Source organism: Bradyrhizobium sp. AUGA SZCCT0176 (assembly GCF_018130145.1).
GTDB lineage: Bacteria > Pseudomonadota > Alphaproteobacteria > Rhizobiales > Xanthobacteraceae > Bradyrhizobium.
In genome coordinates, this window is sequence record NZ_JAFCMB010000003.1 from 514,773 (window position 1) to 569,285 (window position 54,513).

Sequence of the window (54,513 nt, forward strand, 5' to 3'; positions counted from 1 at the left end):
ATATCGAGGCTTGGGCTTGCCTCTCATCCCGGCCTGCGACGACGCGGGGGAGCCGGCTCGACGTGAATTCGGCCTCCAATCAGGCTGATTGCGGCGCCCGCGAGGGTCTGCTTCAACTTCGGCTGGCCTTCCGATACCGCCCGATCCAGTACCGTCAGCAGGGCCTCGACCTTGCCGAGTTCCGCAGGCCCCTCGTGACCGACGCGGTCGATGGCCCGCATCAGCAGCCGAAGCCGGATTTCCTCAGGCAGACCCGCAAAGGCTGACGCATCGAAGCCAAAACGCGCGGCGTCATGGCGGTCCCTCAGCGCCAGATAGCGCTCGGCGCCATCGACGAGCACTTCCAGCGCGGCATTGGCCCGCGCCAGCCGCGACGCCAGCCGCGCCAGGATTCTCGCATCGCCGCCCTCTTCCGCCAGCGCCGGCATCAGCGCCCGCAAACGAGGCCGCGTGTAATTGACGTCGCGGTTGGTCGGATCATCGGCGAAGGCGATCCTGGCCTTGTTCAATGTCGCGATCAGTTGCGATTTCGGGACATCCAGCAACGGCCGCGCCAGCCACACGCCGTCGCGTTCCGATTGGCGCGCCATCGCCGCCAGACCGGCGATGCCGCTGCCACGCAGCATCCGCATCAACAATGTCTCGGCCTGGTCATCGCGGGTATGCGCGGTGAGGATATGGGTCGCTCCACCAGCGCGTGCTGCCTGCGCCAGCAGGCGATAGCGCGCCGCCCGCGCCGCGGCCGGCACGCCCGTGTTCGGCTTGGCTCCATGCCAGCGCAGCGTGCGATGGGGCAGATCGAGATGCCTGGCGAGCTTTTTGACGTCACGCGCCTCGATCACGGCTTCATGCCGCAAGCCGTGATCGACGGTCACCGCGATCAATCGCGGCCCGCGCTTCAGGGCACGGCGCCAGCGCGCGGCGAGCCACATCAGGGCGATAGAATCAGGTCCGCCGGAAACGGCGAGCACGATCGCGGGCGCAGCCTTCCAGTCGGCGAACAGAAGTTTCGCCTGGCTCGCCGTGATCGCGGAATGGTCGTCCTCTGCCATGGGCCGACCATACCGTTTTCAAGCGAGGGCTGTCCCGCACTTGATGGGGCTCAGCCGAACGAGCGAAAGCTCAGCACTTCACCCGCTTCTGCTCGCGGTCCACGGCGGCCTTCACGCCGGCCGAGGCGCGCGGATATTTCCGCGTCACTTCGCCAAGCGCGGCGCAGGCCGCTTCCTTTTCCTTCAGCGCCGCCAGCGACTGGCCGAGCCGCAGCAGCGAGTCCGGCGCCTTTGCGGACTTGTCGAACTTGGTGGTGACGCCGAGAAAGGCTTCCGCGGCATCGCGATATTGCTGGCGCTGGAAGAAGCTTTCGCCAAGCCAATATTGCGAATCCGCGATCAGGGGATCGCTCGGATATTTCTGCGCGAAATTTTTCATGGTCTCTTCGGCGAGCGCATAATCCTTGCGCTGCATGTAACCGATGCCGAGATCGAACTCGTCCTTGGGCGTGGCCGAAGGCGGCAGCGTCGTCAGCGCGGCGCTGGCGCCGGGCGCACGCACGGGCGGCGGCGCGCCGCCGGGATCGCGCGGGCTGGTCGCGCCGAGGTCGAGCGGCTCGCCCCGTCCGCGGCCGCCGGGCGCCCCGACCGGCGCGTCGTTGGCAACCGGCAACTGACCGCCACCGAGCGCGCGCGGCGCGCCGGGGGCGTTCGGATTCTGGTTGGGGTCGAAGGCGTCGCCGCGGCGGCGGCCGGTCGCCGGTGCTGCTGCCTGCTCCTGCATGATCGGCGGCGGCGCCGCGATCTGCGGCTGCTCATAGGACGGCTGCGCCTGCGGATAGCCCTGCTGTCCCTGCGGATAGCCTTGCTGCGCCTGGGGTTGCCGGGCGGGCGGATAGGCCTGGACCGGGGGCGGCACCGCGGCCACGCTGGGCTGGGCCGCCGGGGGCTGACCGGCAGGTGCTACCGCCGCACCGCCACCAAGCTGCCGCAGGCGCTCCTCGAGCTGGCGGTTACGATATTGCAGTTCCTCGTTCTGGCCGGTGAGCTGCCGCAGCTGGTTCTCGAGCCGCTGGATCCGCATATCCGCGTCGGCGTCGTCGGATTGCGCCTGGACCGGCGGGGAGCTTTGCGGAGAAGAGGACCACGGGAACGATACCTGTGCGAAGGAGGCCTGCGAAGACAAGGAGAGCATCGCGGCAATCGCCGCGGCGCCGATCGCATTGAGAAACCTGAATGACATTTTGCCCTGACGACGAAAATTCGGCGTGACATCGAAAGCCGAACACATTGAGAGAGGGAGTACGCCAGAATTGTGACTGGCGTTTCCGAATCCGGAAGCCGGATTTCGGTATGGTTTAGTATCAGCTTCAAAACAAGCAAGCGGCTTGCTCGGCGGGCCGTTCATCAACGGAAGGGATCAGGCCCATGCACGCACCCGTGAACGGGGTGATCTTCGACGTCGAAGCCGCGAAACTGGTTGCCCGACGGAGCGGACGCTGGCCGTCATTCGCGGCTTCATCATGAGACCAAAATGAAACCGGCGCCCGAAGGCGCCGGTTCTGAACTCGGTAGTCGCAGCCGCTCAGGCGCCGGCGTTCAGCACCGTGACCGCGCGGCGGTTCTGCGACCAGCAGGAGATGTCGTTACACACGGCGACCGGGCGTTCCTTGCCGTAGGAGATCGTGCGCATGCGGTTCGGATCGACGCCGCGCGAGGCGAGATAGCTCCGTACCGACTGGGCGCGCCGTGCACCGAGCGCGATGTTGTATTCGCGGGTGCCGCGCTCGTCCGCATGGCCTTCGATGGTGAAGGAATAGCGGTTGTAGGTCTGCAGCCACTGCGCCTGCTTTTCCAGGGTCGCGATCGCCTGCGGGCTGAGCTCGGTCTGGTCGCTCTCGAAGAACACGCGGTCGCCGACATTGACCACGAAGTCCTGCTGGCTGCCCGGGGTCGCCGCACTCGCCATCGCCCCCTCGGCGCCGACGTTCTTGTTGGCGCAAGCGCCCATCGACAGGGCCACCGCGAGTACCGCGACCAGTTTCAATCCCTGGAGGATGCGCATCTGATGTTTCATTCCGGAGCCTCCACGCTCACGTTTTCCGACTGTTATCCGGTCTACAGGGCGATGGTTAAGCGAACGTTCCGTCAACCTTGATGGAACCTTGCCAGACCCGATCAAATGCCGACAAACCGTGAAAAGCGCCCACGATGGTTAATGGTTTGTAAATGTGGCGCGACGGTGAAGGCAAGCACAGGCGGGGCCGAAATCGCCCTTTTGGCGTTGGCATCGCGGACAGTACCGGGCTGAGGACACGTCAGGCGGCGGGCCAGGGCCCGGCAGCGGGGCCCCGATCAGCCGCGAAGCCGGCGGATCAGGCGTTTGGAACGATCGAGGCGCTCTCGAACGAGATGACGCCCCCCTGCGGGGAGAATTGGCGCTCGCCGGCGCGCTGGAACAGCATCCGCCGCTCGAAAGCACTTGAGCGCATGATGGGAAAACGGGTCATGACGCGTTCCCGCACGGCCCGGTAATCGGACGCCATCAATGCCACCTTTGGCAAGAATCCCGGAAACGAACGCGGGTCGGCGATGACCTCGGACATGAAGACCCGGCGATAGAATGCCTGGTGCTCCGCACGAACGAGCGCGAGCCCGAAATCGGCGTTGAAATGCTCGCATGCCATATAGGCCAGCCGGACCGTCAGATAGGGGATCTCAGGGAACTGCCTGGCTTTTTCGGGGAGCGCAGCAAGACGAAGCGGATCGATGAAGACTTCGCCTTGATCGATGCGCGGGTGAAGAACATCGCCGAACAAATCGACCGAACCGGAAATCCGACATTCTGACGTCACGACGTTGAGGCGGAGCGAACTACAGAGTTCTCCGTCAATGTAGATTCCGAACATCCAGGCGTTGGGCGCATCGTCGTAATGATCGCTGACGCGCTGAGACTCCGACGGCGCGGTTACTCCGCCATGCAGATAGGCTTTGTAACGCATCAAATAGATGGAATCCTTTTCCTCGGGAGTTTCCATGAGCCGGTAGTCGACGCGATCAGACAGTCCCGACTCCGGCACAAAAAGCGACGTGCGCGGTTCGGATCTGGACTTCATCTGATACTCCATAACTTCAACTTCCGAACAACTTGTGCGAGTGCGAAAGCTTAACAGCTCCTTAACAAAATTGCAAAGCTATCGAGACGTTAGGGTTAACCTCGCGGCCGTCTGCACGCGCATCTGAACCCGTAAGATTACGGAGGTTGTGTCAGGAAACTACGGAGGTTGTGTCAGGCGATTGAGCGCGATGGAACCACAACCAGCGGTTCGTCCGGCGAACGGCGGCCGTGGGAGGCGTTCAGCAGCTGGCGGATCCGCGCCGCTGGAACCGGCCGGCTGAACAGATAGCCCTGCGCCTCGGTCACCGCGCCATCGGCACTGACCAGTTCCAGTTGCTGGTTGGTCTCGATGCCCTCGACCACGACCGACATGCCGAGATCGGCCGACAGCCGCGCCACGCCGCGCAGCAACGTCAACGGACGATCGGTATCGATGCCTTCGAGGAAGGAGCGGTCGATCTTCACCTTCTGCAATGGGAAGTTGTGAAGATAGCTCAGGCTGGAATAGCCGGTGCCGAAGTCATCCAGCGAGATCCGCACGCCGAGCGAATGCAGCTGCGACAGCACGTCGTGCGTCAGCTGCGTGTTGCGCAGCAGCGAGGATTCGGTGATCTCGATTTCGAGACGGTCCGCCGGCAGGCCGGAGACTTCGAGCGCGTAGCGAACTTCGCTGAGCACGTCGCGCTGATGGAATTGCTGCGGCGAGAAGTTGACGGCGACGCTGACGGCCTCGGGCCACTTCATGCATTCCATGCAGGCCTTGCGCAGAATCCAGCGGCCGAGATCGACGATCAGGCCCATATCCTCGGCGACGGGAATGATATCGATCGGCGACACCGTGCCGCGGACCGGATGATTCCAGCGCAGCAGCGCCTCGCAGGTCGAGATCTTGCCGGACTTGATATTGACCAGCGGCTGATAGAACAGCTCGAACTCCTCGTTCGCCAGCGCCTTGCGCAGGTCGAGTTCCAGGATGCGGCGCGCTTCGACGGTTTGCGCCATCTCGTCGCGGAAGAAGCAGAAGGTGCCACGCCCGTCCGCCTTGGCGCGGTACAGCGCCATGTCGGCGTTCTTGAGCAGCGTGTCGGCGCTGACACCGAGAGAGGTCATGGCGATGCCGACGCTGGCGCCGATCTCGACCAGATGATTGTCGATCTTGTAGCGCTCGCTCAGCCGGTCGACGATGCGCCGGGCGAGACCCGCCGCGTCCTCGTGGGAGTGAATGTCCTGTTGGAACACGACGAATTCGTCGCCGCCGAACCGCGCCACGAAGTCCTCGGGCCGCAACATCTCGCGCAACCGCCCGGCGACCGCGCACAGCAACTGGTCGCCGCAGGGATGGCCCAGCGTGTCGTTGACCTGCTTGAACTGATCGAGGTCGACGAACAGCAGCGCCGACAACCTCTCGGCGCCCTGCTGTATCGCCATCAGGCGCCCGATCTCGTCGCGGAAATTGACCCGGTTGGGAAGCTCGGTGAGTTCGTCGTAACGCGCAAGATGGCTGATCTTGGCTTCCGCGTCGCGCCGCTCGGTGATGTCTTCGAGCAAGACGACCGCGCCTCCGCCCGCCATCGGCTGGAACGTCCATGACAGCGACCGGTTGCGCGTGGCGTCGGGATCGGTCGTGATCATGTCCCGCGCCTGCGAACTCTCGATTTCCGACAGGATCATGCTGCCGCTTGCGTTCGAAATCGAACCGGAGGCGACGCAGGCAGCGATGATGTCGGCCGCACTGACGCCGCCCTGCACGGAATCGTCGGACAGCTGCATCATGTTGCTGAACCGGTGGTTCATCACGGCCAGGCGGCCGTCAGCGCCGAACATGCAGAGCCCGTGCGGCATGTTGTTCAATGCGGTATCGAACTGGCCGGCCAGCGCCGCCTCGCGTTCGCGCGCCACCAGCGCCTGCATGAAAATTCGGTGCAGATTGGCCGAGATCTGCAGCACCGCTACGAGGAACGCGGTGCACACGACTGACATCGCGATGTAATAGGGGGCACCACGCAACGCCAGCGCGATCACGGTTGGACCGTAGATGAGTGCGGCCTGCAGTTGGAATACCCACTGCCGTCCATAGGCCCTGCCCGCACCTAACGCCAAGGTCCCGGTGGTGGTGGACAGGCAGATCATATGAGCCACGGCATCATCAGTGAACAGCAGCGTCGCGGAGCACCATGTGCCGAGCGCGGTGGCTTGGATCATCGCGCCGATCTGATGATACCTCTTCCAGCGCGCAGCTTCCTCAACAGTCGGGGTCGATTTGCGCGCGTGGTACCGCTGCACGATGAATGCGCGGACGACGCCAGCGAAGACGAGCAGCGCGACACACGCCCAGATCAGCGTTGAGCCCGTCTTCAGCGCGGTCATCGCTGCGGCGCCGGCGCCGAAGGCGAGGCCCGTCAGCATCGGAGCGGAAGTCTCGAACAGCGAATCGATCAGCGCCGCGCGAAGATATGGCGACGTTTGTTGATCCGGCTCTCCGCTCTGTTTGGCAAGCTGCATTTTCGGGCGCACGTCCTTTGGATTAGACGTTGTACCCTTTGCAGATGAAGTCTTTCTGAGCGAACATCGTTACCAAGACGTTGCTTTTCGTTTCCCGCCGTAGAAATCTGCCTTATAAATCAGCATGCTAGGCAATGTTTGCCGATTAACGCCCTAACCCGTGGAACGCTCAGGACAACAGCGGAGACCATGCCGGATCGGAGGCGAAGCCGGGGGTCGGAACCCGCAACTCGTTGCGTCCGGAGATATCGACGGTGAACAATGAAGGGCCGCTGTTGCCGCCGGGCTCGCGGAAGAACATCAGCACCCGGCCGTTCGGCGCAAAGGTCGGGCCTTCGTTGTGGAAGCCCGAAGTGAGAATGCGTTCGCCCGATCCGTCCGGCTTCATGATGCCGATCGCGAATTGACCACCGCCCTGCTTGGTGAAGGCGATGTAGTCGCCGCGCGGCGACCACACCGGCGTCGAATAGCTGCCCTCCTGGAACGAAATGCGCTGCGCGCCGCCGCCGGTCGCCGGCATCACGTAGATCTGCGGCTTGCCGCCGCGATCGGACTCAAAGCAGATGCGGGCGCCGTCCGGCGAATAGGACGGCGAGGTGTCGATCGCCGGCGTGTCGGTCAGCCGCGTCGTCGATTTCGAGCGCAGGTCCATCACGAACAGGTTCGAATTGCCGCCCTGCTGCAGGCTCATGATGACGCGCTGGCCGTCCGGCGAGAAGCGCGGCGAGAACGACATGCCCGGGAAGTTGCCGACGATCTCGCGCTGCCCGGTCTCGATGTTGAACAGATAGACGCGCGGATCGCCCTGCCCGAACTCCATATAGGTGATTTCCTGGGTCGACGGCGAAAACCGCGGCGTCAGCACCAGGTCGGCGCCGCGCGTCAGATATTTCACGTTGGCGCCGTCCTGATCCATCAAGGCCAGCCGCTTGACGCGGCGTTCCTTGGAGCCGCTCTCGTCGACGAACACCACACGGCTGTCGAAGTAGCCTTTTTCGCCGGTCAGGCGCTCGTAGATCTGGTCGGAGATGATGTGGGCGATCCGCCGCCAGTATTCCGGCGAGGTGAAATATTGCTGGCCGGTGAGCTGCTGGCCGGTGTTGACGTCCCAGAGCCGGAATTCGGCCTTGAGACGGCCGTCGCCCTGCCGCGTCATGCGGCCGGTCACCAGCGCCTGCGCGTTGATGGTTTTCCAGTTCTGGAAGCTCGGTGCCGCGTCGATGTTGATGGTCTTTTCGACGTAGGCCGCCTGGTCGATCGGCGCGAACAGACCGCTGCGCTTGAGGTTGTTGGTGATGACCTGCGTCACGCCGACGCCGACTTCGGCGTCAGCCGGCGTGCCGGCCGTGAAATTCGGGATCGCGATCGGCAGCGGAACGAACTCGCCTTCGGGAATAGGAATGCGCTTGGGCGCTTGCGCAAAACCCTCTCGAATGGATACGGCAGAGACCGCACCGAGCGCGGCCATTCCGGAAATGATTTGCCGGCGGCTCGGGCGCAACACATCAGGCAACACAATTTTGTCTATCATCGCTTCAAACTTTGCTCGTGTTGGCGTTCGCTGACTGCGAACCCCGTCAGACTTTTTCCCTGAAGACCGGTGCGAAGTATTTCCATTCCTCAAAGAACGCGGCCGGCAGATTGTAAGGCTGGCACTCGATAATGGCGCGCAGTGCGCTCTCCTGGTAGACACGAAGGAACGGCGTTGCCGGAGTGCCTTCGGGCACCGGCATCCCTTCCAGCGTGCCATCACGCTTCAGGCGGATCGCAAAGGCGACTTCCGGCTTTTGCGACTCGATGCCGCCATAGGGCTTCTTCCAGCACCGCTCGACCTGCCGCTGGAACAGCGCGCCCCAAGTCGCGGAATTGTCTGCTGCCGTGCCCTTTGAAGTGCCGAGCGCGGCGTTGGAATTCAGCGTGGAACCAGTCGCGGCTTGCCGCGTCGCGTCGCGCTTGTCCAAAAGCGCCGCAATCTGCGTTTGATCGAAATGCCGTTCGACGATCTTCTGCTTCTGCTCCGGCGGTTTTGCCGCCGGCTGGGCGACCGGCTTCGGCGGCGGCTTCTTCTCTTCCTTCTTGATGGCTTCCGCGATCGGATCGACCTTCGGCGGATCCGGCTTCTTCTCCGGCTTCGGCTCTTCCTTGGGCTTTTCGGCGACCTTCGGCGGATCTGGTTTTTTCTCGACCGGCTTCTCCTCGGCCTTCGGCTGCGGCGGCGGCGCAGTTTCGGTAATGACCGGCGCCTTTTCGCTCACCTTGCCGACGGCGTCGTCGAGCGGCTTGGCTTCGGCGACTTTTTCCACCAGCGGCTTAGGATTTTCCTTCTTGCCGGTCTTCGAACCGGCCATGACCTTTGCGAGTTGATCAGAGGAAATGACATCGACGGCGACCGATTCCTCCGGCGTCATTTCGTAAGCCTTGGTCGAGAACGACACCAGTCCGTACCCCAGCACGAGGACGTGCAGGGCGACCGACGCAGCCAGTGTCTTGTCGATCTTGAGCTTCACTTAAGTCTTTCCGCTCCGCGCAAAAACGGGCTCGCTCACGAGCCCCCCTCGGGGATGATCACGATGTTCGCCTTGAACCCCGCCGTCCTAATATACCCCAATAACTTCATCATATCCGTGTAACAGACGTCTTTATCGCCGCGCAGGTAGACCACGCTTTCGGCTTCCGACCGGGTTTCCTTGATAGCCTTGATCTTGGGCAGCAACTCGGCGGCCGGGATCAGGGCATCCCCCAGATATAATTCGACATTCGAATTGCAGGAGCCGCCGGTGCGCTTGACCGACAGCGTCAATGGCGGGGCGTTCGACGCCAGCGACTTGCCGCCGCTTGCGATCGGCAGATCGATATCGATGGTCGAGGTCATCAAGGGTGCGGCCACCATGAAGATGATCAGCAGCACCAGCATCACGTCCACCATCGGCGTGACGTTGATCTCCGCCATCACGGCGGCGCGTCGCCGGCCGCGGCGTCCACCGCCACCTGCCGAACCTGCCATGTTCATCGCCATGATCGGATGCCCACAATGCTCACGATTGACCGCTCCTCACGCCGTATATCCAGGGCATGATCTGGTCCGAAAACCGGTTTCCACTTTTCGGGATCATGCCCGCTCGTCGATCTGGCGCGACAGGATCGCTGAAAATTCGTCGGCGAACCCCTCCAGCCGCTGGGCCTGCCGGTTCACCTCGGAAATGAACTTATTGTAGAAAATAGTCGCCGGAATGGCAGCGATAAGGCCGATCGCGGTGGCAAACAGCGCCTCCGCGATACCAGGCGCCACCACCGCCAGCGAGGTGTTCTTCGAGGCCGCGATCGACTGGAAGCTCGACATGATGCCCCAGACGGTTCCGAACAGGCCGACGAACGGCCCGGCCGAGCCGACGGTGGCCAGCACCAAAAGCCGCCGTTCCAGCCGCTCGACTTCACGGGCGATGGAGACGTTCATCACCTTCTCGATCCGCATCTGCAGGCCGGCAAAGGACCGGGTCTGGCTCTCGAACGAACGTTTCCATTCGCGCATCGCCGCCACAAAGCACGCTGCCATGGATTGCGTCGGCTTGGCGGAGAGCGAACGGTAAAGCTCCTCGATCGATTGCCCGGACCAGAACGCCTGTTCGAAACGGTCCATCGCGCGCTTGGTGCGCGCATAGAGAAAGATCTTGTCGATGGCGATCGCCCAGACCCAGACCGAACAGGCGAGCAGCCCCAGCATCACCGACTTGACGACCCAGTGCGCCTGCAGGAACAGCGAAATCAGCGACACGTCTGACGCGGCCAGCGACAGCGATTGCGTTTCGACCTGTTGGGCGCTGGCGGACGAAGCCGTTGCCAGGAGGCAGGCCAGCGTCGCGAACTGCAGGAATCTCCGGATCACCAGATCATATCCTCTCAATGCTCTCGTTTGGGCATGATCCTCGTCGGAAAACCGGGTCTCACTTTTCCGGATCATGCTCTATCTCTTGTTTGGAGCATGATCTTTTCGGAAAACCGGGTCCCACTTTTCCGGATCATGCTCCTTCCCAAATTCCTCCGGGAGCGACTGGCTGCCCGTTCCACAGCCGCGCATCGGGCGCGGCGAAAAATGCGCCAGCGCGAGAGCCTCATTGGTGTCGCATGGGGGGCCCGTCCAAAGCCGGGTCCTGCTTCCCCTGCCAACGTGTCAAAACGAGGGCTATCCGCGCGTCTTTACGTCCCTAACCAGACGCTAATCTTGGTTAATGCGAGGTTACCAAAGGAGATTTTGGCTGCCGGAAATCAAGGCAGGCCGGGCGGTTATGGGGGCTGGAACCGGGTTCCCGAGGCCCCTCCCTAGGGTCTTGCTCGGTGTCGTCCCGGCCTTCAGCCGGGACCCATACGCCGCGGCAGTTATTGTTTACAGAAGGTCCCTAACGCCAGCGCTCCAACCGATGGGCCGCGGAGTATGGGTCCCCCGATGCGCAATTGCGCATCTGAGCTCAAGGCCGGGACGACGGCGGTGTTTGTCGTTGTACCGTGCACTAAACGCACTTTCACCTTCTCGCGACGCATTACGCCCGAGCTTTGCCAGAAACTTCCCGCCCTCTCGTAAGAGGGCGCAGGGAAGACCGGGTGCGCGCTGCACCCGCGGTCCCGTGTGCGGTTAGCACAAGAAATGCTGCACACGAGCATACAGGGCAGCGGAGAACACCCGGCCTTCCCTGCGCAATGGCTTTACGGCTTATGCCGTGATCTCCCCGGAGACGAGTTCTTGGTTGACTCCGTCACCGCCGTTTCCGCTTGCGCTTCTCCGACGGCTTGACGCCAGCAACGGGCGCCAGGACCACACGGTTTTGCCGTACGCTTTTGTCGCGTTACGTCTTCGCGACATCAGCGTCCACCGCAACCCGTCCAACGTCCGTGACGACGGCCGACGCCCTCTGAGTGGGACGGGATGGCGGGAATATGCCCCTGATTTTACTTCCGGTAAACAGAAATGTTTTTTATTCTGGGGCTTGACACGGTTTCCGATAATCGGAACTGATTTGCCCGTCGGGTTGTTTTGTCGCACCCTCTGCACGAGATAGTGCTTGCGCGCGGAGCGACGCAGTTCCCGGCGCGTCCCTGCGCAAACGCATTGCTCAGGCGGAAATCTTCGGCTGCGGGCAGTTCGTCAATCGCGCCGGCATGCCGACGGCGGTACATCCGGCCGGCACGTCTTGCTCGATGAGCGCGCCGGCACCGATCTTGGCGAAGTCGCCGATGCTGACGTCACCCAAAATCGTGGCGCCGGTGCTGAGCAGCACGCCGCGGCCGATCCGGGGCGTGCGGCCCGGCATTGCCTGTTTCCGGCCGATGGTGACATTTTGCAGGATCGTCACCTCGTCGCCGATGACGGCAAACGCGCCAATAATGATGCCGGTCGCATGATCGAGATACACCGACGTGCCGATCGAGGCGGAAGGATGGATGCTGACCTGCAGCGAATCCGACGACAGGCTTTGCAGCATTAGCGCGAGGTCGGTGCGCTCGTGACGCCAGAGCCAGTTGGAGACGCGCCAGGCCTGCAGCGCGACATAGCCCTTGAAGTTGAGCAGCGGCGGCAGCAGCCGATTCATCGCGGGATCGCGAACGGCGATGCTTTGCAGATCGCGGCTCGCCGCCTCGATCAGGTCGGGCGCGGCGTGAAAGGCCTCGCGGGCAATGCGGGCGAACTGCTCGCGGTCGTCCGCGCGCTTGCCGAACCGTTCACCGATCTGATGGGCGATCGCGCTGCCAAGATCGGAATGATCGAGGATCGCTGATGACAGCGAGGCGCCGAACAGGGGATCGACGGCGAGCGCCGTTTCCGCCTCGTGGCGGACGGACAGCCAGAGCTGGTCGACCGGTGTGATTGCATTCTCAGTCATCGCCGTTGGCTCCAAGTGCAGCATCGGCGCGAATATAAGCAGTCCAGGGACCTCCGCCAGCGCAAGCAGCGTCGCTTCCGGCCGCGTCGGACCGGTTGCGGGCAATGGCGCAGCACCCGATATTGGCGGCAACCGGCCATCTTTCATTCTTTGGTGCGCCGTGTGGAGGCGGACCCGGATGGAATCAGTGATCGATATCCGCCCGTTCAGGATCGACGATGCCGCGCAGGTGCAAGACCTGTTTGTCAGGGTCAACCGGCTGTTGGCGCCGCCTCCGATGAAGCAGGCATTTGAAGACTATATCGCGGCTTCTCTCAGGGAAGAGATCGATCAGATCAGCAGCTACTACGGCAGAAAGCAGGGCGGCTTCTGGGTAGCGGTCAAGGGAGGGAAAGTCGTCGGGATGTTCGGACTTGAACCGTCATCGACAGAGGCGATGGAACTGCGCCGCATGTATGTCGATCCCGATGCCCGGCGTCGGGGCATCGCACGAAAAATGCTGGGTTTCGCGGAAGACGAGTGCCGACGACGCAACCGGCTCCGGATGGACTTGAGCACGTCAGAGTTACAGGGCGACGCCCTGTCACTCTATCGAAACGCCGGATATCAATTGGTGCGCGAAGAGGTCGCCATCGCGGCCAGCAACAAGACGCTGGGCGGCGGCATTCGCCGTTTCCATTTCACCAAACTACTTTGAGGCGGCGACGGATGGTGCCGGTCTGCGCAAGGAGCAATCCGTCCACGAATCGTCAGGACTGTTCAAAGGCAGCCCATGCCGACTCGGCGGCCTGGCTTTGTCGGGCGACGGGGCGGAAAAGACGAATTTCGATGGGGATCTGCAAATCCGCAGCGCCCGCTTCAACCAGTCGTCCGGCAGAAATGTCCTCTTCGGCCAAAGTCCGCGGCAGCCAGGCCACGCCGTCTCCAGCGCGCGCCATCGACAGCAGGGTCGCAGCCAGATGGGACGTAAAGATCGTTTCGAGCGCAAAGGCTCGGTCTTTCGTCCCCCATTGGGCGGCCACGATGCGTCCCAATCCCGACTGCGCACTATAGGCAAGGTATTTGACCGGCTTGCCGCCGCGAAGCCGCCAGTGCGGAGCTCCATTTTTGCCGGGCGCGCTGAGTGGAACGAGCGTATCGGATCCGACCACGATGCTCCTGAACTGGCGGGACTCGAGCCGGCTGCTCATTTGCCGGTGGTGGTGGCAAAGCAGAAACTGCGCATCGCCGCGCAGCATCATCTGCTCGCACGCCTGCATGCTGTCGGAAATCAGGTTGAGATTCCCAAGCGCCAGAACCCTTTCATTGCCGCGAACCCACTTTGGAAAAAATGTGAAGGAGAGAGCGTGGGTCGCCGCGATCGACAAGAGCTTTGCAGTGCTGCCGGAAACTTCCAGCGTGTCGCGGCGCAGTTGATGCACCGCGCGGGTCAGTATCTCCGCCTGATTGTGGAAATGTTCGCCCGCCGGGGTCAGCGCGACGCCATGCGTCGTGCGGGTGAACAAGTCAGCGCCGACCCAGCTTTCGAGCGCGCGAATTCTGCGGCTGAAGGCCGGCTGGGTGACGTGGCGTGCCTCGGCCGCCCTTGAGAAGTTCAGGGTTTCGGCAAGCGCCAGGTAGTCCTCGAACCAGATCAGTTCCATTGGTAATGCCGTATCAACATAACCAATTCAGGTAATAGCATTGGCCTTGAAGCAAATCCAGCCATACTAGCCATTCCGAACGGGCTTGCTGCTGTCGTTATCAGCATGACCAGCGCCTCCAAACAACGGCCGATGGAAGGAAAACATCATGCGTATCGTCGACGTCGTCGAAATCACCAAGCCGATCGCCTCTCCGATCCGCAACGCCTATATCGACTTCTCGAAAATGACGGCGAGCCTCGTCGCCGTGGTAACGGATGTCATGCGCGACGGTCGCCGCGTCGTCGGATACGGCTTCAACTCCAATGGCCGCTATGGTCAGGGCGGCCTGATCCGGGAGCGCTTCCGCAATCGCATCATCGAGGCCGAGCCTGCAAGCCTGCTCGACGACGCCGGCACCAACCTCGATCCGCATCGCATCTGGGCAGCGATGATGTCCAATGAAAAGCCGGGCGGGCATGGTGAGCGCTCGGTGGCGGTGGGCACGCTCGACATGGCGGTCTGGGACGCCGTCGCGAAGATCGCCGGCAAGCCGCTGTTTCGCCTTCTCGCCGAAAAGAAGGGCCGTGAGGCCAATCCACGTGTCTTCGTGTACGCGGCAGGCGGCTACTACTATCCGGGCAAGGACAATTCGGCGCTGCAGACGGAGATGCGCGGCTATCTCAACCGAGGCTACAACGTGGTGAAGATGAAGATCGGCGGCGCCTCGATCGACGAGGACCGCGGACGGATCGAAGCCGTGTTGAAGGAGATTGGCTCGGAAGCGCGGCTTGCCGTCGACGCCAACGGACGTTTCGATCTCGAGACCGGGATCGCTTACGCGAAGATGCTGCGCGATTACCCGCTGTTCTGGTACGAGGAGATCGGCGATCCGCTCGACTACGCTCTACAAGCCGCCATGTCGGAATTCTATCCGGGTCCGATGGCGACCGGCGAAAATCTCTTCTCGCACCAGGACGCGCGCAATCTGCTCCGCTACGGCGGCATGCGGCCGGATCGCGACTGGCTGCAGTTCGACTGCGCGCTGTCGTACGGGCTTGTCGAATATCTGCGGACGCTCGATGTCCTGGCACAGCATGGCTGGTCGCCGTCACGCTGCATCCCCCATGGCGGACACCAGATGTCGCTGAACATCGCGGCAGGTCTCGGCCTCGGCGGCAATGAGAGCTACCCGGACCTCTTTCAACCGTATGGCGGCTTTCCCGACTCCGTTCGCGTCCAGGACGGCCACATCGTGATGCCCGACCTTCCCGGCATCGGCTTTGAGGGCAAATCCGACCTGATAAAGGTGATGCGCGAACTGGCTGAATGACGAGATCGGCCGTGAGTTACAAGGCTTCCGACCAAACCTGCAAGACGCCGCGTATCGGCACAAAGCAAACCGCCCGTCTGTGCTGATCACAAACGGGCGGCTCGTTAGCCTTCAGGCGCTATGGGGGCACATCGCCCGAGGCGTTAGCTCACGACTGGAAGTTCAGCTTTGCGGCTGATCGTTCGGCGGGGTCGGACGCGGCTTGTGCTGCGCCATGAACTGGTCGAACTCTTCCTTGTCCTTGGCGTGACGCAGGCGATCGAGGAAGTCGCGGAATTCGACCTGCTCTTCCTCGAGGCGCCGCAGCGTCTCGGTGCGGTATTCGTCGAAGGCGCGGTTGCCGCTCGAGGGCGGGCCGAAACCGCCGAAGCCGAAACCACGGCGCTCCATGCGGCCGCGCATCCGGTCCATCTTGTACTGCATCCGCTCCATCTTGTTCTGCCAGCGATCCTGGTGACTCCAGCAACCCATTTTTCTGCTCCCGAGTGTGAAAAAGAGAAGGGCAAGCCCGATCGGCCACCAGATGATGAAGCCGAGGATGGTTACGGCGATCCAGCCAGGATGCCAGGGGCTATCCAGCATATGCGGGGGCCGACTGGTTTCTTCAGCGGGGCCGCGCCATCGATTGACATCTGCGGTGTAGGCCATTTCCCTCTCCATGACGGCGATCACGCCGTTGTGAATGTAAATAACATTTACATACCTAAACCATCCACGTTTTTTGTCAAGCGGGCGGCAAGCGGCCGTCGTTAAATTATTTTGGAGAGCCCCAAGGACCCGCCGGCGGAACCGGCGGCGGGCCTGACGGCTTCGGGTCTGCCGGGTCCTTCGCGGCAGGCCTGCGATCGGTCGGGAAGCCGAGACCGCGCAGATAAATCAGCACTTCGGCTTCCAGCAGATCTTCGGCCGACATCGGCAGCTTGCGGCGCGCCGCATCGCCGCGGGCGAACAGCGACGCCACGCCGTGCGACATCGACCAGATGTGCAGCGCCATCATCATCGCCGGCGGCCGCGGCATGCCCGGCGGCACCAGCGCAGCGAGGCGCTCGGCTGCCGCCCTGATCACCGCGAAGGCGCGTTCGCTCGCCGCCTGCAATGTGGGACTGAGATCGACGGGAAGGCCGGATTCGAACATCGCCGAGTAGAACGCCGGCTCATTGCGCGCGAAGGCGAGGTAGGCTTTGCCGAGCCGCTCGAACGCCGTGACGGTGTCGGGGCGGCCGTCGTCCCAGGCTTGCAGCAAGAGCGCCTCGAACTGCTCGAAGCCGCGCTGCGCGATCGAGGACAGCAATTCGTCGCGATCGCGAAAATGCCGGTAGGGCGCCGCCGGGCTGACGCCGGCCATGCGCGCGGCGTCGGCAAAGGTGAAACCGGCCGCGCCCTTTTCGGCGATCAGGCCGAGCGCCGCCTGCAGCAACGCCTCTTTCAGATTGCCATGATGGTAGCCGCGCTCGGCGCGGCGCTCTTCCTTGCGCCAACTCATGTGAAAGGCTTTTACATGAGTTGGCTATAAAGGTCACTTATTTTGAGCGTTCAGGAAGGTTAACAGGCGGAAATGCGTGGGTCCAAGCTGCTCCACCGCCTCAAACGGCGTGCTTCGCTCGTCTGGAACCAAAAAACGGAAGAAGCGAGCGCAAGCCGGGAGAGGTTCCAGCGCCTCACCGCGCCTTGTGCGCATTTCCCGTCTGCAACTCCTCGAAGCCTTTGGCTGCCTTCTGCACTTCCTCCGAGAAATCGGCCATTTCCTGCACCTGGCGGATTTCGATGATCTCGTTCTCGGAAGCCGGGCACTTCTTGGCCCAGGCGATCGCCTCCTCCCGCGACGCGACGTCGATCATCCAGTAGCCGCCAAGCACTTCCTTGGCCTCGGTGAAGGGACCGTCGGTGACGACAGGCATGCCGGTCGCGAACGACACCCGCGCGCCCATCGACGGCGGGTGCAACCCGTCGAGCGCGATCAGGACTCCGGCTTCACTCAGCGCCTCATTGTATTTCATCATCGCCGTGACGCGCTCGGGATCGAGCTGCACGTCCGGCGCCGCGGTCTCATAGCCCAGGGGGATCATCAGCATCATGAATCGCATGGTGGGGTCCTGTTCGGTTTGGCGTCATTCCGGGGCGATGCGAAGCATCGAACGCGGAATCTGGAGATTGCAGCGCGAGATTCCGGGTTCGGCTCTTACGAGCCGCTCCGGAATGACGGTGTTGAACTTATTTCTTTCCCGCCTGCGCGCGCAGGCGATCTTCCTGCTCGCGCAGTTCGGGGGTGAAGGCCTCGCCAAAATCCTCGGCCGCGAACACCTGGCGGATTTCGATCTCGGCGCCGCCGTCGAACGGCGCGCGCTTCATCCACGCGATCGCCTCATCGAGCGATTTGGCGTTGATCAGCCAGAAGCCGGCGACGAGGTCGCTGGTCAGAGGGAACGGCCCCTTGGCAGCACTGCCCTCTCCGCCCTGATATTTGACCCGCGCGCCTTTCGAAGAAGGATGCAGGCCCTCGCCCGCCTCCATCATGCCGGCCCTGACCAGTTCCTCGTTGAACTTGCCCATCGCGGTCAGCATTTCCGTGCTCGGCATGACGCCGGATTCGGTATCCTTGCTCGCCTTCACAATCACCATGAATCGCATCGTTTCGCTCCGTTTGTCTGTCTGGCCGGTCGGCCGGTACTATCGCTCGTCAACATGACGAACCGGGTTTTGCGGCACCGACATGGCTTCCGAAATTATTTTGGAAGGCCATTTTCCGCGGACCAGATGGGATCGGAGGGACTTAGCTGTCGCCCTGGCGAACGAAGGCGCCGTTTTCATAGGTCGCGCCGAAATAGACGTCGATGCGCCTGATCCTGTCGCCCGCAAAAGCGAAGAACTCCGTATTGCGGAAACTTTTCCCTTCCTTGGCGACACATCGATAGGTCACAAACGCCGCCTCGCCCTCGACCATGATCCGCTCGATATCCTGTCGTTCGATCCAGTCGCCGTTCTTCCAGCACCGCGCGAAATAGCTCGCCTTGTCGATTTCGTCGTCATAGGGGCTGGTGAAACGGAAATCGTCGGTGAAGGCGGCCTCGACCGCCGCGCGGTCGTTCGCCAAATAGGCGGCGAACAGGTTGCGGATGATCCCGGTCTTGCTTGCGGCGCTCATTCAGCGCTCCTTCGGCACCATGCCAAAATAGGGCTCGGCCTCCTTCAGCACCCGTACGAACGACGGCCGGGCCTTCAGGCGTTCGAGATAGGCGGCGAGGTTTGTTTCGCCGTCGCCGAACGGCACCACCATGCTGCCATAGAACAGCGACGGCGCCGCGGCGCAGTCGGCGAGGCCAAAATCTTCGCCCATCGCCCAGGTGCCGCTGATCATCTGCTGCTCGATCATCGCGTATGAAGTGCGCAACTGCGCCCGCGCCTCCTCGACGCCGTGCGGATCCTGCTTGCCATCGGGGCGAAGCCGGTCGCCCATGATCTTCTGCATCGGCAGATGCACATAGAGATCGTAGAAGCGATCGCGCAGACGGGTCTGCAAGGCGCGCTCGGGATTATCGGGAATCAATCGCGTGCGACCGGGATAATGGCGGTCGAGATATTCGATCACGATGCTCGATTCCGGGACGATCTGGCCTCGCGCTTCGTCCTGCAGCACCGGAAATTTTCCGATTCCCCACAGCTTCAGCAGCGCGGCGCGTTCGGCCGGATTGCCGAGATCGACCAGATTAGGCGTGAACGGAACGCCGATCTCGTACAGCGCAATCAGCGCCTTCCAGCAGAACGATGACAGCGGGTGGAAATGCAGGGTCAGTGACATCTGGACTCCGGAGTGTATTGGGCACGTCAGCAAGACGGACCAGGGTTTGGCAGGCCGACATTTGCTCCGAATTATTTCGGAGCGGCGGGTGCGTAGCGCAGGATCACGATCCCGGTCGACAACGCCCGGCTGTCCAGCAGCTTCAGCTTGATCCGCGCGCCCTGTTTGAACAACGGCGTTCCGCCGCCAAGGATGATCGGGTTCAGCGCGATGCGGAATTCGTCGATCACGCCGTGCGGGATCAGGTGCGACGCCAGATCGGCGCTGCCGAACAGAAAGATATCCTTCGGCGCATCGCGCTTCAATTTGGTGACGGTATCAGCCACATCGTCCGCGAACATCCGCGTGTTGTTCCAACCGGATTGTTTCAGGGTGCGCGAGAACACGTATTTCGGCGCCGCGTTCATGAAGTCGGCGACTTCGCCGGTCGCATTCGGCCAATGGTTCGCCATCAGCTCATAGGTGACGCGGCCGAACAGCAATCCGCCGGCGGCGGTGAGCTGCTCGATCGACAATCGCTCCAGTTCTTCGCCCCAGACGTCTTCATGCCAGGAGATGTCCCGGTTCGGCCCTTCGACGAAGCCGTCCAGCGTCATCAGGTTCCACATGATCAGCTTTGCCATCCCGTCGCTCCTGCCAACTGATTGCGATTTGCAACTGGTTGTAGCCTGAGCCAACCGGTGCAATATTGCAAGCAGTTTTTCGGGGACGCTTCCATGACCGACGATCGACGCTCCGGCTGCCCGATCAACCTCACGCTGGAAGTGGTCGGCGACAAATGGAGCCTGCTGATCATCCGCGACATGATGTTCGGCAACCGGCGGCATTTTCGCGAGCTATTGACCAAGTCCGAGGAAGGCATCTCCTCGAACATCCTTGCCGACCGGCTGAAGACGTTGCTCGACGCCGACATCATCACCCGCGAGGACGATCCCAGCCACAAGCAGAAGGGAATCTATTCGCTGACCGAACAGGGCATCGAGTTGCTGCCGGTCCTCGCGCAGATGGCGGCCTGGGGTTACCAATACCTCCCGGTTTCCGAAGAACTCGGCATCCGCGCCAGGCTGCTCAGCGAGGGCGGGCCTAAAATGTGGGCAGAGTTCATGGACGAGTTGCGCGAGACGCATCTGGGTCAGGTCCGGCGCAGGAAGGGTCCGTCGGTCGGTGAGCGGCTCCAGGCGGCGTATGAGAGTGTCGTGAACCGGACATAACGTTCAAAAAGCTCAAGAATTCGCTCCGTATGAATACGTAGGCCGGCAGGCTTGGGCGGAGGCCTTCACTCTGCCCATCAACGTGCACACACGACAAATTATCGTGATGGATGAAGGCGCCTACGAAGTTCACACCGGGGAGCGCGTCGCACGAATTTCATCAGGCGAAACATTGGCGAGCGAGATGGTTTACCGTTGATAAACGGGTATCTGCAACTTTTTCCCGTACTGAATTATCAGCCATCCATTTTTAAACAGCGCGCGGAGCCTCACGTGTTCAATCTGCAAAAGAAAGCAAACACCCAAAGCGCGCTTGCCCAAGCCGCTGCCATCAACAAGTCGCAGGCCGTGATCGAGTTCAAGCTCGACGGCACCATCGTCACCGCGAACCCGAATTTTCTCGGCGCCGTGGGTTACACGCTGGCCGAAATCCAGGGCAAGCATCACGGCATGTTCGTCGATCCGGCCGAGCGCGAGAGCGCGGCCTATCGCGAATTCTGGGCGCGGCTGAACCGCGGCGAATTCCAGGCCGCGCAATACAAGCGGTTCGGCAAGGGCGGCCGCGAGATCTGGATCCAGGCGTCCTACAATCCGATCCTCGATAGCGGCGGCAAGCCGGTCGGGGTCATCAAGTTTGCGACCGACATTACGGCGCAAAAGATCCACAGCATGGAAGACGCCGGCAAGATCGCCGCGATCGGCCGGGCCCAGGCCGTGATCGAGTTCAACATGGACGGCACCATCGTCACCGCCAACGAGAACTTCCTCGGCGCGGTCGGTTACCCGCTCGACGAGATCCAAGGCAAGCACCACAGCATGTTCGTGGTCCCGGAAGAGCGCGACAGCGCCGCCTATCGCGAGTTCTGGGCGCGGCTGAACCGCGGCCAGTACGAAGCCGCCGAATACAAGCGCCTCGGCAAGGGCGGCAAGGAAATCTGGATCCTCGCCAGCTACAATCCGATCCTCAACGAGGCCGGCAAACCGTTCAAGGTGGTCAAGTTCGCCACCGACGTCACCGCGCAAAAGCTGAAGGCCGCCGACAATGACGGCCAGATCTCCGCGATCGTAAAATCGCAGGCCGTGATCGAATTCAACATGGACGGCACCATCCGCACCGCCAATCCGAATTTCTGCGCCGCGCTCGGCTATTCGCTGCCGGAAATCCAGGGCAAGCATCACGGCATGTTCGTCGATCCGAACGAGCGTAACGCACCGGCGTATCGCGAATTCTGGGAAAATCTCAACCGCGGCCAGTACCAGGCGGCGGAATACAGGCGGATCGCCAAGGGCGGCCGCGAAATCTGGATCCAGGCGTCCTACAATCCGATCCTCGACCTCAACGGCAAGCCGTTCAAGGTGGTGAAATACGCGACCGACATCACCGCCCAGGCGATCGCGCGCAAGAAGGCCGAGAACGCCCGCGGCCTGATCGAGTCGGTGGCGGCGGGCAGCGAGGAGATGAGCGCCTCGATCCGCGAAATCTCCGAGACCATGACCAAGTCCAAGGCGAATGCCGCGAACGCGACCGCCCGGGTCGAAGCCGCGGACGCGCAAGCCGTGAAGCTCAGCGCCGCTTCGCAGGCCATGAGCGGGATCGTCGAGCTGATCGGCAACATCACCGGACAGATCAACCTTCTGGCGCTGAACGCCACCATCGAATCGGCGCGGGCGGGCGAAGCGGGCCGCGGCTTTGCCGTGGTGGCCTCCGAGGTCAAGAACCTCGCCAATCAGGCCAAGCACGCCACCGACACGATCTCGAAGGAGATCGAACAGCTCAACGGCGTCGCCAGCGAAGTCGTGGGCTCGCTCACGGCCATCAAGGAGGCCATCGCCAGCGTCAACGAGTTCATCGCCTCCACGGCCGCCGCCGTGGAAGAGCAGAGCGCTGTCACATCGGACATGTCGTCCAACATGCAGCGCGCCTCCGCCGAATTGGCCTGATACGGGACAGCCAGCCCCTCGTATCGGCTCAATCAGCCTTCGGGAGCCATCCCGAAGGCGAGCTTAACCGGCACCGCAGGCGCAGAAGCGCAGCGGTGCCGGCTTTTTTATAGGGGGGCGTTCGCTCAGACCTGGTCCCACCGCCGCGTCACTTCCGTTGAGCCCTCCACCGTGGCCTCGAAGATTGGCGACGCCAGCACGGCATGGATGTGTAGCATGTCGGTGCCGGAATTGCGGAAGCCGTGCAGTTGCCCGGCCGGCACGATCAGGGATTGCCCCGACGTGACGATGCTGCGTTCCTCGCCGAGCCACATCTCGGCCTCGCCCTCGCGCACGGTGAGCACCTCCTCTACGGGGTGCGAATGCGTCGGGGCGCCGGCGCCGGGCGCGATCCATTGCTCGAAGATGCACAAATGTGCCGCGCCGTTGCGCGCCGAAACCAGCATGCGGGTTTCCACTCCCAGCCGCCATTGCTCCGGTGGCATATCCCTGACGTCGACCACCATCATTGCCGGACCCTTTCGGTTGCCGTGACCTCGCGTGGTTTGAGAACGTGCGCCGGATGCGGCGCAGCATGCAAGCGCGGGCTGCCGGCAGGTTCGAGACACAATGAGCGGCGTGGGGTATAGAGCGAAAGAATCAATCACCAGCGGACCCCCTCCATGCCTCCTTCCCTATCAAAAGTCGCACTTGTCACCGGCGCCGCGCGTGGCATCGGGCTTGCGACCGCAAAACGCTTTCTCGCCGATGGCTGGCGGGTGGCGCTGCTCGACATCGAGGGCGAATTGCTGCGTGGCGCGGTCGCGGCGCTGGCCGATCCCGACAACACGCTGGCGCTGCATTGCGACGTCAGCGATGCCGGCGCGGTGGCCTCCGCGATGACAAATGTGATCGGGCGTTTTGGCCGGCTCGATGCGCTGGTCAACAACGCAGGTGTCGCGGTGTTCGCACCCCTGCTCGAGACATCGGACGAGGACTGGAACCGGATCCTCGCGGTCAATCTCACCGGGCCATTTATCTGCACCAAGGCCGCAGCCCCCCTGATGCGCGAACATGGCGGCGGCGCAGTGGTGAACATCACGTCGATCTCGGCGGTGCGCGCCTCCACGCTGCGCTCGGCCTACGGCACCAGCAAAGCGGGACTTGCGCATTTGACGAAGCAGCTCGCGGTCGAACTGGCTTCGCTCGGCATCCGCGTCAACGCCGTCGCTCCAGGCCCGGTCGAGACCGCGATGGCGAAGGCGGTTCATACCCCGGAAATCCGCGCCGATTACCACGATGCCATTCCGCTCAATCGCTATGGCCTCGAAGAAGAACTGGCGGAAGCGGTGTTCTTCCTGTGCAGCGACCGTTCCAGCTACATCACCGGGCAGGTCCTGGCCGTCGACGGCGGTTTTGATGCCGCCGGCATCGGCTTGCCGACGCTGCGCGGGGAACGAAGGAACGGCTGACGGAGCCTTGCCGGACGCGCCAACGTTGACTAATTCAACAGCTCCGGGACGAAGGAGCCGCACATGCGAATGGCGCTCATCAAGGCAATTGCTGTTGCGGCGGCGCTGTGCGCTGCGGTTTCACCTGTTCGTGCCGAGGTGCGCATCCTCGCCAGCCCCGGCGGACAGGTCGGCCCGTTTCTCGACCTGTTCGAGCGCCTGCGCGCGTCCGGCGAGCGCGTCGTGATCGACGGGCCATGCCTGTCGGCCTGCACGCTGGTGCTGAGCACGGTGCCGAACGAGCGCATCTGCGTGACGCGCCGCGCCGTGCTCGGCTTCCACGGCGCGCGCTCGATCGACCGCCGCGGCCGGATGTATGCCGAACCGGAAGCGTCGCAGGCGGTGCTGGAAGCCTATCCGGAGCCGGTCCGTAACTGGATCAGCCGCCGCGGCGGATTGACGTCGCGGATGTTGTTGCTGCGCGGGCGCGAACTCGCCGCGATTTACCCGTCGTGCAGGTGAAGGGCTTTGTAGCTTTGTAGGATGGGTAGAGCGCAAGCGTGCCCACCAATCCCTGCGCGACGTAGATGGTGGGCACGGCGCAAGTGCGCCTTTGCCCACCCTACAACGTCAATTACCCACCATCATGACTGCATATCTGCCGGGCAGTTGACCATCCAGGGCGTGCCGAACTTGTCGACGCACATGCCGAAACCATTGGAGAAAAAGGTCTTGGCAAACGGCATCTTCACGGTGCCGCCATCGGCCAATGCCTTGAAGCGGCGTTCGGCATCGGCGGGATCATCGACCTGCAGCGCGACCGCAAAACCCTGCGGCTGATGGAAGTCGCCGGGAAATGCATCGGAGGCCATCACCACCTCGCCATCGACCGTGAAACTGGCGTGCATGATCTTCTTCTTCCATTCCGCCGGGGTCGGCATGTCGGCCGGCCCGCCTTCATAGCGCATCATCGCGTCAACCTTGGCGCCGAGCACTTTTTCATAATACTTCAGTGCTTCCTCGCAATTTCCGTTGAAGAACAGATAGGGATTGACCTGCATCGTTGGCTCCTTGGGTGGACAGATTTGGCGTGAACGAATTTGCGATGAACGTACGCTACTTCTCGGTGAGCTTTTTCAGATTGGCAAGACCAGTCTCGAAATCCTTGCCGATCATGCGGTCCAGGTTCATGAACACCTGCATCACCTTGGACAGGAACACGGCGGGCCCGGTCATCGTCCAGGTCAGATGGGTAGCATCGCCCTGCGGCAGCATTGTGAATTCGGCGGTGTTGTGACCTTCGAACGGCTTGAAGAAATCGAGCTTGATGAGGATCCTCGAGGGCACTGACGTTTCGAGGATTTCCATGCGGCCGGACCCGACATTCTTGTTGCCGTCCCAGGCATAGACCGCGCCCTTGCCGCTGTCGGCGCCGCCATAGGTGCGCTTCAGCGCCGGATCCCTGTCCTCATAGGGCGACCAGCTGCGCCATTGGTGAAAATCGTTGATCAGCGGAAACATCCGGTCCGCCGGCGCCTTGATGCTGATCGCGCGCTGGACCTGGAACGTATCCGGCTTGGTCGCGGCCAGAATCAGCACCGCGGCGATGGCAATCGCCAGTACGACGGCGACGATGGCAATGATGTCGAGCATGTCAGTCTCCGTACGGGCTGGTGATTATGATGCAGGTCGGCGGCGGAAAGGAATGAAATTGCGCAAGGCCGGATCGCGCAGCCACAACCCGCCCCATACCATCAGGCCGAGATAAAGCCCGAACAGCGTGTGGGTGAACAGCGGGCTGTCGATCCGGACATGGGATGCCATCGCGCCGCCGAGATAACCGGTCAGCAGGATGGCGCCGAGGATCGAGGTCGGCGGTACCGAATACAGCACCGTGCAGACGATGGTGATGATGCCGAGGCTGCGCGCCAGCGTTTCGCTCGAACCATAACCCATCTTGTCCATCGTTTCCGTGACGACCGGCCACGGCACCAGCTTGATGGCGCCGTCGAACAGCAGGAACACGATGACCAGGCCGGAGAGAGTACGGCCGATCAAGCGGGCAGTTTTGGCGACCGGCGCGGGCTCGGCAATCGCAGACATGGTGGACATGGCTTTCTCCTGTCATTTGCACAATTCCAGGACGAACGAGCCTGACGCAAACAGACAGGCGGGCCGAACTTTTTTCAGCGGCCGCACCTCACGCCGCACAAGCAATGGGAGGTGGGCCACATGAATCGACGGAGCACGCCGCCAACGCAGTCTCTGGCGAGGGCATCTCTGATCGAGATGGCACACATCACCATGGCCGATTTCATGCGTGCGATCAGCGACATGCGATTGAAATAACCGCGCGCCTGGCACGAACCTTTCATCGCGAAGGCGCGACTAACGGCTGTCAATCGAAACAGCCACCCCCGGCAAAACCCATCCATTCTGGAGCACGACCAATGTCCTGCGAACAAACGACGCTTGTCAAAACAACCCGGCCTGAGGACTCGATGTCCTACGCGATGATCGTCATCGGCGGCGGTGCCGGAAATCTCGCGGCAGCAATTTATTCTGCTGTTGCAAACGGCCTGCGTCGCGTCCTGACTGCGCAAGCGCCGGCGAGGGAACGCCATCTCCCGGCTGCATATTCTCAGCAGGGTTAATTGCGATCGCAGCTTCCGCGCAGCTTTTGATAGCGAAAGCACGGCCAACAAAATTCATCGAAGACCAATCATTGCAGATCATTCATTCTGGAGCACGACCATGACCCCCGACCAGAAAGCGCTTGTCAAAACGACCTGGAGCCTCGTGGTCCCGATCGCCGATACCGCCGCGACATTGTTCTACGGCCGGCTGTTCGAAATCGACCCCTCGACGCGCCCCATGTTCAAGAGCACCGACATGCCGGAGCAGCGCAAGAAGCTGATGCAGGCACTGGCGACCGTGATCGGCGGTCTCGACAACCTCGCGCCGCTGATCCCGGTGCTGGAAACGCTCGGCAGGAAACATGTCGCGTACGGCGTCCTCGACAAGCATTACGATTCGGTCGGCGCCGCGTTGCTGTGGACGCTCGAACAAGGCCTGCAAACCGCGTGGACACCGCCTGTGCAGGACGCCTGGATCGCGGCATACACGGCGGTTGCCGGCGTGATGCGCAATGCGGCGAAGACGGTTCCGAACGCCGCATGACCGGCGCCGCTGCTGCTTGTCGAACCTCGGGCGAGGTTGAGGCGACATAGGTCCGTTCATCTCGAACGAGAGTGGAAGGACATGGATCCGCAATTGGAGCTCGATTCGATCCTGATCGCCCTGCGCGGCGCAAGCCTCGAGGAGCAAGCGGAGATCGGCCGGGGCGATCTGGCGTCCCTGCTTCATGTCGCGCCGCCGCAACTGGTCGACAAGATCATCAAGATGGCGCGGCGCGACAACCGGGTCAGGAATGCGCTCGCCGCGTCACGCTATTATTGCGGCCTTGGAAAGACGATTTGCGACAAGATTGATTCGGTGGTCAGCGCGCCGTTTCCAGCGGCGCTTCAGCCCAAGCGGAAGCCGTCCTCCAGGCGCTAGCTATCGATCCTGCTTTCCAATTCCGTCCACGCAATCAGACCAGGCCACGCAGAACAACGTGAACACGAAGATGTTCCAGCTTGGCTGGATGTCACACCACGCCGCCACGACAGGAACGGGCAAGGCGAACAGAAGCGGCCGGGCGATCCAGCGCAGGCAGAAAAATCTCGCGCTGGCAGGTTCGCCGAAAGCGACTTTTCGCAGAATACCGATCATCACGAGCCCGTGCTCCACCGTTGCCGATTGGTCGCGGGGCGTTAGGGCGCGGTTCAAATCCGGGAGGCCGGATGGCCTGACGCCGCGCGGAACGAGGCTATTTCCCGGCCTTGGCGCCGCGGGGCTTGCTGTCGCGCATCAGGCGGTCGAGATGCATGCGGATGTGGGCGGCTTCGGCCGAGGTGTTGGCCAGTGCGATGGCGCGGTCGAAGGCGACACGGGCTTCCTCGTTGCGCCCGAGCTGCATCAGGAAGGCGCCGCGCACGCCGAAGTAATGAAAGTAATTCGACAGCCGCGCCGCCAGCGGCTCGATCATGTCCAGCGCGGCTTCGGGACCTTTCACCTTCGAAACGGCGACAGAGCGGTTGAGCGTCACCACGGGTGACGGCTGCATGATTTCGAGCGCGCCATACAGCAGATCGATCTGGGTCCAGTCGGTATCCTCAGGCTTTTCGGCGCGGGCATGCAGGGCGGATATCGCCGCCTGAATCTGATAGGGCCCGCTGCGGCGATGGCGCATCGCCTTGTCGATCAGCGCCAGCCCCTCGGCGATCATCTTGCCATTCCACAGCGTGCGATCCTGGTCGTCGAGCAGGATCACCGCGCCGTCGGCATCGAACCGCGCCGCGGCGCGCGCGTGCTGCAGCAACAGCAGCGCGGTCAGCCCCATGATCTCGGGCTCGCTCTGGAACAGCCGCAGCAACAGCCGCGCCAGCCGGATCGCTTCCTCGCACAAAGGACTGCGGATCTCGGCGGTATCGCCGCTCGCCGAATAACCCTCGTTGAAGATCAGGTAGATCATCGCGGCTACCGCAGCCAGCCGTTCGGTGCGCTCCACCGCGCCCGGGGTCTCGAACGGCACATCGGCATCCGCGACGCGCGCCTTGGCGCGGGTGATGCGCTGCTCCATCGCGGCTTCCGAAACCAGGAAAGCGCGCGCGATCTGCTTGACGGAGAGGCCCGAGACGATGCGCAGCGCCAGCGCGATCTGCTGCGTTGCCGGCAAATCCGGATGGCAGCAGATGAACAGCAGCCGCAGAATGTCGTCACGGTAATGCGAGCCGTCGAGCCGCTCGGCGAGTTGCTCCTCGGCGTCGCCGGTATCCGAGATCGCGTGGTCGTCCTCGGGCAGCGGCTCCTGCTTGCGGCCTCGCCTGATGTCGTCGATCGCGACGTTGCGCCCGACCATGATCAGCCACGCCGCGGGATCGCGCGGCGGGCCATTCTGCGGCCAGCTCTTCAGCGCTCGCAGGCAGGCGTTCTGGAAGGCTTCCTCGGCGGTGTCGAGATTGCGGAAATAGCGCAGCAGCGCGCCGACCGCCTGGGGGCGCGCCGAGGTCAGCGCGCTATCGATCCAGGCGGTGTCGGTCATTTCGGCACACTCCCCGGCGTGAACATGCCGACCGGGCGGATCTCATAGGCACCGCCGGGATTGGCCTTGCCGAGATCCCGCGCGACATCGAGCGCCGCGTCGAGATTCTCGCAATCGACGACATAGAAGCCGAGCAATTGCTCCTTGGTCTCGGCATAGGGGCCGTCGATCACGACCGGCGGATCGTCCTTGCGCAAGGTGGTCGCCGACGTGGTCGGCAACAGCCGCGCCACCGGGCCGAGCCGGCCCTGCTTGGTGAGCTTGTCCTGCACGACCCGCAGTTTCGTCATGACCGCGGCGTCCTGTTCCTTGGTCCAGGAACCCGTAAAATCTTCGTCGTGGTAGCAAAGGATGGCGTACAGCATGCGACCCGCATCTCCGTTGTCTCTTGATGAGGCATGATCTTATCGGAAAACCGGAGCCCACTTTTCCGGATCATGCCTAGGACGAACGATTATGCCCGCTGCCGACAGCGGAGCGAAAGAAATTTTCGAGTGTTCCACGCCCGGTCAGAGACCGACAATCGAAATGCCGGCAGGTGCATGACAGCCATGACCACAGCCGGAATTACGATGATTTGGTCATTTGGTATCTCCCTTGCTTGGTGAAAGGAGGTTAGAGGAATGGTTCAATCCTCAGAAGGTACCGGTCGCGCTGCGTGGCGATACGAAGGGAAAATCAATGAAAAAAGGGGCGCTTGCGCTGCTGGTGCGTGGCGGGACTGATAACTGGGCAGCGTCGCGGTGGATGAAGCGGTTTGGCGACGTCTGCCCGGATCGCTCCATAGTGGAGATGCCGGATGCGTCGTTCGACCCGGCCGAGGTCCATTACGCCGCGGTGTGGAAGCCGAAGCCCGGGGAGCTCGCCGCTTTCAGGAATTTGCGTATCATCTTCAATCTCGGCGCCGGCGTCGATGCGCTGATGGTGGATTCCACGCTGCCCGACGTGCCGCTGGTGCGGGTCGCGGTCCCCGATTTGACCGAGCGGATGACGGAATATGTCGTGCTGCACGCGCTGATGCATCACCGGCAGGAGCTTTATCTGCGCGAGAGCCAGCGGGTGAAACGCTGGTCGCCGCAGCCGCAATGGGCGGCCGGCGCGATCACGGTCGGCATCATGGGGCTGGGCGCGCTGGGTGCCCATGCCGCCGGCGTCCTCAAACATGTCGGCTTCAAGGTCGTGGGCTGGAGCCGCAGCCCCAAGGAGATCGCCGGCGTCCCCTGCTTTCACGGCGAGCAGCAATTGGAAGCGTTTTTGCGGCAGACCGACATTTTGGTCAGCCTGCTGCCGCTAACGACGGATACGCGCGGTATCCTCAATCGCGCCGTGTTCGAAAAACTCAACCGCTCAAGCCCAATGGGCGCGCCGGTCCTGATCAATGCCGGCCGCGGGGCTTCGCAGAACGAGGCGGATATTCTGAGCTGCCTGGAAGACGGCACGCTCGGCGGCGCCTCGCTCGACGTCTACGTCACGGAGCCCTTGCCTGCCGACAGCCCGTTCTGGACCCATCCGAAGGTCGTGCTGACCCCGCACAACGCCGCCGATACCGACCCCGAGGAAATCTCGAAATACGTCGCGCGCCAGATCGAGCGCTTCGAGGCCGGCGGAGCGCTCGAGAACGTGGTGGATCGCAAGCAAGGGTATTGATTGGGATGTCGTCCCGGCCTTGAGCACAGATGCGCAATTGCGCATCGGGGGACCCATAACCACCGGCGATTATTGGTTTGCACGCTGATCGTTGCCTTCTTGTCAGACAACATCCGCCGCGGCGTATGGGTCCCGGCCTTCGCCGGGACGACAACTACCCCCGCGCCATCACATCGACCGCGCCGTTGACGAGCGCTTCCAGTTCGGCGCGCGGCATCTGGGCGCGGGCGCGGATTGCGATGGTGTGGATCGTCGCCGACGCGAGATTCGCCAGCACTTGCGGATCGGCGGAGGCGGACAGTTCACCCCGTTCCTGGGCGATCTTGAACAGACGGGCGAAGAAGCGGTCCATCTCGACGAGGCCGCTGACCACCAGGGCGCGGATGTCAGGGTCGAACACCGCTTCCGAAGTCGCGGTCATCACTGTGAAGCAGCCGCGCGGGCCGCCTTCGCCCGACAGATACATGTCGAGCGCGATGCCATAGATCCGAAGCAGCATCGGCCGCAGCGGCATGTCGGCCGCGAAGGCTTCGCCCATCCGCGCGCGGGCGCGGTTGCGGTAGCTCTCATAGGTCTTCTTGTAGAGTTCGCGCTTGTCGCCGAACGCGCCATAGAGGCTCGGCCGGTTCATGCCGGTGGCGGCGCTGAGATCGTCGAGCGAGGTCGCGGCAAATCCGTCCTTCCAGAACACATCGAGCGCGCGGGACAGCGCCACGTCGGGCTCATAGGCGCGCGGCCGGCCGCGGCGTTTTGGTGGGGCGCCGCCGGCCGGGGGCTGCGGCTTCGCAGGCTGAGGCTTTGCGGGCTTCAGCGATGCAGCCTCCGGCCGGGCCCGTGGCGCCGGTGGGTTTCTTTTTTGTACCATCTTGCAAATAATCCTTGACGCTTATTTATACTGAGCGGTACATAAATCAAGCTTAGCCGTTACGACCGCCTGAACCCAAGCGCAAAAGTGACCCAAGGGAGATTCGTACATGGACCTTTATTTCTCGCCCCTCGCCTGCTCGATGGCAACCAGGATCGCGCTGTATGAGGCCGGCAGCCAGGCCAACTTCATCGAGGTCGACCCCAAGACCAAACGCGTGTTGAAGGACGATTCGGATTTCTACGCGGTCAATCCACTCGGCCTCGTACCCGTGGTGCGGACCGACGACGGCGTGACGCTGACCGAGAACGCCGCGATCCTGCAGCACGTCGCCGAGCGCTTGTCCGATTCCGATATCGGGGCAAGACCCGGCATCGAACGCTCGAAGCTGCAGCAATGGCTGTGCTTCATCGGCACCGAACTGCACAAGGGCCTGTTCACGCCGCTGCTCGGCAAGACCGTGCCGGCGGAGGTCAAGGCCTATACGCTGGAGCGGTATCTGTCGCGCCTCGACTACCTCAACAAATATCTCGAGGGGCGTGAATTCGTGCTCGACCATTTCAGCGTGGCGGATGCCTATCTCACCACCGTGCTGAACTGGAGCATCGCAACCCCGATGATCGACTTTTCGAAATATCCAGCCGTGAAGGATTATCTCGAGCGGATGAAGAAGCGGCCGAGCGTGGCCAAGGCGCTGGCCGAAGAGTTCGACCTCTACAAGGCCGAGATCGCGCGCCACAAGGCGGCGGCGTAAGGCACTATCTCACCACGAGTCGTCCCGGCGAAGGCCGGGACCCATACCGCGGAATCTTTCGGTTGGGCAGTTTGGTTGACGTCTTTCGCAAAACTGCTCCCGGTGGTTATGGGTCCCGGCTCAAGGCCGGGACGACGTGGATAGCGAACGCCACCAATCTCATTTCGCCAGCAGCCTCGCCTTCATATCCACCAGCGCCTGCCCGAACACCTTTGTATCGTCGAGCGCCCGCGCCAGCACCAGCGCGCCCTGAATGGTCAGCAGCGCATCCGCGGATCGCCGCCGCGCGACGCTTGTGCTCAGCCCGGCGCGCCGCAGCGTTTGCGCCAGCGCATCGTTCCAGCGGCTGAAATAATCCTGCACCTGCGAGCTGAAAATATCCCGCGATGCCCCGAGCGCAATCACGCCGACCAGGCAGACGCGGTGGCCCGAGCGGAAATAGCGATCGACACCCGCAGTCATGTCGGCAATCGCCTGTGCGGGATCATCGGACTTGCGCAGGGCCGCGAAGATATTGACCTCGAACCAGTGATCGATCTCGGCCAGGACTTCCGCGGCCATCTGCGCTTTGCCGTCGGGGAAGAAATGATAGAGGCTGCCCTTCCCCAAACCCGTGGCCTTGCCGATCAGCGCCAGCGTCGCGCCTTCATAGCCGTGGCTGCGGAACACCTCCGAGATCAGCGGCAACAGATCGGCGCGTTCGGAAACGGTCCTGGCTATAGTTCCCTTGGCCATGGCTTCACTAGAACGGGCTGTCGCTCAAGCCCGTGACATCCGCCGGACGCGGTCCGGGCGCGGCCCAGTGAAAGCGGCGCTCTTTCTCGGCAATCTCGACATCGTTGATGCTGGCCTCGCGCCGGCGCATCAGGCCGTGCTCGTCGAACTCCCATTGCTCGTTGCCGTAGGAGCGGTGCCACTGCCCGGCAGCGTCATGCCATTCATACTGGAAGCGCACCGCGATGCGGTTGGCGTCGAAGGCCCAGAGATCCTTGATCAGGCGATATTCTTGCTCCTTCGCCCATTTGCGGGTGAGGAATTCGACGATCGCCTCGCGGCCCTGAAAAAATTCAGCGCGGTTCCGCCATCGGCTGTCCTCGGTATAGGCCAGCGAGACGCGCACGGGATCGCGCGAATTCCAGGCGTCCTCCGCCATGCGGGCCTTCTGGGCTGCGGTCTCCCGCGTGAACGGCGGCAATGGCGGACGCGACATCTGACATCTCCAGCTTTTGAACAGAACTGGAGACTGTACCGATCGGTACAGAGAGTCAAGTATTCCGCAGAGTCACTCCAGATCGGCCTTCATCAACAGCCGCAGCGATTTCGGGATCGGCTGGGCCCTACCCTCGCAGATGAACGCGACGCGCACCTTGGCGGTGACCAGCGCCTCTTCACCGCGCCGCACTTCCTGCGCCAGCGTGATCGAGGCGCCCTTCACCGCGATCGGCCAGGTCACCACATCGAGCAGATCGTCCATCCGCGCCGGGCGCAGGAAATCGATCTCCATCGAGCGGACCACGAAGGCGAAACCCGGCGTCTCCGCCTGCGCCTGCTCGAACAGCGCATGCTGATCGGCCCCCATCAGCCGCAGATGATTGGTGCGGCCGCGCTCCATGAAGCGCAGATAATTGGCGTGATAGACGATGCCGGAGAAATCCGTGTCCTCGTAATAGACGCGGACCTGCATGTGATGGCGGCCGTCGCGGACCTCGCCGTCGATGTGGGGTAAAGTCAATTGCGGCCCTCGATCGCCTGGAAAGCCATCGTTTTGCGCAAAATCCGCCTGCCGCGCAAGCGTAACGCCTTGCGGCGGATTACGCTACCACCGCACCCTGCCCGCCCAGGGTCACCAGCACGATCTCCGGGGGAACGCCGATGCGGAACGGCATGATGCTGCAGCCGAGGCCACCGGAGACGACGATGTCGTGCTTCATACGGATGTGGCCATAAGCGAGCCGTTGACCAGACGGTGCGACTGGCGACCAGCCCAGCAAACGCACCTGACCGCCATGGGTATGACCGGAGAGCTGCAGTGACACCCGCGACGGCACGCGCTTGGCGATGTCGGGCTCATGCGCCAGCAGAATAACCGGCGCGTCATCGGTGACCTTCGCCAGCGTGGCGCCGAGATCGTCGACGCCGACCCGCCGCACCGGCCTGAAACGGCGTGCCGGGAAATAGGCCAGTTGATCGCCAAGGCCAGCCAGCCAGAACGGCCGCCCGTCCTTGGTGAGGCGCCTGGCGTCGTTGTCGTAAACCGGAATGCCTGACGCCTCCAGCGCGCGGCGGGCGAAGGTGTGCCCCTTGCCTTCGCGCTGCACTTCCTTGTCATCCCACCAATCGTGATTGCCGAGAATGGCGTGCACGCCGAGCGGGGCCTTCAGCCCGGCCAGCACCGGCGCCCATTCATCGGCCGGGATGAAGCGCGTCACCTTGCGGTGCCCGGCCACGTAGTCGCCGAGCATGACGATGACGTCGGCCTTCAGTGCGTTGGTTCGTTCAACGATCCCCTGGATGCGGTCGAGCGACATCCAGGGATCGCAGGCGTGCAGGTCGGTGATGACGGCGATCTTGAGCTTGAGATCGGTGGGCCATTGCGGCGGCGCAAGGTTGTATCGCGTGACGCGAAGCTGCAGCGCGGGTTCGGAGAATCCGTAGGCCGTGGTCGTGACGCCGAGGGCGCCCAATCCACCAAAGAATCGAAAGAAATGTCGGCGTGAAATCATGGCTGGTCAATCGTGATGCATCGCAAACTTGGGCGGGTATTGAGCCGGAATTGGGGTGCGTTTGTGCAGATCGTCAGCAGTCGCATTAAGGTTACCACCTGTTCTCCCCGACCAGCGCGTCGAGCCGGTCCCTCAATTCGTCGGAGGCGCGGTAGTACCAGACGCCGCCCAAGAGATCTCGAAAACGATCGCTGGCCTGCGCCTCGCGCTCGATGCGGTCGATGGTTTCCATGCTGATGACATCCTCGAGCGGACCGGCGGCGAGCAGCGAAAGCAGCGCCGGATTGGTCTCGATCTCGAGGATCGCGACGATCAGATCAATCGCCCTGTCCGGATCCTCACCACGCAATTCACTCTCATAATCCATCATCGCAAAGAAATTGTCATCGCGGTCGCAGTCGGATTTCGAATGTTGTTCGACCCAGGCGCGCGCCAGCTCCGGCAGCGTCATGGCTTCACAATCGAGCGGCTGTTTTGGAGTCCGTCGCGCGACGTCGTCGGCCTTCCAGCCCTTGAGGTCGGCGATCGCCTGGATGCGTTGCTTCAACGGCTTGTTTGGACCGAGCAGAACGCCGCCGAGCAGCCAGCGCAGCCGGGCGTTATTCTTCGCCTCGGCCTCGATCCGGTCGATCACGATTTCGCCGTGGGCATACATCAGCGACATCATGAACTTTTCATTGAGCTGCATCACGGTCGGTTTGTCGGATTCACTGCGCAGCACTTCAAGCGCAAGATCGAGCGCGCGATCCGGCTTGCGGTGCGGCAGATGATCGAAATAGAGCTTGGCCGCCCAGGCGCCGGAAGTCTGGTCGCGCTTGCTCAGCCGCTGCAGCACAGCCCACAATGAGGCCAGCTCGTCGACAGGCATCGCGTTGAGGACGTCGGAATCGTCGGGCGTGCCCAGTTCCGGCGCTGCGACAATGGCCAGCACCTTGGCGTCTTCGGTTGATTTCATCTGGCACTCCACGGCAAAAACAGCCGGTCCCGCACGGAGGCGCGTCGCCGACTTGTCGATATTTACCGTTAGTGCGTGATTAGGCCGATTCGGTTCGATAGCGTTCAGTCATCGCTGTCACCGCCGCCGAACAAGCCGAACTGCGCCGGATCGCGGGCGGGTTCGGCGAGGCCGAGATGCTTGAAGGCGTGCGAGGTCAACAGCCGGCCGCGCGGGGTGCGCTGGAGATAGCCACACTGGATCAGGAACGGCTCGATGATGTCCTCGATCGCATCGCGCGGCTCCGACAGCGCCGCCGCCATGGTTTCCACGCCGACCGGACCGCCGCCATAGTTCAGCGCGATGGTCGAAAGATATCGCCGGTCCATCGCATCGAGGCCGGCGGCATCGACTTCCAGCGCGCTCAGCGCGTGGTCGGCGATGGCGCGGTCGACAGAGCTGGCATCCGCGGCGGACGCAAAATCCCGCACCCGGCGCAGCAGCCGACCGGCGATGCGCGGCGTGCCGCGGGCGCGGCGCGCGATCTCGTTGGCGCCGTCAGGCGTCATGCCGATGTTGAGCACACGGGCGCCGCGTGTGACGATCTTCTCCAGCTCTTCCACGGTGTAGAAATTCAGCCGCACCGGAATGCCGAAGCGGTCGCGCAGCGGATTGGTGAGCAGGCCCGCGCGCGTCGTGGCGCCGACCAGGGTGAATTTCGCCAGCTCGATTTTCACGGATCGCGCTGCCGGCCCCTCGCCGATGATGAGATCGAGCTGAAAGTCCTCCATCGCGGGATAGAGCACTTCCTCGACCGCCGGGCTGAGGCGATGGATTTCGTCGATGAACAGCACGTCGCGCTCTTCGAGATTGGTCAGCAGCGCTGCGAGGTCGCCGGCCTTGGCGATCACAGGGCCGGAGGTCGCGCGAAAGCCGACGCCGAGTTCACGCGCCACGATCTGCGCCAGCGTGGTCTTGCCGAGGCCGGGAGGACCGACGAACAGCACGTGATCCAGCGCCTCGCCGCGCTTGCGCGCCGCCTCGATGAAGATCGAAAGATTTTTCCGCGCCTGCGCCTGGCCGACGAACTCGGACAGCAATTGCGGGCGCAGCGCGGTGTCGCCGACATCGTCGGAACGGCGCTCGGGGGTGACGATGCGGGACGGTGTGTTCATGCGGCAGTTCTAGCACGATGAAGGGGTTTCGCGAGCCACCAGCACAGGCTGGCCGGAATGACCGCCAGCACGGCGAGGATCGCTGACAGCGACAGCGCCTGTCGTGCGGACCGGACATCCGGCAAGATCACGGCCGATGATTCCGAGGGCACCAAAAATATGCCGAATACGACGAAACCGGCGACGGCAATGGCCGCGGCGAGCCACGCCATCCAGATCATGTTGATGCCGCCATAGACCGCAGCCAATGCGAATATCAGGCCGGCAGCGACCGATGGCAGGAACGCCGCGAGCATCGTCGCAAGTGCAAGCAGCACGATCGCGACAGAGACGATGGTACGCAGTGCTTCGAGTTCGAGAAGTGCGAGAAACATTTGCAGCAGCGCGGCGCCGAATCCGACCACGATCAGCGAAATCAGCGCCGCAATCGTCAGCGGTCCTGCAATGGAAAAAATCAGGACGATGCCGATCGCGCGCGCGAAACGCCCGGCAACGGCACCTGCAGAATAATCGCGGTACTCGCTCACTTCGCCAGTTCCTTCAAGAAAGCGTCTTCATGCGGCTGCTCGTCGCTCAGCTTTAAGCCGTTTTCGGAAACAATGGCCGGAAAAATGACCGTTCAAAACGGATGAAGCAGCGTGTCTCTTTTGCGAAGGCTACCGCCTTCTGAACGTCTGGATCGAGGGCCGCGTCCTTGCGGTACTGTTCGTAGGCCGCGAGGCTTGGAAAGCTGAACATCGCCAAGGCGATGTCACTCGCGCCTTCGGATGGCAAAAAGTAGCCGTGATGGATGCCGCCGAAGCGCGGCAGCAGCTCCAGCCACATTGCGCCGTAGGCCTCGAAGTCGGCGAGCTTGTCGGGGCGAACCTCGTAACGCAGATAACATGTAATCATTTTGTGATGCTCCAGCGCAATTCGCTCACTTCGCGAGTTCCTTCAGCCCCAGCCGAATGAGTTGCGCGGTCTCGGCATTCTCGCCGGCGCTGCGCGAGGCGGATGCGATGGCGGCGGCCGCCTGCGGCTGGCCGTAGCCGAGATTGACCAGCGCCGAGATCGCATCCGTGACCGGGCGCGGCGCGCGGTCATTGTCGATCGCGCCGGAGAGATGCACCAGCGCCGGATCGACGTTGGCAAAGGCCGGCGCCTTGTCCTTCAATTCGGTGACGATGCGTTCGGCGACTTTGGGGCCGACGCCGGGCGTGCGCGTCACCGCGGCCTTGTCGCGCAGCGCGATCGCATTCGCAAGCTCGGCCGGCGGCAGCGTCGAGAGCACCGCCAGCGCCACCTTGGCGCCGACGCCCTGCACGGTCTGCAGCAGGCGGAACCATTCGCGCTCGATGTCACCGCGAAAACCGAACAGCTTGATCTGGTCTTCGCGCACATAGGTCTCGATCGAAAGCACCGCGGCCTCGCCGGGCGCGGGCAGCGCCTGCAGCGTGCGCGAGGAGCAATGCACCTGATAGCCGACGCCGCCGACGTCGAGGATCACGTAGTCCTCGCCATAGGAGTCGATCAGGCCTTTGAGTTTGCCGATCATAGGCCCGCCACCTTCAGCCGCAGCGCCGTGCCGGCGCGGTGATGGGCGTGCGTGATCGCGATCGCCAGCGCGTCGGCGGCGTCGGCGGATTTCGGCTCGGCCTTCGGCAGCAGGATCTTGAGCATGACAGCGATCTGGTTCTTGTCGGCATGACCGGCGCCGACCACGGTCTTCTTGACCTGGTTGGGCGCGTATTCGGCAACCGATATGCCGAACATCGCCGGCGCCAGCATGGCGACGCCGCGCGCCTGCCCGAGTTTTAGCGTTGCGACGCCGTCCTTGTTGACAAAGGTCTGTTCGACCGCAGCCTCCATGGGACGGAAATCGCCGAGCACGGCGGCGAGGCCTTCATGGATCGCGAGCAGCCGGCTCGCCAGCGGCTGATCGTCCGGCGGCTCCACCGAGCCGCAGCCGATGAAGACCAGCCGGTTGCCCTCGGTCTCGATCACGCCCCAGCCGGTGCGGCGCAGGCCGGGGTCGATGCCGATAATCCGGACGGGTTGGCGAATCGGAGGAGATGTCATGGCCTGTGATAACGCCAGAGCACCGTGAACGAAACATAAAGAGAACGTATTCCCCGCTAAAGCGGTGGGACGTGCCCCGGACGCAACGCAGTGCGCCGCGTTTGCGGCGTGGTGCGTTGCTGAGCCGGGGCCCATCCATCAGCTCGTTCTGCGGAGACATGGGTCCCCCGATGCGCAATTGCGCATCTGAGCTCTGCGGAGCAGCGCTCCGCGCTGCACCGCGTCCGGGACACGAGATCCCTAACCGCCCATCTTCGCCATCAGCGCGTCCGAGACCTCGAAATTGGCGTAGACGTTCTGCACGTCGTCGTGCTCGTTCAAATGGTCGATCAGTTTGAGCAGCTTCTCGCCGGTCTCGTCGTCCACCGGCACCGTGTTCTGCGGCTTCCAGGTCAGCGCCGCCTTGCGGGCCTCGCCGAATTTCGTCTCCAGCGCCTTGGCGACCTCGCGAAACGTTTCCTTGGAGGCATAGATTTCGTGGCCGCTCTCGCTCGAGATCACGTCGTCGGCGCCGGCTTCGATCGCCGCATCCAGCATCGCATCGTCGGAGGCCACCTTGGCGTCGTATTCGATGATGCCGGTGTGATCGAACATGAAGGAAACCGATCCGGTTTCGCCGAGGTTGCCGCCGGACTTGGTGAAGTAGGAGCGGATATCGGAGGCCGCGCGGTTGCGGTTGTCGGTCAGCGCCTCGACGATCACGGCGACGCCGCCGGGGCCATAGCCCTCGTAGCGAATCTCGTCGTAGTTCTCGCCCTCGCCGCCGCTCGCCTTCTTCACGGCGCGCTCGATCGAATCCTTCGACATGTTTTCCTGGCGAGCGGAAATGATCGCCGCGCGCAGCCGGGCGTTCATCGACGGATCGGGCTGGCCCATCTTGGCCGCAACCGTGATTTCCCGCGCCAGCTTGCCGAACAGTTTCGACTTCTGGGCATCCTGCCGCCCCTTGCGGTGCATGATGTTCTTGAATTGGGAATGGCCGGCCATGCGGGGTCTCTTGGATTCGTTCGTGAGCGGATTTGGATGAAAACGCGGCCTTATAGGCCGACAACCGGCCAAAATCAAAGATTCACGGCCGTTTTGGTACTTAAGTAGTGACCCGTATGCCGGAATATCAGGCAGTTGTTAACCATGACTTCATGCCCGGATGAGAGGATGCGCCCCACATTCTCAACTTTTAAGAGCCCTCATGGCGTTCGGTTTATTTCGAAAGCGAGAGCCGGAAGCGACCACGGCTGCCGTCGAGCTTAAGGTTCCGGCGGTTGTGGCTGCGACCGACGCGCCCGCGCCCGAAGGCGATTCAGCCAAGGAAATCCTTGAACTGCTGGAACTCGAACTCGGTGGCATGATCCGCCAGCTCGAGCGCGCGGCCCATTCGGTCGCCGGGGGCGCCGAGGCGACCGCGGCCACACTGACCACCATCCGCCACCGCACTGACGCCCTGACCGGCCGCACCACCGCAGCCCAGAGCACCGCAACCACCTTCTCGCAGGCCGCTGACAAATTCACCCATTCGGCCCAGGGCATCGGCGAGCAGGTCCGCGATGCCGGCAAGCTCGCCGACCAGGCCAGCGAGGCCGCCCGCGAAGCCAGCGCCAATGTGGACCGGTTGCGCGAATCGTCCGCGGCGATCGGCAACGTCGTCAATCTGATCGCGCAGATCGCAAGGCAGACCACGCTGCTGGCCCTCAATTCCACCATCGAGGCCGCGCGCGCCGGCGAAGCCGGGCGCGGCTTTGCCGTCGTCGCCACCGAGGTGAAGGCGCTCGCGGTGCAGACCCAGAACGCCACCGAGGAAATCACCAGGAAGATCGAAGCGCTGCAGCGCGACGCCGCCGGCTCGGTCGACGCCGTGCATCGGATTTCGCAGGCGATTAAATTGATCCGGCCGGTGTTCGACAACGTCAACGGCGCGGTCGCCGAGCAAAGCCAGACCACCGGAGAAATGTCCGACAATGCCGCCTCCGCGTCGCGCTTCATCGTCTCGGTCGGCGAAAGCGCCTCCGAGATCGGCGTCGCGACCAAGGAAGCCGAAGCGCATGGTGAAAACGTCGCCAATGCCGGAAGGGCGGTCACGACCTTTGCGCAGAAGCTCAAATCGCGCTGCGCGGTGCTGCTGCGCCAAAGCGAGCGCCAGGGCCAGCGCAAACAGGAAAAGCTGCCCTGCAGCCTCCAAATCGAAATCCAGACCGCGCGCGGCCTGATCACGGCGCCGGTCTACGAGATTTCGATCGACGGCATCCTGATCAGCGGTCCCGACGCCGAAAAGCTGACGCCCAACCAAAGCCTCGACGCCACGCTGCCGGATATCGGCGCCTGCAAAATTCGCATCAGCGAGCGTTCCAAGGCCGGCGCGCAGGCGCAGTTCGAGCGGCCGAACGCCGCTTTGCGCGAGGCGATCGAAGACAAATTGTGGGCGATCCACGACGAGAACACCGAGTTCGTCACCCGCGCCATGGAAGCAGGCGCCGCGTTGACCAGGATTTTCGAGCAGGGCGTCGCCAGCGGCGCGATCTCGATCGAGGACATGTTCGACACCAACTATGTCGAAATATCCGGCAGCAACCCGGTGCAGCACCGCACCAAAATTCTGGACTGGGCGGACCGCGCGCTGCCACCGTTCCAGGAAGCCTTCCTCGCCAAAGACAAGCGCATGGCGTTCTGCGCTGTCATCGACACCAACGGCTATCTGCCGGTTCACAACAAGATCTATTCGCATCCGCAACGTCCGGGCGACGTCACCTGGAACACCGCCAACAGCCGCAACCGCCGCATCTTCAACGATCCCGCGGGCCTCGCCGCCGGCCGCAACCAGCGCGCCTACCTGGTGCAGAGCTACGCCCGCGACATGGGCAACGGCAACACCGTGATGATGCGCGAGATCGACGTGCCGATCCGCGTCAAGGGTCGGCACTGGGGCGGCTTCCGCACGGCCTACCGGCTCTAGATTCTTGATTGACGCGTTTTCTCGACGCGAACCGGTATCAACCCCCGGATCAAGTCCGAGGGCATGCTTCGCTCGAAAATGCTCCAGTTCGCTCTCAGGCAAGACTCCAAGGCGCGAATCGCGTTCTAGACTTGGAATTGGAATGCGCTCGCCGCGGTGGGCCGGTCATCGGCTCTGATTGGAGAAAGCTCGAGCATGTCCTTTGTGCAGCGTGCGGTCCTGGACACTCACTCCAACCAGACACTGGCCGAACGCCTCATTGACCAGCTTGCCGACCGCATCGGCGGGCTCGGCGTGGAACTTGCCGATATCGCCGGCAACGTCCAGGAGGTCGCCAGCCGCGTCGCGAACCAGTCGGACCGGTTCCACCACTTGCAGAAGACGGCCCAGACGATGGTCTCGGCCAACCGCGACATCGCCAATGCATCGCAGGCGGTGCAATCGACCACGTCCGCAGCCGTCGGAGAGATCGTTCAGTCGCGCAGCGCGGTGGATACGGCCGTCAAGCACATCGCCGAACTCGTCGACGCGGTCGGCCGTATCGAGGCCCGGCTCAGCGCCGTCGGCTCGGCCCTGTCGCAGGTTGCAAAAGTTTCCGGCTCGATCGAGGCGATTGCGAAACAGACTAACCTTTTGGCGCTCAATGCCACGATCGAGGCGGCGCGCGCCGGAACCGCCGGCCGTGGCTTTGCCGTGGTCGCGAACGAGGTGAAGAGCCTGGCGGAGGGGACGCGCCAGGCCACGCAGCAGATTTCCGAGACCATGCGCGATCTCGACGGCCAGATCGGCAGCCTGATCGGCGAGAGCAGCGACGCCTCGCTCCGCGCCAAGAGCGCTGGTGAAGGCGCACAGCAGATCAGCGGCATCATCGCGCGCGTGCACCAGGGCATCGCGTCCGTAGGCTATGAGATCGACGGCGTCGCCAAGGCCGCGACGTCCAATCTCGGCCATTGCGACCGCGTGATCGAGGAACTCGGCCAGCTTGCCCAGGGCGTCGATTTGTCCTCCAGCGAGCTGAAGCAGGCCGACGGACGGGTGGCGAAGCTGCTCGAACTGTCGGAAGGCCTGATCGCATTGATCGCCGACAGCGGCGTCGAGACTTCGGATGCGCCGTTGATCCGCGTGGTGATCGACACCGCAAAGCAGATTTCCGACGCGTTTGAGGCCGCCGTCGCGCGCGGCGAGATCACGGTCGAGCAGTTGATGGACGAGAAATACCGCGAAATCGCAGGTACCGATCCGAAGCAATATCTGACCGACTATGTCGCCTTCACCGACCGCGTGCTGCCTTCCATCCAGGATCCGATCCAGAAGAGCGATCCGCGCATCGTGTTCTGCGTCGCCTGGGCCAAAGGCGGCTATCTGCCGACCCACAATCCGAACTACCGCCTGCCGCAGGGGCCCGACCCCGTCTGGAACAACGCCAATTGCCGCAACCGCCGCCTGTTCAGCGATCGCGCGGTGAAGAAGGTGGCGGCGAACACAAAACCGTTCCTGCTGCAGACCTACCGCCGCGACATGGGCGGCGGCAATTTCGTATTGATGAAAGACCTCTCCTCGCCGATCCACGTGCGCGGCCGCCATTGGGGCGCCTTCCGCATGGGTTTCCGGCAATCCTGAACGACAGACGTCAAAACGCCTTGCCCGGCGCGCGCTGTCACACCCCTGACATGCGCATTTGAAACTAACGGTGATGCCGTGCATTTCCTTTTGCGCTTCCCTGGGCGGAGTATTCTGATGACCGAAAAACCAGTCAATGGCTCGATCCATGATCGCATCCACGCGGAAATGATGGACAGTTTCGACGAGGAACTGGAACTCGAGATCGACGACGACCGCCTCGACGCGCTGACCAACGAATTCGAAAGCCATTCCGCCGAGGAGACCGTCGACCGCCGGCTTTATTTCAAGGAACTGTTCCGCCTGCAGGGCGAACTGGTCAAACTGCAGAGCTGGGTGCAGCACCAGAAGCTGAAAGTGGTTGTCATCTTCGAGGGACGCGATTCTGCCGGCAAGGGCGGCGTCATCAAGCGCATCACGCAGCGGCTGAACCCGCGGGTCTGCCGGGTCGCCGCACTGCCGGCGCCGAACGAGCGCGAACGCACCCAATGGTATTTCCAGCGTTACGTCTCGCATCTGCCGGCCGGCGGCGAGATCGTGCTGTTCGACCGCAGCTGGTACAACCGCGCGGGCGTCGAGCGGGTGATGGGATTTTGCACCGAAGCCGACGTCGAGGAATTCTTCCGCTCGGTGCCGGAATTCGAACGCATGCTGGTGCGTTCCGGCATCATCCTGATCAAATACTGGTTCTCGATCACCGACGAGGTACAGCATCTGCGCTTCACGATGCGGATCCACGATCCCCTGAAGCAGTGGAAGCTCAGCCCGATGGACGTGGAAGCGCGCAGCCGCTGGGAGCAGTACACCAAGGCCAAGGAAGCGATGCTGGAGCGCACCCATATTGCCGAGGCGCCGTGGCACCTGGTCGAGGCCGTCGACAAGAAGAAGGCGCGGCTGAACTGCATCGCCCATCTGCTTGAACAGATTCCCTACAGCGACGTCCAGCAGGATCCCGTCATCCTGCCACCGCGCGTGCGCCATCCGGACTACCAGCGCGGTCCGGTCCCGCCGGAGATGTACGTACCGGCGCGCTACTGAGCGCGTACCGCTAATCCGGCAAACCCGCGTCCGGACCACCGCTGGCCGGAATCTAGCGCAGGGCTGCGGGCAATTCGAAGCCCTTGTACTCGCGCAGCAGCATCGCCTTGAGCACCGGCATTTCCGGCTTGGCGTCGGGCCCGGGCAGCGGATTGCTGTCCGCCTTGATGAAATCCGGTGGCGTCCCCGGCAATTTGTAGAGATTGAAGCCGTTCCGCCGCACCGCGAAATCGGCCTGCAAATAGCCGTCCGCCATCATGGTGCCGGCAGGCGCGAGGTAGAATCCGTCCTCACGATAGGGCCCGAGCATCGAAAAGGTCTTCGAGCCTTTCCGGACGCCGCTGAGCTGGCTGCTCAACCTGATCAGCTCGGTTTCGCGGCCGTCGATGTTCACATAGACCCGGCGCAGCGGCAGCTCGGCAGCGTCCTGCGTCACCACGCTGACGAGCACGAGCACATGCTTGGCCAGCGCGCGGTGTTCTTCGGGACTGGAAGCCCAGGAGAAATCCACCGAGGATCCTCTTGCCGCGCCCTTCGGCGCGACCTTCGCCGTGTTGATCGCGGACTTCTCCAGCCGCCCGGTCATGTCTTCGGGCGATACCGGGTTCTGCGATCCCGGGCGCTGGGTGAGTTTTTGCGCGGACGCCGGCTGCGACAGCACCAACGCCAGCAGGAGGAACAGAAACCTTTGCATCACACCTTCTCGTAAGCCGGTTCAGTGGCCGGTCCAAAATCCGGGCACCGCCGGCTCCAGCCTGCCGCCCGCCCGCACCGGCGCAATTCGCAGCGCCAGCCCGGTGGCATCGTCGGTTTCGACCGCGACGCCGCTTAGTGTCGCCACACCGAACGCCGGTTCGAAACGACCCGAGGGAATGCCGGTGACGAAGCGGTGCAGCGGCTCTTCCTTCTGCATGCCGATGATCGAATCGTAATCGCCGGTCATGCCGGCGTCGCTCATATAGGCGGTGCCGCCGGGCAGCACCTGATGATCGGCGGTGGGCACATGGGTATGGGTGCCGACCACGAGGCTGGCGCGGCCGTCGCAGAAAAATCCCATGCCCTGCTTCTCGCTGGTCGCCTCGCCGTGGAAATCGACCACGATGGCGTCGGCCGCTTCGCGCAGCGGACAGGCGTCGAGCTCCTTGCCGACCGCGTTGAAGGGATCGTTGAGCGGCTCCATGAAGACGCGGCCCATCGCATTGATGACCAGCGCGCGCTTGCCGTTCTTGGTGTCGATCAGCGCGGCGCCGCGGCCCGGCGTATGGCGCGGAAAGTTCAGGGGGCGGATCAGGCGCGGCGCGCGCTCGATGAACACCAGCGCCTCCTTCTGATTCCAGGCGTGGTTGCCGAGCGTGACCGCATCCGCACCGGCGTCGAGGAAATCCTGATAGATCGCCTCGGTGATCCCGAAGCCGCCGGCCGCGTTCTCGCCGTTGACGATGACGAGATCGAGCGACCAGTCTCTGACCATGCCGGGGAGATGCTCGGAAATGGCGGTGCGGCCGGTCTTGCCGACGACGTCACCGATGAAGAGGATGCGCAAAATTCAGCTCCGGAAATCGAACACTTTCTTTTCCGTTAGCACAAAATCCAGCGCCACGTCGTGCGGCTGGGCCGGAACCGCCTTTATTTGCTGCACGGCAAACGCAGCACCGACGGCGACAATGGCTTTCGCCTTTCGCAAATGCTCCAGCGTGAAATCGTAATGTCCGGCGCCATAGCCGATCCGGTGCCCCGCGGCGTCGAACGCCGCCAGCGGCACCAGCATGATATCGGGAATGAGTTCAGCGGCCGCCGGCGACGGTTCGAGAATGCCGAGCGGCCCTAACATCAGCCGGTCGTTGGGGGACCACGCCCGGAACGCCAGCGACTTGCCGCGCGCCATCACGGCCGGCAGCGCCAGCCTGGCGCCCGCTTCCGCGAGCTTGCGCATCAACGGCGCCGGGTCGATCTCGCTGCGGATCGGCGAATAGCCGGAGACAACCATTCCGGGCGCGATCTCGAACGGCAGTTTACGCTTGGCGAGGGCTTGCGCCGCGTCGGCGCGCTGCTCGTCGCTCAATGCATCGCGCTTTGCCAAAGCGGCAGCGCGAAGTTCTGCTTTCGAAGCACTTGCCGTCATGCAGCGTTCTGTTCCGCCGAACATCGCCCGCGAAGACGGACGAAGCGAAAGTTGCAGGGCCTAGGTGGTGAAGCCGGTAGAGTAAAAGCTCGACGCAAAAATCAACCGAAACAAAAGTGCGAAGCCGTAATGGCCGTTGAAGCGCTCGATCCCGGAGTTCCCTACGAAAGTAGGTGGGCACCATATGACCGGATCCACGGACCCGGCCAGGGACAGTTCCCGGAAGGATCGATAAGGCCCCGGGGATATATGGCTTCTGACGCGCAACACAGCTTCGCCCTGCCAATGTAGCTACGATGCGGCCAAACCGCCAGCGTTAAGCGTGAGTTTTCAGCGTTTTCCGGGATCGCCATCGGACATAAGGTAAAAGCCCTTCGACGTAATCAGCCATTTGCCATCGATGCAGTGCCAAGTCAGATAATCCACGAATTCCATCGTAGCGATCTGCACGCGCGCCTTCACGAAGGCCATATCCGCGGAAGCAAAATCCATCTGCAGGATCTCATCGGCGCGAGCGGCGCCAAGCGACTTCGGCGATTGGCGCTTATCGAGGACGTTTTTGTAGGTCTCCATCGACCACGACATCATCTGCCCGTCGCGAAATCCGTGAAGGTGGGCGGTGGATCGAAAGACCTCAAGGAGGTGCGACGTGTCGCAATCGTACATAAGGTCGAAATATTTCTGCACGGCCTGAGTCAGGCTGGTTCGGCTAGCAGGGCTCACGGCGGGCGCGGTCAACTCTTGAAAAACCACGCCTTGAGAAGTTGGGGTCATCGAAGCCTCCGTTTGACGGATGAACAGGACCAGCCGCCGCACCTGAGGTCAGGGCATTTCAACTGGCCCGCTTCCGTTACGCCGGCGGCACGACCGGTAGCAAATTCATAATATGTAGTTCCAATATTCCATATCGGTCACTTCGCGATGACGAGCGAAAGCGCCTGCTCGATGTCATCAAGCGGTCGAGACAACCGTCCCAATTGAAGCCGGCGAATGAACCATGTCGAGACCGCAGGCTGAAAGTCGGGGACATGAAATGTCTTGATCTTTCGCTTGCCCGCAACCGCATTCAATTGGCTCACGGGCAACAGCCCAAAGCCAGCGCCGCGCGCGACGACCGATAGCTGCAGATCCTTGCTGAAAGCTTCGACGATCACCTTCGGCGGCCCGGCGCCCTCGCGCTCAAGCGCCTGTGTCAGGGCCGTGCGATAGCCGCAGCCTTCCGGCTGAATCACCCAGCCGATTTCATTCATCGCCCGCAGCGAGCGCCAGCGCGTCGGCGAAAGATTGGCAGCACCCATGATTCGTACCTGCTCCTTGCCAAGTCGGCGCGCCGGAAGTTCGCTTCTTGGCTTGCCCTCGGTGAGCAGCGAAATCACTGCAGCGTCGAGAGCTCCGCTATGCAATCGCTCGATCAAGGCTCCGGCCCAGTCGATGGAAATCTGGAGGGTGAGATCCGGAAACGTGGATCGCAACAAATCCAGCGGGCGTTCTGCGACAAGCTCAGCCAGCACGTGAGCGGCACCGATACGCAACACGCCGCTCGGTGCCGCCGCGGGCGAGAGAGCCTCGGAAAACGCGTCCGTCGCACGGAGGACACGTTGCCCATGCTCAAGCGCGACCCGACCATCGTGCGTCAGAATCAGGGGCTTGGTCTGTCGGTCAAACAACGTCGCGCCGAGATCGAGCTCAAGCCGCTGAACCAGCCGCGACACCGCAGACTGCGTCATATGCAACTGTCTGGCGGCGCCCTGGATCGACCCGACCCGCGCCACCGTCACAAATGTACGAATCTCGTTCAGGTTCACGAAAGCCTCCCGTCACGAACATTCCATTTCGGTAACATCTCCGGCAATGACTTGCAAAAACCGAATGGAGGACGGGATGCGGCATTGCGAACCAGCGGGTCGCGTGAATGCGCGCCTGACGACAGGCTCCGCGAAGCAATCCATGGGTCATCAAGACAGGATGGGTTGCTTCGTCGTTGTGCTCCCCGCAAAGGCGGATAAGCCTGCGGCGGGCAACGTCCTACCCGATCGCGACGCCGCCGCCGATGGTGCGGTTCAGCATCTGCGTGGTCTTTTCGATGCGGTCGGCTGCGGCATTGAGCGCGTTGGCGACCGCGGTCTGCGTCGTTCGGGCGCGATCGGTGGCTGCGACGCGCACATTGCGCAAGGCGTCGAGTTCTTCCTCGAGCGCACGGATACGCTGGTTGGCGTCGAGCAGTTCGTCGCACACGGTGAGCGCCGCCATCACGGTAAGCCGCGCATCGCCGATCTCGCCGAACTTGCCGCGCAGCGATTCGACGCGCGCTTCGAGGTTCTCGGCGAGCTTGAGCAGACGCACTTCCTGCCCTTCCTCGCAGGCCATGCGGTACTGCCGGCCGTTGATGGTGACGTTGATGTGGCTCATGAGCTTTCTCCGGCGTCCAGCACGGCGCGGATGGTGCCGATCGCGGCGTCGAGTTTTTCCGATATCTCGCGGTTGGTGCGCTCCAGCCGCCGGGTCTTCACCAGCGAGCCGTCGAGTTCGTCGGCCAGGCGCGAGCGGTCGGCGCCGAGTGCCTGGATCCGGCTCGCGAGTTCATTCTCGTCACGGTCGGCATCGCGCCGCCGCTCGGCCGCAGCTTCCAGCGCATCGAGCGCCGCCATCAGCCGCCGGGTTGCAGCGTCGATGTCGGCAAAGGCGAGCTCGGGGTTGCCGGCCCCGTTGGCGGGACGATCGCTCATGAGAGACAGCGCGCACCTTCGGTTAAGCCGGCCGCACAGCAAAATCTGCGGTTCGGCAAGCGGTTAGGCCGCTAAATTTACGTGGCAAGCGAGGACAGCGCAACGCCCGCGCGAAGCTATGCACCGGTAGATCGGGACGACCGGTCATCCCGATCTACCGGTCTTGTCTGAGCATGACCTCTTCGGAAAACCGGTCTCCACTTTTCCGGGTCATGCATTAAGCAACCTTTCGCACCGGATTGGCGTTTCCTTGCCTTGGACTCCGGGATTTGAGGTGCTATCCAGCCCAGACTTCCCTAGGCCAAAGCCCTCGTATTGCGGCCCTTCCCGGTACGCACCCCGCAACCAAGCACCTCATTTCAGGCGGATTTTCATCATGACGCAGGTCGATCATTCCCGTATGGCCAATGCGATCCGTGGCCTCGCCATGGATGCCGTCGAGAAGGCGAAATCCGGCCATCCCGGCCTGCCGATGGGCGCCGCCGACATCGCGACCGTGCTGTTCACCCAGTTCCTGAAATTCGATGCCGCCGAGCCAAAGTGGCCGGACCGCGACCGTTTCGTTCTCTCGGCCGGGCACGGCTCGATGCTGCTGTATGCGTTGCTGTACCTGACCGGCAACAAGGACATGACGCTCGACCAGATCAAGAATTTCCGCGCATTGGGATCGCTGACGCCGGGTCACCCCGAGAACTTCCACACCAAGGGTATCGAGACCACGACGGGTCCGCTCGGCCAGGGCATCGCAACGTCGGTCGGCATGGCGCTGGCGGAGAAGATGCTCGCCGCCGAGTTCGGCAAGAAGGTGGTCGGCCATCACACCTATGTGCTCGCCTCCGACGGCGACCTGATGGAAGGCGTGTCGCAGGAAGCGATCGCGATGGCCGGTCACTGGAAGCTCAACAAGCTGATCGTGCTGTATGACGACAACGGCATTTCGATCGACGGCCCGACCTCGATCGCCGATTCCGTCGACCAGGTGAAGCGCTTCAAGTCGGCCGGCTGGGCCGCCGAACTGATCGACGGCCATGATCCGAAGGCGATCGCAGCCGCCATCACCCGTGCCCAGAAGTCCAACAAGCCGTCGATGATCGCCTGCAAGACCACCATCGGCTTCGGCGCACCGACTCGCGCCGGCACTGCAAAAGCCCATGGCGAGGCGCTCGGCGCCGAAGAACTGAAGGGCGCCAAGGAAAAGCTCGGCATCTCGCTCGAGCCGTTCTCGGTGCCCGACGACGTCCTGAAGGCGTGGCGCGCCGCCGGCAGCCGAGGCGCCGCTGCGCGCCAGGAATGGGAAGGCGTGTTCGGCGAACTGGGTCCGCGCAAGCGCGCCGAATTCGAGCGCCGGCTGCGCCATGAGCGCCCGGCCTCGCTCGCCAAGGCGCTGCGCGACCACAAGAAGAAGCTGCTCGAGACGCCGCAGAACGTCGCGACCCGGAAATCCTCGGAATCGGCGATCGAGGCAATCGCCGGCGCAATGCCGATGGAATTCCTCGCCGGCTCGGCCGATCTGACCGGCTCCAACAACAACAAGGCAAAATCGGCTGTCGCGTTTTCCGCCAAGACGCCGAAGGGCCGCTTCATCCATTACGGCATCCGCGAGCACGGCATGGCCGCGGCCATGAACGGCGTCTTCCTGCATGGCGGTTTTGCGCCCAATGGCGCCACCTTCCTGGTGTTCACCGATTACGCGCGGCCGGCAATGCGGCTCGCGGCGCTGATGGGCGCGGGCGTCGTCTATGTCATGACTCATGATTCGATCGGGCTGGGCGAAGACGGACCGACGCATCAGCCGGTCGAGCATCTGGCGGCGCTGCGGGCTATTCCCAACATGCGCGTGTTCCGGCCCTGTGACGCCGTCGAGGTCACCGAATGCTGGGAGCTCGCGCTCAACCGCATCGACGGCCCGACCGTGCTGGCGCTGACGCGCCAGAACCTGCCGCAATTGCGCACGACCGCGCCGAACGACAATCCCTGCAGCCACGGCGCCTATGAACTGGTCGCCGCCCAGGGCGAGGCAAAGGTTTCGCTGTTCGCCTCCGGATCCGAGGTCGAGATCGCGGTCGCCGCCCAGAAGCAGTTGGCCGAACGCGGCATCGCGTCGCGGGTGGTTTCGGTGCCCTCGCTCGAATTGCTGCTGGCGCAGCCGGCGGACCGCCAGAAGGCCGTTATCGGCAACGCGCCGGTCAAGATCGCGATCGAGGCCGCGGTGCGCTGGGGCTGGGACGCCGTGATTGGCCAGGATGGTGAATTCATTGGCATGCACGGCTTCGGCGCCAGCGCGCCCGCCAAGGACCTTTACAAGCACTTCGGGATTACCGCCGAGGCTGCGGTTAACGCTGCCCTGAAGCGCCTCTAGAACCTTGTCGGTTCTGATTGAATCAGAACCGAAGCTCTAGACTCTTGTTTTGACGCGTTTTCCTTCGCTCGAAAACGCACTATTGCCCGTTTCCGAAGTTCGCGCGCCATTTGCGGCCCTGCGAACTTCGGACACAAAAGGGCAGTAGACGGCAGTTAACTTTGGTGTGCCGCTTATCGAAGTTCCTGACCGTGCTCTGCGCAACCATTGCAGGAACTTCAACTCGGCGGCGCGCTGCTGACGGTTGAGCTTGTTGGCAAAAAGGTCTACCTAAAAGCTCATCTTGACCGTTCTCGCCCGGCCGAACCGGGCGATCCGCCGTAAGCACCGCCGTGGAACCATTCCACGGGGGTGACACCAGCTATTAAAGGAGAAACGAGCATGGCAATCCGGGTCGCGATCAACGGATTTGGCCGCATCGGCCGCAACATCTTGCGGGCGATTGCGGAATCCGGCCGCAAGGATATCGAAGTCGTAGGGATCAACGATCTCGGCCCGGTCGAGACCAACGCCCATCTGCTGCGTTTCGATTCCGTGCATGGCCGTTTCCCCGGCACCGTGACCGTCGACGGCGATTCGATCAACCTCGGCAACGGCAAGATCAAGGTTTCCTCCGAGCGCGATCCCTCGAAGCTGCCGTGGAAGGAACTCGGCGTCGACATCGCGATGGAATGCACCGGCATCTTCAGTGCCAAGGCCAAGGCCACTGCGCACCTGACCGCCGGCGCCAAGCGCGTGCTGGTTTCCGCGCCGTCGGATGGCGCCGACGCCACGATCGTCTACGGCGTCAATCACGACAAGCTGACCAGGGAGCACCTCGTCGTCTCCAACGGTTCCTGCACCACGAACTGCCTGGCCCCGATCGCCAAGGTGTTGAACGACACCGTCGGTATCGAAACCGGCTTCATGACCACGATCCACGCCTATACCGGCGACCAGCCGACGCTCGACACCCTGCACAGCGACCTCTATCGCGGCCGTGCGGCAGCGATGTCGATGATCCCGACCTCCACCGGTGCGGCCAAGGCGATCGGCCTCGTGCTGCCCGAACTTCAGGGCAAGCTCGACGGCGTCGCGATCCGCGTGCCGACCCCGAACGTCTCGGTGGTCGATCTCAAGATCGTCGCCAAGCGCGCCACCGACGTGAAGGAAATCAACGCGGCGATGAAGCGCGCCTCCGAGCAGGAGCTGAAGGGCATTTTGGGCTATACCACCGCGCCCAACGTCTCGATCGACTTCAACCACGACCCCCACTCGTCCACCTTCCATGTGGACCAGACCAAGGTGCAGAACGGCACGCTGGTGCGGGTGATGTCCTGGTACGACAATGAATGGGGTTTCTCCAACCGCATGGGCGACACCGCCGTGGCGATGGGGAAGCTGCTGTAAGTTAGTCTCGTGTCCCGGACGCGGTGCAGCGTTCTTCACGCTGCTCCGCAGAGCCGGGACCCATTTGCACCGCGACCCGCCCAACCATGGGTCCCGGTTCTGCACGGCGGCGTTTCGCGCCGCAGTGCGCCCGGGACAAGAGACCACCCCAATGACAAAATCATTCCGCACCCTCGATGACGTCGACGTGAAGGGCAAACGCGTGCTGCTGCGCGTCGACCTCAACGTCCCCACCGACAATGGCCGCGTCACCGACGCCACCCGGCTCGAGCGCGTCGCCCCCACCATCACCGAGATCTCGGGCAAGGGCGGCAAGGTCATCCTGCTGGCGCATTTCGGCAGGCCGAAGGGACGCGACGCCAAGGAGTCGCTGAAGCCCGTCGCGGCGGCGCTGTCGCAGGTCATCAAGAAGCCGGTCGGCTTTGCCGATGACTGCATTGGCGAGGCCGCCGCAAACGCGGTCGCCGCGATGAAGGACGGCGACATCCTCTGCCTGGAAAACACCCGTTTTCACAAAGAGGAAGAAAAGAACGATCCGGCGTTTGTCGCCGAATTGGCGAAGCTCGGCGACATCTGGGTCAACGACGCGTTCTCGGCGGCGCACCGCGCCCACGCCTCGACCGAAGGTCTCGGCCACAAGCTGCCGGGCTATGCCGGCCGCACCATGCAGGCCGAGCTCGACGCGCTCGGCAAAGCGCTGGAAGCGCCGACCAAGCCCGTCATTGCAATCATCGGCGGCGCAAAAGTCTCGACCAAAATCGATCTTCTGGAAAACCTCGTCAGCAAGGTCGACGCGCTCGTCATCGGCGGCGGCATGGCCAACACCTTCCTGCACGCCCAGGGCATCGGCGTCGGCAAATCGCTGGCGGAAAAGGATCTGGCGGCGACCGCGCTACGGATCATGGAAAAGGCCGAAGCCGCCAACTGCGCCATCATCCTCCCCGTCGACGCCGTGGTCGCCTATCATTTCGCGGCCAATTCGCCCTCGCATGCCTATGGCCTCGACGCCATTCCGGCCGACGGCATGATCCTCGACGTCGGCCCGCAATCGATTGCGCGGATCCACGCTGCGATCGACGACGCCGCGACGCTGGTCTGGAACGGCCCGCTTGGCGCCTTCGAAATGACGCCGTTCGACCGCGGCACCATGGTATCGGCCAGGCACGCCGCCGAGCGCACCAAGGCCAAG

General features: G+C 63.0%; 59 protein-coding genes, 1 other RNA gene and 2 pseudogenes (1 of these 62 cut by a window edge). 17 read left to right on the forward strand and 45 right to left on the reverse strand.

From position 1 onward, the window contains the following. Positions 1 to 23 precede the first annotated feature (23 nt). The 9 genes from tilS to tolQ form a co-directional block, all read right to left on the reverse strand. Positions 24 to 1,052, reverse strand: coding sequence for a tRNA lysidine(34) synthetase TilS (gene tilS, locus JQ600_RS10625; protein ID WP_212390235.1), 1,029 nt, complete (start codon positions 1,050 to 1,052; stop codon positions 24 to 26). Between the two features lie 70 nt (positions 1,053 to 1,122). Further along, the gene (ybgF, locus tag JQ600_RS10630; RefSeq protein ID WP_212390236.1) at positions 1,123 to 2,235 is read right to left on the reverse strand and encodes a tol-pal system protein YbgF; all 1,113 of its coding nucleotides are present in this window, start codon (positions 2,233 to 2,235) and stop codon (positions 1,123 to 1,125) included. A 342-nt stretch (positions 2,236 to 2,577) separates the two neighbouring features. Beyond that, complete coding sequence (pal, locus tag JQ600_RS10635; protein WP_212265594.1) at positions 2,578 to 3,069, reverse strand: peptidoglycan-associated lipoprotein Pal; 492 nt, start codon at positions 3,067 to 3,069, stop codon at positions 2,578 to 2,580. Between the two features lie 298 nt (positions 3,070 to 3,367). Beyond that, positions 3,368 to 4,108, reverse strand: a complete 741-nt coding sequence (locus tag JQ600_RS10640; RefSeq protein ID WP_212390237.1) for an N-acyl amino acid synthase FeeM domain-containing protein — start codon at positions 4,106 to 4,108, stop codon at positions 3,368 to 3,370. Positions 4,109 to 4,281: 173 nt separating this feature from the next. Then, a complete protein-coding gene (locus JQ600_RS10645) occupies positions 4,282 to 6,612 on the reverse strand; it encodes a bifunctional diguanylate cyclase/phosphodiesterase (RefSeq protein ID WP_212265592.1) in 2,331 nt (776 codons plus the stop codon). A gap of 169 nt (positions 6,613 to 6,781) precedes the next feature. Beyond that, complete coding sequence (gene tolB / locus JQ600_RS10650) at positions 6,782 to 8,080, reverse strand: Tol-Pal system beta propeller repeat protein TolB (protein ID WP_409363321.1); 1,299 nt, start codon at positions 8,078 to 8,080, stop codon at positions 6,782 to 6,784. A gap of 109 nt (positions 8,081 to 8,189) precedes the next feature. After that, entirely contained in the window at positions 8,190 to 9,119 is a 930-nt protein-coding gene (locus JQ600_RS10655; protein WP_212390238.1) for a protein TolA, read from the reverse strand. Positions 9,120 to 9,154: 35 nt separating this feature from the next. Then, complete coding sequence (locus JQ600_RS10660; protein ID WP_212265590.1) at positions 9,155 to 9,628, reverse strand: biopolymer transporter ExbD; 474 nt, start codon at positions 9,626 to 9,628, stop codon at positions 9,155 to 9,157. Positions 9,629 to 9,721: 93 nt separating this feature from the next. Next, positions 9,722 to 10,405 (reverse strand): protein TolQ, encoded by a 684-nt coding sequence (gene tolQ, locus JQ600_RS10665; protein WP_212265669.1) that lies wholly within the window; start codon positions 10,403 to 10,405, stop codon positions 9,722 to 9,724. Positions 10,406 to 11,666: 1,261 nt separating this feature from the next. Here tolQ and JQ600_RS37575 point away from each other — a divergent pair. Then, positions 11,667 to 11,894, forward strand: a pseudogene (locus JQ600_RS37575) (hypothetical protein); the annotation flags it as partial. Here JQ600_RS37575 and JQ600_RS10670 read toward each other — a convergent pair. Beyond that, positions 11,811 to 12,632 (reverse strand): annotated as a pseudogene (locus JQ600_RS10670) (hypothetical protein); the annotation flags it as partial. The pseudogenes JQ600_RS37575 and JQ600_RS10670 sit on opposite strands and share 84 nt — an antisense overlap. A gap of 31 nt (positions 12,633 to 12,663) precedes the next feature. Between JQ600_RS10670 and JQ600_RS10675 the strand changes: the two are divergent. Next, entirely contained in the window at positions 12,664 to 13,182 is a 519-nt protein-coding gene (locus JQ600_RS10675) for a GNAT family N-acetyltransferase (RefSeq protein WP_212391608.1), read from the forward strand. A 52-nt stretch (positions 13,183 to 13,234) separates the two neighbouring features. On the opposite strand, the gene JQ600_RS10680 is transcribed toward JQ600_RS10675, so the two are convergent. After that, a complete protein-coding gene (locus tag JQ600_RS10680; RefSeq protein ID WP_212391607.1) occupies positions 13,235 to 14,128 on the reverse strand; it encodes a LysR family transcriptional regulator in 894 nt (297 codons plus the stop codon). Positions 14,129 to 14,276: 148 nt separating this feature from the next. Here JQ600_RS10680 and JQ600_RS10685 point away from each other — a divergent pair, with 148 nt between their 5' ends. Further along, entirely contained in the window at positions 14,277 to 15,440 is a 1,164-nt protein-coding gene (locus JQ600_RS10685) for a mandelate racemase/muconate lactonizing enzyme family protein (protein ID WP_212391605.1), read from the forward strand. A 162-nt stretch (positions 15,441 to 15,602) separates the two neighbouring features. Here JQ600_RS10685 and JQ600_RS10690 read toward each other — a convergent pair whose 3' ends face one another. From JQ600_RS10690 to JQ600_RS10720, 7 genes are all read right to left on the reverse strand, one after another. Next, the gene (locus JQ600_RS10690) at positions 15,603 to 16,088 is read right to left on the reverse strand and encodes a DUF2852 domain-containing protein (protein ID WP_211999528.1); all 486 of its coding nucleotides are present in this window, start codon (positions 16,086 to 16,088) and stop codon (positions 15,603 to 15,605) included. A 106-nt stretch (positions 16,089 to 16,194) separates the two neighbouring features. Beyond that, positions 16,195 to 16,923 (reverse strand): TetR/AcrR family transcriptional regulator, encoded by a 729-nt coding sequence (locus JQ600_RS10695; RefSeq protein ID WP_212391603.1) that lies wholly within the window; start codon positions 16,921 to 16,923, stop codon positions 16,195 to 16,197. A 175-nt stretch (positions 16,924 to 17,098) separates the two neighbouring features. Beyond that, positions 17,099 to 17,524 carry a YciI family protein gene (locus JQ600_RS10700; protein WP_212391602.1) on the reverse strand — a complete coding sequence of 142 codons (426 nt, stop codon included), beginning with the start codon at positions 17,522 to 17,524 and terminating at the stop codon, positions 17,099 to 17,101. 127 nt (positions 17,525 to 17,651) lie between these two features. Further along, a complete protein-coding gene (locus JQ600_RS10705; protein WP_212391600.1) occupies positions 17,652 to 18,068 on the reverse strand; it encodes a YciI family protein in 417 nt (138 codons plus the stop codon). Positions 18,069 to 18,210: 142 nt separating this feature from the next. Then, a complete protein-coding gene (locus JQ600_RS10710; protein ID WP_212391599.1) occupies positions 18,211 to 18,582 on the reverse strand; it encodes a nuclear transport factor 2 family protein in 372 nt (123 codons plus the stop codon). Continuing rightward, complete coding sequence (locus JQ600_RS10715; RefSeq protein ID WP_212391598.1) at positions 18,583 to 19,236, reverse strand: glutathione S-transferase family protein; 654 nt, start codon at positions 19,234 to 19,236, stop codon at positions 18,583 to 18,585. 71 nt (positions 19,237 to 19,307) lie between these two features. Continuing rightward, entirely contained in the window at positions 19,308 to 19,859 is a 552-nt protein-coding gene (locus tag JQ600_RS10720; protein WP_212391597.1) for a dihydrofolate reductase family protein, read from the reverse strand. A gap of 93 nt (positions 19,860 to 19,952) precedes the next feature. Between JQ600_RS10720 and JQ600_RS10725 the strand changes: the two genes are divergently transcribed. Together JQ600_RS10725 and JQ600_RS10730 are read left to right on the forward strand one after the other, a co-directional pair. Continuing rightward, positions 19,953 to 20,447, forward strand: a complete 495-nt coding sequence (locus JQ600_RS10725) for a helix-turn-helix domain-containing protein (protein WP_212391596.1) — start codon at positions 19,953 to 19,955, stop codon at positions 20,445 to 20,447. A gap of 273 nt (positions 20,448 to 20,720) precedes the next feature. Next, complete coding sequence (locus JQ600_RS10730; RefSeq protein WP_212466997.1) at positions 20,721 to 22,388, forward strand: PAS domain-containing methyl-accepting chemotaxis protein; 1,668 nt, start codon at positions 20,721 to 20,723, stop codon at positions 22,386 to 22,388. A 125-nt stretch (positions 22,389 to 22,513) separates the two neighbouring features. On the opposite strand, the gene JQ600_RS10735 is transcribed toward JQ600_RS10730, so the two are convergent. Beyond that, positions 22,514 to 22,897, reverse strand: coding sequence for a cupin domain-containing protein (locus tag JQ600_RS10735; RefSeq protein WP_312011107.1), 384 nt, complete (start codon positions 22,895 to 22,897; stop codon positions 22,514 to 22,516). A 153-nt stretch (positions 22,898 to 23,050) separates the two neighbouring features. On the opposite strand from JQ600_RS10735, the gene JQ600_RS10740 reads away from it, so the two are divergent. Together JQ600_RS10740 and JQ600_RS10745 are read left to right on the forward strand one after the other, a co-directional pair. After that, a complete protein-coding gene (locus JQ600_RS10740; RefSeq protein WP_212265577.1) occupies positions 23,051 to 23,839 on the forward strand; it encodes an SDR family NAD(P)-dependent oxidoreductase in 789 nt (262 codons plus the stop codon). Positions 23,840 to 23,908: 69 nt separating this feature from the next. After that, entirely contained in the window at positions 23,909 to 24,340 is a 432-nt protein-coding gene (locus tag JQ600_RS10745) for a hypothetical protein (protein WP_249133455.1), read from the forward strand. 122 nt (positions 24,341 to 24,462) lie between these two features. On the opposite strand, the gene JQ600_RS10750 is transcribed toward JQ600_RS10745, so the two are convergent. The 3 genes from JQ600_RS10750 to JQ600_RS10760 are packed head-to-tail and all read right to left on the reverse strand — an operon-like array spanning position 24,463 to position 25,921. Continuing rightward, on the reverse strand, positions 24,463 to 24,879 hold the full coding sequence (locus tag JQ600_RS10750) for a VOC family protein (RefSeq protein WP_212391592.1): 417 nt from the start codon (positions 24,877 to 24,879) through the stop codon (positions 24,463 to 24,465). Between the two features lie 55 nt (positions 24,880 to 24,934). Continuing rightward, positions 24,935 to 25,471 (reverse strand): SRPBCC family protein, encoded by a 537-nt coding sequence (locus JQ600_RS10755; RefSeq protein ID WP_212391590.1) that lies wholly within the window; start codon positions 25,469 to 25,471, stop codon positions 24,935 to 24,937. Between the two features lie 24 nt (positions 25,472 to 25,495). Continuing rightward, positions 25,496 to 25,921 carry a DoxX family protein gene (locus JQ600_RS10760; protein WP_212391614.1) on the reverse strand — a complete coding sequence of 142 codons (426 nt, stop codon included), beginning with the start codon at positions 25,919 to 25,921 and terminating at the stop codon, positions 25,496 to 25,498. Positions 25,922 to 26,572: 651 nt separating this feature from the next. Between JQ600_RS10760 and JQ600_RS10765 the strand changes: the two genes are divergently transcribed. After that, positions 26,573 to 26,998, forward strand: coding sequence for a globin family protein (locus JQ600_RS10765; RefSeq protein ID WP_211999484.1), 426 nt, complete (start codon positions 26,573 to 26,575; stop codon positions 26,996 to 26,998). 81 nt (positions 26,999 to 27,079) lie between these two features. Continuing rightward, entirely contained in the window at positions 27,080 to 27,376 is a 297-nt protein-coding gene (locus JQ600_RS10770) for a hypothetical protein (protein ID WP_212391588.1), read from the forward strand. Here the strand turns inward: JQ600_RS10770 and JQ600_RS10775 are convergent, their stop codons facing one another. The 3 genes from JQ600_RS10775 to JQ600_RS10785 form a co-directional block, all read right to left on the reverse strand. After that, on the reverse strand, positions 27,377 to 27,592 hold the full coding sequence (locus JQ600_RS10775; protein WP_212391586.1) for a hypothetical protein: 216 nt from the start codon (positions 27,590 to 27,592) through the stop codon (positions 27,377 to 27,379). Between the two features lie 97 nt (positions 27,593 to 27,689). Next, entirely contained in the window at positions 27,690 to 28,964 is a 1,275-nt protein-coding gene (locus JQ600_RS10780) for an RNA polymerase sigma factor (RefSeq protein WP_212391584.1), read from the reverse strand. After that, positions 28,961 to 29,329 carry a YciI family protein gene (locus JQ600_RS10785; RefSeq protein ID WP_212391583.1) on the reverse strand — a complete coding sequence of 123 codons (369 nt, stop codon included), beginning with the start codon at positions 29,327 to 29,329 and terminating at the stop codon, positions 28,961 to 28,963. Before JQ600_RS10785 ends, JQ600_RS10780 begins: the two co-directional genes overlap by 4 nt. A gap of 316 nt (positions 29,330 to 29,645) precedes the next feature. Here JQ600_RS10785 and JQ600_RS10790 point away from each other — a divergent pair, with 316 nt between their 5' ends. Next, entirely contained in the window at positions 29,646 to 30,611 is a 966-nt protein-coding gene (locus JQ600_RS10790; RefSeq protein WP_212391582.1) for a glyoxylate/hydroxypyruvate reductase A, read from the forward strand. A gap of 154 nt (positions 30,612 to 30,765) precedes the next feature. Here JQ600_RS10790 and JQ600_RS10795 read toward each other — a convergent pair whose 3' ends face one another. After that, positions 30,766 to 31,476, reverse strand: a complete 711-nt coding sequence (locus tag JQ600_RS10795; RefSeq protein ID WP_212391581.1) for a TetR/AcrR family transcriptional regulator — start codon at positions 31,474 to 31,476, stop codon at positions 30,766 to 30,768. Positions 31,477 to 31,585: 109 nt separating this feature from the next. Here JQ600_RS10795 and JQ600_RS10800 point away from each other — a divergent pair, with 109 nt between their 5' ends. Beyond that, positions 31,586 to 32,230 (forward strand): glutathione S-transferase family protein, encoded by a 645-nt coding sequence (locus JQ600_RS10800; RefSeq protein WP_212391580.1) that lies wholly within the window; start codon positions 31,586 to 31,588, stop codon positions 32,228 to 32,230. Positions 32,231 to 32,389: 159 nt separating this feature from the next. Here JQ600_RS10800 and JQ600_RS10805 read toward each other — a convergent pair whose 3' ends face one another. The 11 genes from JQ600_RS10805 to JQ600_RS10855 all read right to left on the reverse strand — a co-directional run bounded on the left by JQ600_RS10805 (position 32,390) and on the right by JQ600_RS10855 (position 40,110). Next, entirely contained in the window at positions 32,390 to 32,965 is a 576-nt protein-coding gene (locus tag JQ600_RS10805) for a TetR/AcrR family transcriptional regulator (RefSeq protein WP_249135792.1), read from the reverse strand. A 7-nt stretch (positions 32,966 to 32,972) separates the two neighbouring features. Continuing rightward, positions 32,973 to 33,440, reverse strand: coding sequence for a nuclear transport factor 2 family protein (locus tag JQ600_RS10810; protein ID WP_212391579.1), 468 nt, complete (start codon positions 33,438 to 33,440; stop codon positions 32,973 to 32,975). A 72-nt stretch (positions 33,441 to 33,512) separates the two neighbouring features. Next, positions 33,513 to 33,962: a tol-pal system-associated acyl-CoA thioesterase gene (gene ybgC, locus JQ600_RS10815; RefSeq protein ID WP_212391578.1), complete on the reverse strand. Its 450-nt coding sequence runs from the start codon at positions 33,960 to 33,962 to the stop codon at positions 33,513 to 33,515. A gap of 79 nt (positions 33,963 to 34,041) precedes the next feature. After that, the gene (locus JQ600_RS10820) at positions 34,042 to 34,953 is read right to left on the reverse strand and encodes a metallophosphoesterase (RefSeq protein ID WP_212391576.1); all 912 of its coding nucleotides are present in this window, start codon (positions 34,951 to 34,953) and stop codon (positions 34,042 to 34,044) included. A gap of 91 nt (positions 34,954 to 35,044) precedes the next feature. Then, positions 35,045 to 35,908 (reverse strand): DUF6869 domain-containing protein, encoded by an 864-nt coding sequence (locus JQ600_RS10825; protein ID WP_212391573.1) that lies wholly within the window; start codon positions 35,906 to 35,908, stop codon positions 35,045 to 35,047. A gap of 104 nt (positions 35,909 to 36,012) precedes the next feature. Further along, the gene (gene ruvB, locus JQ600_RS10830; RefSeq protein ID WP_212032928.1) at positions 36,013 to 37,062 is read right to left on the reverse strand and encodes a Holliday junction branch migration DNA helicase RuvB; all 1,050 of its coding nucleotides are present in this window, start codon (positions 37,060 to 37,062) and stop codon (positions 36,013 to 36,015) included. Beyond that, positions 37,059 to 37,589: a hypothetical protein gene (locus JQ600_RS10835; RefSeq protein WP_212391571.1), complete on the reverse strand. Its 531-nt coding sequence runs from the start codon at positions 37,587 to 37,589 to the stop codon at positions 37,059 to 37,061. Before JQ600_RS10835 ends, ruvB begins: the two co-directional genes overlap by 4 nt. Positions 37,590 to 37,641: 52 nt before the next feature. Next, positions 37,642 to 37,956 carry an NIPSNAP family protein gene (locus JQ600_RS10840; protein ID WP_212391569.1) on the reverse strand — a complete coding sequence of 105 codons (315 nt, stop codon included), beginning with the start codon at positions 37,954 to 37,956 and terminating at the stop codon, positions 37,642 to 37,644. A gap of 25 nt (positions 37,957 to 37,981) precedes the next feature. Continuing rightward, a complete protein-coding gene (gene ruvA / locus JQ600_RS10845; protein WP_209837862.1) occupies positions 37,982 to 38,599 on the reverse strand; it encodes a Holliday junction branch migration protein RuvA in 618 nt (205 codons plus the stop codon). Continuing rightward, a complete protein-coding gene (ruvC, locus tag JQ600_RS10850; RefSeq protein WP_212391567.1) occupies positions 38,596 to 39,123 on the reverse strand; it encodes a crossover junction endodeoxyribonuclease RuvC in 528 nt (175 codons plus the stop codon). The genes ruvA and ruvC overlap by 4 nt, the downstream gene beginning before the upstream one ends. A gap of 240 nt (positions 39,124 to 39,363) precedes the next feature. Next, positions 39,364 to 40,110, reverse strand: coding sequence for a YebC/PmpR family DNA-binding transcriptional regulator (locus JQ600_RS10855; RefSeq protein WP_212391565.1), 747 nt, complete (start codon positions 40,108 to 40,110; stop codon positions 39,364 to 39,366). 202 nt (positions 40,111 to 40,312) lie between these two features. Here JQ600_RS10855 and JQ600_RS10860 point away from each other — a divergent pair, with 202 nt between their 5' ends. From JQ600_RS10860 to ppk2, 3 genes are all read left to right on the forward strand, one after another. Beyond that, positions 40,313 to 42,070, forward strand: a complete 1,758-nt coding sequence (locus JQ600_RS10860) for a methyl-accepting chemotaxis protein (protein ID WP_212391563.1) — start codon at positions 40,313 to 40,315, stop codon at positions 42,068 to 42,070. 195 nt (positions 42,071 to 42,265) lie between these two features. After that, complete coding sequence (locus JQ600_RS10865; RefSeq protein WP_212391560.1) at positions 42,266 to 43,690, forward strand: methyl-accepting chemotaxis protein; 1,425 nt, start codon at positions 42,266 to 42,268, stop codon at positions 43,688 to 43,690. Between the two features lie 117 nt (positions 43,691 to 43,807). Then, positions 43,808 to 44,728, forward strand: a complete 921-nt coding sequence (gene ppk2 / locus JQ600_RS10870) for a polyphosphate kinase 2 (RefSeq protein ID WP_212391558.1) — start codon at positions 43,808 to 43,810, stop codon at positions 44,726 to 44,728. Positions 44,729 to 44,780: 52 nt separating this feature from the next. On the opposite strand, the gene JQ600_RS10875 is transcribed toward ppk2, so the two are convergent. From JQ600_RS10875 to JQ600_RS10910, 8 genes are all read right to left on the reverse strand, one after another. Then, complete coding sequence (locus JQ600_RS10875) at positions 44,781 to 45,422, reverse strand: hypothetical protein (protein ID WP_212391557.1); 642 nt, start codon at positions 45,420 to 45,422, stop codon at positions 44,781 to 44,783. 21 nt (positions 45,423 to 45,443) lie between these two features. Further along, entirely contained in the window at positions 45,444 to 46,271 is an 828-nt protein-coding gene (locus tag JQ600_RS10880) for a TIGR00282 family metallophosphoesterase (RefSeq protein WP_192736867.1), read from the reverse strand. 3 nt (positions 46,272 to 46,274) lie between these two features. Continuing rightward, the gene (locus JQ600_RS10885; protein ID WP_212265550.1) at positions 46,275 to 46,850 is read right to left on the reverse strand and encodes a 5-formyltetrahydrofolate cyclo-ligase; all 576 of its coding nucleotides are present in this window, start codon (positions 46,848 to 46,850) and stop codon (positions 46,275 to 46,277) included. Positions 46,851 to 46,967: 117 nt separating this feature from the next. After that, a non-coding RNA gene (gene ssrS / locus JQ600_RS10890) (6S RNA) lies at positions 46,968 to 47,128 on the reverse strand. A gap of 52 nt (positions 47,129 to 47,180) precedes the next feature. Continuing rightward, entirely contained in the window at positions 47,181 to 47,624 is a 444-nt protein-coding gene (locus tag JQ600_RS10895; protein ID WP_212265549.1) for a nuclear transport factor 2 family protein, read from the reverse strand. 137 nt (positions 47,625 to 47,761) lie between these two features. After that, entirely contained in the window at positions 47,762 to 48,655 is an 894-nt protein-coding gene (locus JQ600_RS10900) for a LysR family transcriptional regulator (RefSeq protein WP_212391555.1), read from the reverse strand. A 220-nt stretch (positions 48,656 to 48,875) separates the two neighbouring features. Then, positions 48,876 to 49,259: a cell division protein ZapA gene (locus tag JQ600_RS10905; RefSeq protein ID WP_212265547.1), complete on the reverse strand. Its 384-nt coding sequence runs from the start codon at positions 49,257 to 49,259 to the stop codon at positions 48,876 to 48,878. Beyond that, on the reverse strand, positions 49,256 to 49,576 hold the full coding sequence (locus JQ600_RS10910) for a DUF4164 domain-containing protein (protein WP_192736870.1): 321 nt from the start codon (positions 49,574 to 49,576) through the stop codon (positions 49,256 to 49,258). Before JQ600_RS10910 ends, JQ600_RS10905 begins: the two co-directional genes overlap by 4 nt. Before the next feature lie 376 nt (positions 49,577 to 49,952). Between JQ600_RS10910 and tkt the strand changes: the two genes are divergently transcribed. The 3 genes from tkt to JQ600_RS10925 all read left to right on the forward strand — a co-directional run. After that, positions 49,953 to 51,935 carry a transketolase gene (gene tkt / locus JQ600_RS10915; RefSeq protein ID WP_212391553.1) on the forward strand — a complete coding sequence of 661 codons (1,983 nt, stop codon included), beginning with the start codon at positions 49,953 to 49,955 and terminating at the stop codon, positions 51,933 to 51,935. 381 nt (positions 51,936 to 52,316) lie between these two features. Continuing rightward, positions 52,317 to 53,324, forward strand: coding sequence for a type I glyceraldehyde-3-phosphate dehydrogenase (gap, locus tag JQ600_RS10920; protein WP_212265545.1), 1,008 nt, complete (start codon positions 52,317 to 52,319; stop codon positions 53,322 to 53,324). A gap of 151 nt (positions 53,325 to 53,475) precedes the next feature. After that, on the forward strand, positions 53,476 to 54,513 hold the 5' portion of the coding sequence (locus JQ600_RS10925) for a phosphoglycerate kinase (protein WP_212391552.1). 159 nt of this gene lie beyond the right edge of the window; 1,038 of the gene's 1,197 nt are visible here — the first part of the coding sequence; its start codon is at positions 53,476 to 53,478; its stop codon lies beyond the right edge, outside the window.

Coding starts and splice junctions, on each gene's coding strand:
- JQ600_RS10875 (WP_212391557.1), bottom strand. CDS start 45,422: ATGCAAAGGTTTCTGTTCCTCCTGCTGGCGTTGGTGCTGTCGCAGCCG.
- JQ600_RS10755 (WP_212391590.1), bottom strand. CDS start 25,471: ATGCTCGACATCATTGCCATCGTCGCCGTCGTACTGGCGATTGCCATC.
- JQ600_RS10675 (WP_212391608.1), top strand. CDS start 12,664: ATGGAATCAGTGATCGATATCCGCCCGTTCAGGATCGACGATGCCGCG.
- JQ600_RS10685 (WP_212391605.1), top strand. CDS start 14,277: ATGCGTATCGTCGACGTCGTCGAAATCACCAAGCCGATCGCCTCTCCG.
- JQ600_RS10765 (WP_211999484.1), top strand. CDS start 26,573: ATGACCCCCGACCAGAAAGCGCTTGTCAAAACGACCTGGAGCCTCGTG.
- ruvB (WP_212032928.1), bottom strand. CDS start 37,062: ATGAACACACCGTCCCGCATCGTCACCCCCGAGCGCCGTTCCGACGAT.
- JQ600_RS10820 (WP_212391576.1), bottom strand. CDS start 34,953: ATGATTTCACGCCGACATTTCTTTCGATTCTTTGGTGGATTGGGCGCC.
- JQ600_RS10745 (WP_249133455.1), top strand. CDS start 23,909: ATGGCGCTCATCAAGGCAATTGCTGTTGCGGCGGCGCTGTGCGCTGCG.
- JQ600_RS10775 (WP_212391586.1), bottom strand. CDS start 27,592: ATGATCGGTATTCTGCGAAAAGTCGCTTTCGGCGAACCTGCCAGCGCG.
- JQ600_RS10785 (WP_212391583.1), bottom strand. CDS start 29,329: ATGCTGTACGCCATCCTTTGCTACCACGACGAAGATTTTACGGGTTCC.
- JQ600_RS10695 (WP_212391603.1), bottom strand. CDS start 16,923: ATGAGTTGGCGCAAGGAAGAGCGCCGCGCCGAGCGCGGCTACCATCAT.
- JQ600_RS10750 (WP_212391592.1), bottom strand. CDS start 24,879: ATGCAGGTCAATCCCTATCTGTTCTTCAACGGAAATTGCGAGGAAGCA.
- JQ600_RS10895 (WP_212265549.1), bottom strand. CDS start 47,624: ATGACCCCAACTTCTCAAGGCGTGGTTTTTCAAGAGTTGACCGCGCCC.
- ppk2 (WP_212391558.1), top strand. CDS start 43,808: ATGACCGAAAAACCAGTCAATGGCTCGATCCATGATCGCATCCACGCG.
- JQ600_RS10810 (WP_212391579.1), bottom strand. CDS start 33,440: ATGTCGCGTCCGCCATTGCCGCCGTTCACGCGGGAGACCGCAGCCCAG.
- JQ600_RS10700 (WP_212391602.1), bottom strand. CDS start 17,524: ATGCGATTCATGATGCTGATGATCCCCCTGGGCTATGAGACCGCGGCG.
- JQ600_RS10770 (WP_212391588.1), top strand. CDS start 27,080: ATGGATCCGCAATTGGAGCTCGATTCGATCCTGATCGCCCTGCGCGGC.
- JQ600_RS10760 (WP_212391614.1), bottom strand. CDS start 25,921: ATGTCTGCGATTGCCGAGCCCGCGCCGGTCGCCAAAACTGCCCGCTTG.
- JQ600_RS10660 (WP_212265590.1), bottom strand. CDS start 9,628: ATGGCGATGAACATGGCAGGTTCGGCAGGTGGCGGTGGACGCCGCGGC.
- JQ600_RS10800 (WP_212391580.1), top strand. CDS start 31,586: ATGGACCTTTATTTCTCGCCCCTCGCCTGCTCGATGGCAACCAGGATC.
- JQ600_RS10905 (WP_212265547.1), bottom strand. CDS start 49,259: ATGAGCCACATCAACGTCACCATCAACGGCCGGCAGTACCGCATGGCC.
- JQ600_RS10885 (WP_212265550.1), bottom strand. CDS start 46,850: ATGACGGCAAGTGCTTCGAAAGCAGAACTTCGCGCTGCCGCTTTGGCA.
- JQ600_RS10680 (WP_212391607.1), bottom strand. CDS start 14,128: ATGGAACTGATCTGGTTCGAGGACTACCTGGCGCTTGCCGAAACCCTG.
- ruvA (WP_209837862.1), bottom strand. CDS start 38,599: ATGATCGGCAAACTCAAAGGCCTGATCGACTCCTATGGCGAGGACTAC.
- JQ600_RS10840 (WP_212391569.1), bottom strand. CDS start 37,956: ATGATTACATGTTATCTGCGTTACGAGGTTCGCCCCGACAAGCTCGCC.
- pal (WP_212265594.1), bottom strand. CDS start 3,069: ATGAAACATCAGATGCGCATCCTCCAGGGATTGAAACTGGTCGCGGTA.
- JQ600_RS10690 (WP_211999528.1), bottom strand. CDS start 16,088: ATGGCCTACACCGCAGATGTCAATCGATGGCGCGGCCCCGCTGAAGAA.
- gap (WP_212265545.1), top strand. CDS start 52,317: ATGGCAATCCGGGTCGCGATCAACGGATTTGGCCGCATCGGCCGCAAC.
- JQ600_RS10805 (WP_249135792.1), bottom strand. CDS start 32,965: ATGGCCAAGGGAACTATAGCCAGGACCGTTTCCGAACGCGCCGATCTG.
- JQ600_RS10795 (WP_212391581.1), bottom strand. CDS start 31,476: ATGGTACAAAAAAGAAACCCACCGGCGCCACGGGCCCGGCCGGAGGCT.
- JQ600_RS10705 (WP_212391600.1), bottom strand. CDS start 18,068: ATGCGATTCATGGTGATTGTGAAGGCGAGCAAGGATACCGAATCCGGC.
- JQ600_RS10640 (WP_212390237.1), bottom strand. CDS start 4,108: ATGAAGTCCAGATCCGAACCGCGCACGTCGCTTTTTGTGCCGGAGTCG.
- JQ600_RS10735 (WP_312011107.1), bottom strand. CDS start 22,897: ATGATGGTGGTCGACGTCAGGGATATGCCACCGGAGCAATGGCGGCTG.
- JQ600_RS10780 (WP_212391584.1), bottom strand. CDS start 28,964: ATGACCGACACCGCCTGGATCGATAGCGCGCTGACCTCGGCGCGCCCC.
- JQ600_RS10790 (WP_212391582.1), top strand. CDS start 29,646: ATGAAAAAAGGGGCGCTTGCGCTGCTGGTGCGTGGCGGGACTGATAAC.
- JQ600_RS10645 (WP_212265592.1), bottom strand. CDS start 6,612: ATGCAGCTTGCCAAACAGAGCGGAGAGCCGGATCAACAAACGTCGCCA.
- JQ600_RS10725 (WP_212391596.1), top strand. CDS start 19,953: ATGACCGACGATCGACGCTCCGGCTGCCCGATCAACCTCACGCTGGAA.
- ruvC (WP_212391567.1), bottom strand. CDS start 39,123: ATGACATCTCCTCCGATTCGCCAACCCGTCCGGATTATCGGCATCGAC.
- JQ600_RS10710 (WP_212391599.1), bottom strand. CDS start 18,582: ATGAGCGCCGCAAGCAAGACCGGGATCATCCGCAACCTGTTCGCCGCC.
- tolB (WP_409363321.1), bottom strand. CDS start 8,080: ATGGCCGCGCTCGGTGCGGTCTCTGCCGTATCCATTCGAGAGGGTTTT.
- JQ600_RS10910 (WP_192736870.1), bottom strand. CDS start 49,576: ATGAGCGATCGTCCCGCCAACGGGGCCGGCAACCCCGAGCTCGCCTTT.
- JQ600_RS10865 (WP_212391560.1), top strand. CDS start 42,266: ATGTCCTTTGTGCAGCGTGCGGTCCTGGACACTCACTCCAACCAGACA.
- JQ600_RS10715 (WP_212391598.1), bottom strand. CDS start 19,236: ATGTCACTGACCCTGCATTTCCACCCGCTGTCATCGTTCTGCTGGAAG.
- tkt (WP_212391553.1), top strand. CDS start 49,953: ATGACGCAGGTCGATCATTCCCGTATGGCCAATGCGATCCGTGGCCTC.
- JQ600_RS10855 (WP_212391565.1), bottom strand. CDS start 40,110: ATGGCCGGCCATTCCCAATTCAAGAACATCATGCACCGCAAGGGGCGG.
- tilS (WP_212390235.1), bottom strand. CDS start 1,052: ATGGCAGAGGACGACCATTCCGCGATCACGGCGAGCCAGGCGAAACTT.
- JQ600_RS10825 (WP_212391573.1), bottom strand. CDS start 35,908: ATGAAATCAACCGAAGACGCCAAGGTGCTGGCCATTGTCGCAGCGCCG.
- ybgF (WP_212390236.1), bottom strand. CDS start 2,235: ATGTCATTCAGGTTTCTCAATGCGATCGGCGCCGCGGCGATTGCCGCG.
- JQ600_RS10860 (WP_212391563.1), top strand. CDS start 40,313: ATGGCGTTCGGTTTATTTCGAAAGCGAGAGCCGGAAGCGACCACGGCT.
- JQ600_RS10720 (WP_212391597.1), bottom strand. CDS start 19,859: ATGGCAAAGCTGATCATGTGGAACCTGATGACGCTGGACGGCTTCGTC.
- JQ600_RS10740 (WP_212265577.1), top strand. CDS start 23,051: ATGCCTCCTTCCCTATCAAAAGTCGCACTTGTCACCGGCGCCGCGCGT.